Source organism: Streptomyces speibonae (assembly GCF_984686075.1).
Window position 1 is genome coordinate 340196 of sequence record NZ_OZ480260.1, and the last position, 54824, is coordinate 395019.

At 73.5% G+C, this 54824-nt stretch carries 54 protein-coding genes and 2 pseudogenes (2 of these 56 running past the window's edge); 26 read left to right on the forward strand and 30 right to left on the reverse strand.

Annotation, left to right across the window (positions count from 1 at the left end):
* Positions 1 to 193, reverse strand: the 5' portion of a protein-coding gene (locus AC5L3C_RS01415) for a hypothetical protein (RefSeq protein ID WP_185931116.1). Its footprint begins 20 nt before the window's first position; only the first 193 of its 213 coding nucleotides appear in the window; it begins with the start codon at positions 191 to 193; the stop codon falls past the left edge of the window.
* A 138-nt stretch (positions 194 to 331) separates the two neighbouring features.
* On the opposite strand from AC5L3C_RS01415, the gene AC5L3C_RS01420 reads away from it, so the two are divergent.
* The gene (locus tag AC5L3C_RS01420) at positions 332 to 514 is read left to right on the forward strand and encodes a hypothetical protein (RefSeq protein ID WP_493646410.1); all 183 of its coding nucleotides are present in this window, start codon (positions 332 to 334) and stop codon (positions 512 to 514) included.
* 54 nt (positions 515 to 568) lie between these two features.
* Here the strand turns inward: AC5L3C_RS01420 and AC5L3C_RS01425 are convergent, their stop codons facing one another.
* Positions 569 to 2314 carry a tetratricopeptide repeat protein gene (locus AC5L3C_RS01425; RefSeq protein WP_493646411.1) on the reverse strand — a complete coding sequence of 582 codons (1746 nt, stop codon included), beginning with the start codon at positions 2312 to 2314 and terminating at the stop codon, positions 569 to 571.
* Between the two features lie 148 nt (positions 2315 to 2462).
* Positions 2463 to 2642 (reverse strand): annotated as a pseudogene (locus AC5L3C_RS01430) (hypothetical protein); the annotation flags it as partial.
* A gap of 380 nt (positions 2643 to 3022) precedes the next feature.
* On the opposite strand from AC5L3C_RS01430, the gene AC5L3C_RS01435 reads away from it, so the two are divergent.
* Positions 3023 to 3844 carry an SAM-dependent methyltransferase gene (locus AC5L3C_RS01435; protein WP_493646412.1) on the forward strand — a complete coding sequence of 274 codons (822 nt, stop codon included), beginning with the start codon at positions 3023 to 3025 and terminating at the stop codon, positions 3842 to 3844.
* 25 nt (positions 3845 to 3869) lie between these two features.
* Here AC5L3C_RS01435 and AC5L3C_RS01440 read toward each other — a convergent pair whose 3' ends face one another.
* Both AC5L3C_RS01440 and AC5L3C_RS01445 read right to left on the reverse strand, forming a co-directional pair.
* Entirely contained in the window at positions 3870 to 4790 is a 921-nt protein-coding gene (locus AC5L3C_RS01440; protein WP_493646413.1) for a helix-turn-helix domain-containing protein, read from the reverse strand.
* A 155-nt stretch (positions 4791 to 4945) separates the two neighbouring features.
* Positions 4946 to 5176: a DUF397 domain-containing protein gene (locus tag AC5L3C_RS01445; RefSeq protein WP_125501682.1), complete on the reverse strand. Its 231-nt coding sequence runs from the start codon at positions 5174 to 5176 to the stop codon at positions 4946 to 4948.
* A 174-nt stretch (positions 5177 to 5350) separates the two neighbouring features.
* On the opposite strand from AC5L3C_RS01445, the gene AC5L3C_RS01450 reads away from it, so the two are divergent.
* From AC5L3C_RS01450 to AC5L3C_RS01465, 4 genes are all read left to right on the forward strand, one after another.
* Positions 5351 to 5905: an ATP-binding protein gene (locus tag AC5L3C_RS01450; RefSeq protein WP_493646414.1), complete on the forward strand. Its 555-nt coding sequence runs from the start codon at positions 5351 to 5353 to the stop codon at positions 5903 to 5905.
* 29 nt (positions 5906 to 5934) lie between these two features.
* Positions 5935 to 6480 carry a hypothetical protein gene (locus tag AC5L3C_RS01455; protein ID WP_493646415.1) on the forward strand — a complete coding sequence of 182 codons (546 nt, stop codon included), beginning with the start codon at positions 5935 to 5937 and terminating at the stop codon, positions 6478 to 6480.
* Between the two features lie 226 nt (positions 6481 to 6706).
* Positions 6707 to 9439, forward strand: a complete 2733-nt coding sequence (locus AC5L3C_RS01460; protein ID WP_493646416.1) for a SpoIIE family protein phosphatase — start codon at positions 6707 to 6709, stop codon at positions 9437 to 9439.
* Between the two features lie 127 nt (positions 9440 to 9566).
* Complete coding sequence (locus AC5L3C_RS01465) at positions 9567 to 10931, forward strand: FAD-dependent oxidoreductase (RefSeq protein ID WP_493646417.1); 1365 nt, start codon at positions 9567 to 9569, stop codon at positions 10929 to 10931.
* Positions 10932 to 11574: 643 nt separating this feature from the next.
* Here the strand turns inward: AC5L3C_RS01465 and AC5L3C_RS01470 are convergent.
* Together AC5L3C_RS01470 and AC5L3C_RS01475 are read right to left on the reverse strand one after the other, a co-directional pair.
* Positions 11575 to 13947 (reverse strand): glycoside hydrolase family 65 protein, encoded by a 2373-nt coding sequence (locus AC5L3C_RS01470; protein WP_493646418.1) that lies wholly within the window; start codon positions 13945 to 13947, stop codon positions 11575 to 11577.
* A 126-nt stretch (positions 13948 to 14073) separates the two neighbouring features.
* Positions 14074 to 15828 (reverse strand): sensor histidine kinase, encoded by a 1755-nt coding sequence (locus AC5L3C_RS01475; protein ID WP_493646419.1) that lies wholly within the window; start codon positions 15826 to 15828, stop codon positions 14074 to 14076.
* A 318-nt stretch (positions 15829 to 16146) separates the two neighbouring features.
* Between AC5L3C_RS01475 and AC5L3C_RS01480 the strand changes: the two genes are divergently transcribed.
* On the forward strand, positions 16147 to 17349 hold the full coding sequence (locus AC5L3C_RS01480) for a globin domain-containing protein (RefSeq protein ID WP_493646420.1): 1203 nt from the start codon (positions 16147 to 16149) through the stop codon (positions 17347 to 17349).
* A gap of 59 nt (positions 17350 to 17408) precedes the next feature.
* On the opposite strand, the gene AC5L3C_RS01485 is transcribed toward AC5L3C_RS01480, so the two are convergent.
* The 4 genes from AC5L3C_RS01485 to AC5L3C_RS01500 form a co-directional block, all read right to left on the reverse strand.
* Entirely contained in the window at positions 17409 to 17783 is a 375-nt protein-coding gene (locus tag AC5L3C_RS01485; RefSeq protein WP_493646421.1) for a roadblock/LC7 domain-containing protein, read from the reverse strand.
* Positions 17784 to 17883: 100 nt separating this feature from the next.
* Positions 17884 to 18408, reverse strand: a complete 525-nt coding sequence (locus AC5L3C_RS01490) for a roadblock/LC7 domain-containing protein (RefSeq protein WP_493646422.1) — start codon at positions 18406 to 18408, stop codon at positions 17884 to 17886.
* Between the two features lie 38 nt (positions 18409 to 18446).
* Positions 18447 to 19229: a hypothetical protein gene (locus AC5L3C_RS01495; protein WP_493646423.1), complete on the reverse strand. Its 783-nt coding sequence runs from the start codon at positions 19227 to 19229 to the stop codon at positions 18447 to 18449.
* Entirely contained in the window at positions 19226 to 19624 is a 399-nt protein-coding gene (locus AC5L3C_RS01500; protein WP_493646424.1) for a hypothetical protein, read from the reverse strand. Before AC5L3C_RS01500 ends, AC5L3C_RS01495 begins: the two co-directional genes overlap by 4 nt.
* Before the next feature lie 401 nt (positions 19625 to 20025).
* Here AC5L3C_RS01500 and AC5L3C_RS01505 point away from each other — a divergent pair, with 401 nt between their 5' ends.
* Positions 20026 to 21150: a hypothetical protein gene (locus tag AC5L3C_RS01505; RefSeq protein WP_493646425.1), complete on the forward strand. Its 1125-nt coding sequence runs from the start codon at positions 20026 to 20028 to the stop codon at positions 21148 to 21150.
* Between the two features lie 465 nt (positions 21151 to 21615).
* On the opposite strand, the gene AC5L3C_RS01510 is transcribed toward AC5L3C_RS01505, so the two are convergent.
* On the reverse strand, positions 21616 to 22941 hold the full coding sequence (locus AC5L3C_RS01510) for a hypothetical protein (RefSeq protein WP_493646426.1): 1326 nt from the start codon (positions 22939 to 22941) through the stop codon (positions 21616 to 21618).
* A 250-nt stretch (positions 22942 to 23191) separates the two neighbouring features.
* Here AC5L3C_RS01510 and AC5L3C_RS01515 point away from each other — a divergent pair, with 250 nt between their 5' ends.
* From AC5L3C_RS01515 to tgmB, 3 genes are all read left to right on the forward strand, one after another.
* On the forward strand, positions 23192 to 23518 hold the full coding sequence (locus AC5L3C_RS01515; RefSeq protein ID WP_493646427.1) for a YkvA family protein: 327 nt from the start codon (positions 23192 to 23194) through the stop codon (positions 23516 to 23518).
* Positions 23519 to 23637: 119 nt separating this feature from the next.
* Positions 23638 to 23829 carry a putative ATP-grasp-modified RiPP gene (gene tgmA / locus AC5L3C_RS01520; RefSeq protein ID WP_004935783.1) on the forward strand — a complete coding sequence of 64 codons (192 nt, stop codon included), beginning with the start codon at positions 23638 to 23640 and terminating at the stop codon, positions 23827 to 23829.
* A gap of 16 nt (positions 23830 to 23845) precedes the next feature.
* On the forward strand, positions 23846 to 24829 hold the full coding sequence (tgmB, locus tag AC5L3C_RS01525; protein WP_493646428.1) for an ATP-grasp ribosomal peptide maturase: 984 nt from the start codon (positions 23846 to 23848) through the stop codon (positions 24827 to 24829).
* A 15-nt stretch (positions 24830 to 24844) separates the two neighbouring features.
* On the opposite strand, the gene AC5L3C_RS01530 is transcribed toward tgmB, so the two are convergent.
* On the reverse strand, positions 24845 to 25048 hold the full coding sequence (locus AC5L3C_RS01530; RefSeq protein WP_125501711.1) for a hypothetical protein: 204 nt from the start codon (positions 25046 to 25048) through the stop codon (positions 24845 to 24847).
* A gap of 163 nt (positions 25049 to 25211) precedes the next feature.
* Positions 25212 to 25685 carry a DUF2269 family protein gene (locus tag AC5L3C_RS01535; RefSeq protein WP_493646429.1) on the reverse strand — a complete coding sequence of 158 codons (474 nt, stop codon included), beginning with the start codon at positions 25683 to 25685 and terminating at the stop codon, positions 25212 to 25214.
* Between the two features lie 199 nt (positions 25686 to 25884).
* Between AC5L3C_RS01535 and AC5L3C_RS01540 the strand changes: the two genes are divergently transcribed.
* Entirely contained in the window at positions 25885 to 26856 is a 972-nt protein-coding gene (locus AC5L3C_RS01540) for a GlxA family transcriptional regulator (protein ID WP_493646430.1), read from the forward strand.
* Positions 26857 to 26870: 14 nt separating this feature from the next.
* Here AC5L3C_RS01540 and AC5L3C_RS01545 read toward each other — a convergent pair whose 3' ends face one another.
* Both AC5L3C_RS01545 and AC5L3C_RS01550 read right to left on the reverse strand, forming a co-directional pair.
* Positions 26871 to 27131 carry a DUF5133 domain-containing protein gene (locus AC5L3C_RS01545; RefSeq protein ID WP_493646431.1) on the reverse strand — a complete coding sequence of 87 codons (261 nt, stop codon included), beginning with the start codon at positions 27129 to 27131 and terminating at the stop codon, positions 26871 to 26873.
* Positions 27132 to 28321: 1190 nt separating this feature from the next.
* Positions 28322 to 29179: an aldo/keto reductase gene (locus tag AC5L3C_RS01550; protein ID WP_493646432.1), complete on the reverse strand. Its 858-nt coding sequence runs from the start codon at positions 29177 to 29179 to the stop codon at positions 28322 to 28324.
* A 219-nt stretch (positions 29180 to 29398) separates the two neighbouring features.
* Between AC5L3C_RS01550 and AC5L3C_RS01555 the strand changes: the two genes are divergently transcribed.
* From AC5L3C_RS01555 to AC5L3C_RS01570, 4 genes are all read left to right on the forward strand, one after another.
* The gene (locus AC5L3C_RS01555) at positions 29399 to 29812 is read left to right on the forward strand and encodes a VOC family protein (RefSeq protein ID WP_493646433.1); all 414 of its coding nucleotides are present in this window, start codon (positions 29399 to 29401) and stop codon (positions 29810 to 29812) included.
* Between the two features lie 132 nt (positions 29813 to 29944).
* Complete coding sequence (locus tag AC5L3C_RS01560; RefSeq protein WP_493646434.1) at positions 29945 to 30835, forward strand: Gfo/Idh/MocA family protein; 891 nt, start codon at positions 29945 to 29947, stop codon at positions 30833 to 30835.
* A 317-nt stretch (positions 30836 to 31152) separates the two neighbouring features.
* Positions 31153 to 32358 (forward strand): glycoside hydrolase family 64 protein, encoded by a 1206-nt coding sequence (locus AC5L3C_RS01565; RefSeq protein ID WP_493646435.1) that lies wholly within the window; start codon positions 31153 to 31155, stop codon positions 32356 to 32358.
* 182 nt (positions 32359 to 32540) lie between these two features.
* On the forward strand, positions 32541 to 32747 hold the full coding sequence (locus AC5L3C_RS01570; protein ID WP_493646436.1) for a hypothetical protein: 207 nt from the start codon (positions 32541 to 32543) through the stop codon (positions 32745 to 32747).
* A 64-nt stretch (positions 32748 to 32811) separates the two neighbouring features.
* Here the strand turns inward: AC5L3C_RS01570 and AC5L3C_RS01575 are convergent, their stop codons facing one another.
* The 3 genes from AC5L3C_RS01575 to AC5L3C_RS01585 form a co-directional block, all read right to left on the reverse strand.
* On the reverse strand, positions 32812 to 33300 hold the full coding sequence (locus AC5L3C_RS01575; protein WP_493646437.1) for a DUF5709 domain-containing protein: 489 nt from the start codon (positions 33298 to 33300) through the stop codon (positions 32812 to 32814).
* A gap of 111 nt (positions 33301 to 33411) precedes the next feature.
* Positions 33412 to 34908, reverse strand: coding sequence for a hypothetical protein (locus AC5L3C_RS01580; RefSeq protein ID WP_493646438.1), 1497 nt, complete (start codon positions 34906 to 34908; stop codon positions 33412 to 33414).
* A 118-nt stretch (positions 34909 to 35026) separates the two neighbouring features.
* Positions 35027 to 35764 (reverse strand): beta-phosphoglucomutase family hydrolase, encoded by a 738-nt coding sequence (locus AC5L3C_RS01585; protein WP_493646439.1) that lies wholly within the window; start codon positions 35762 to 35764, stop codon positions 35027 to 35029.
* Between the two features lie 93 nt (positions 35765 to 35857).
* Here AC5L3C_RS01585 and AC5L3C_RS01590 point away from each other — a divergent pair, with 93 nt between their 5' ends.
* From AC5L3C_RS01590 to AC5L3C_RS01600, 3 genes are read left to right on the forward strand one after another with little or no spacing between them, the layout of a single operon-like run.
* Positions 35858 to 36547: a nucleoside/nucleotide kinase family protein gene (locus tag AC5L3C_RS01590; RefSeq protein WP_493646440.1), complete on the forward strand. Its 690-nt coding sequence runs from the start codon at positions 35858 to 35860 to the stop codon at positions 36545 to 36547.
* A 15-nt stretch (positions 36548 to 36562) separates the two neighbouring features.
* Positions 36563 to 37066: a GNAT family N-acetyltransferase gene (locus AC5L3C_RS01595; RefSeq protein ID WP_493646441.1), complete on the forward strand. Its 504-nt coding sequence runs from the start codon at positions 36563 to 36565 to the stop codon at positions 37064 to 37066.
* Between the two features lie 38 nt (positions 37067 to 37104).
* Positions 37105 to 38775 carry an ArnT family glycosyltransferase gene (locus AC5L3C_RS01600; RefSeq protein WP_493646442.1) on the forward strand — a complete coding sequence of 557 codons (1671 nt, stop codon included), beginning with the start codon at positions 37105 to 37107 and terminating at the stop codon, positions 38773 to 38775.
* A gap of 371 nt (positions 38776 to 39146) precedes the next feature.
* Here the strand turns inward: AC5L3C_RS01600 and AC5L3C_RS01605 are convergent, their stop codons facing one another.
* Both AC5L3C_RS01605 and AC5L3C_RS01610 read right to left on the reverse strand, forming a co-directional pair.
* Positions 39147 to 39584 carry a DUF3662 domain-containing protein gene (locus AC5L3C_RS01605; protein ID WP_493646443.1) on the reverse strand — a complete coding sequence of 146 codons (438 nt, stop codon included), beginning with the start codon at positions 39582 to 39584 and terminating at the stop codon, positions 39147 to 39149.
* Between the two features lie 47 nt (positions 39585 to 39631).
* A complete protein-coding gene (locus AC5L3C_RS01610; RefSeq protein WP_493646444.1) occupies positions 39632 to 39793 on the reverse strand; it encodes a hypothetical protein in 162 nt (53 codons plus the stop codon).
* A 173-nt stretch (positions 39794 to 39966) separates the two neighbouring features.
* Between AC5L3C_RS01610 and AC5L3C_RS01615 the strand changes: the two genes are divergently transcribed.
* The 3 genes from AC5L3C_RS01615 (at position 39967) to AC5L3C_RS01625 (ending at position 44062) form a co-directional block, all read left to right on the forward strand.
* Positions 39967 to 40884, forward strand: a complete 918-nt coding sequence (locus AC5L3C_RS01615; protein ID WP_493646445.1) for a MurR/RpiR family transcriptional regulator — start codon at positions 39967 to 39969, stop codon at positions 40882 to 40884.
* A gap of 298 nt (positions 40885 to 41182) precedes the next feature.
* Entirely contained in the window at positions 41183 to 41557 is a 375-nt protein-coding gene (locus AC5L3C_RS01620) for a hypothetical protein (protein ID WP_164555539.1), read from the forward strand.
* Positions 41558 to 41641: 84 nt separating this feature from the next.
* Complete coding sequence (locus AC5L3C_RS01625; RefSeq protein WP_493646446.1) at positions 41642 to 44062, forward strand: SpoIIE family protein phosphatase; 2421 nt, start codon at positions 41642 to 41644, stop codon at positions 44060 to 44062.
* Between the two features lie 19 nt (positions 44063 to 44081).
* Here the strand turns inward: AC5L3C_RS01625 and AC5L3C_RS01630 are convergent, their stop codons facing one another.
* Together AC5L3C_RS01630 and AC5L3C_RS01635 are read right to left on the reverse strand one after the other, a co-directional pair.
* Positions 44082 to 44726 carry a peptidoglycan-binding domain-containing protein gene (locus AC5L3C_RS01630; protein WP_493646447.1) on the reverse strand — a complete coding sequence of 215 codons (645 nt, stop codon included), beginning with the start codon at positions 44724 to 44726 and terminating at the stop codon, positions 44082 to 44084.
* A gap of 75 nt (positions 44727 to 44801) precedes the next feature.
* Positions 44802 to 45646, reverse strand: a pseudogene (locus AC5L3C_RS01635) (ATP-grasp domain-containing protein).
* Between the two features lie 121 nt (positions 45647 to 45767).
* Here AC5L3C_RS01635 and AC5L3C_RS01640 point away from each other — a divergent pair.
* Complete coding sequence (locus AC5L3C_RS01640) at positions 45768 to 46487, forward strand: TetR family transcriptional regulator (protein ID WP_493646448.1); 720 nt, start codon at positions 45768 to 45770, stop codon at positions 46485 to 46487.
* A 164-nt stretch (positions 46488 to 46651) separates the two neighbouring features.
* Entirely contained in the window at positions 46652 to 47068 is a 417-nt protein-coding gene (locus AC5L3C_RS01645; RefSeq protein WP_493646449.1) for a Zn-ribbon domain-containing OB-fold protein, read from the forward strand.
* A 14-nt stretch (positions 47069 to 47082) separates the two neighbouring features.
* On the opposite strand, the gene AC5L3C_RS01650 is transcribed toward AC5L3C_RS01645, so the two are convergent.
* From AC5L3C_RS01650 to AC5L3C_RS01660, 3 genes are read right to left on the reverse strand one after another with little or no spacing between them, the layout of a single operon-like run.
* Positions 47083 to 47463: a PPOX class F420-dependent oxidoreductase gene (locus AC5L3C_RS01650; protein WP_493646450.1), complete on the reverse strand. Its 381-nt coding sequence runs from the start codon at positions 47461 to 47463 to the stop codon at positions 47083 to 47085.
* Between the two features lie 9 nt (positions 47464 to 47472).
* Positions 47473 to 48210, reverse strand: a complete 738-nt coding sequence (locus AC5L3C_RS01655) for a class I SAM-dependent methyltransferase (protein WP_493646451.1) — start codon at positions 48208 to 48210, stop codon at positions 47473 to 47475.
* Positions 48203 to 49402 (reverse strand): MalY/PatB family protein, encoded by a 1200-nt coding sequence (locus AC5L3C_RS01660; protein ID WP_493646452.1) that lies wholly within the window; start codon positions 49400 to 49402, stop codon positions 48203 to 48205. Before AC5L3C_RS01660 ends, AC5L3C_RS01655 begins: the two co-directional genes overlap by 8 nt.
* 23 nt (positions 49403 to 49425) lie before the next feature.
* On the opposite strand from AC5L3C_RS01660, the gene AC5L3C_RS01665 reads away from it, so the two are divergent.
* Together AC5L3C_RS01665 and AC5L3C_RS01670 are read left to right on the forward strand one after the other, a co-directional pair.
* Complete coding sequence (locus tag AC5L3C_RS01665) at positions 49426 to 50448, forward strand: hypothetical protein (protein WP_493646453.1); 1023 nt, start codon at positions 49426 to 49428, stop codon at positions 50446 to 50448.
* Positions 50449 to 50579: 131 nt separating this feature from the next.
* Complete coding sequence (locus tag AC5L3C_RS01670) at positions 50580 to 51956, forward strand: S1 family peptidase (protein ID WP_493646454.1); 1377 nt, start codon at positions 50580 to 50582, stop codon at positions 51954 to 51956.
* A 162-nt stretch (positions 51957 to 52118) separates the two neighbouring features.
* Here AC5L3C_RS01670 and AC5L3C_RS01675 read toward each other — a convergent pair whose 3' ends face one another.
* The 4 genes from AC5L3C_RS01675 to AC5L3C_RS01690 form a co-directional block, all read right to left on the reverse strand.
* Positions 52119 to 52304 (reverse strand): hypothetical protein, encoded by a 186-nt coding sequence (locus AC5L3C_RS01675; protein WP_125501764.1) that lies wholly within the window; start codon positions 52302 to 52304, stop codon positions 52119 to 52121.
* Positions 52305 to 52403: 99 nt separating this feature from the next.
* Positions 52404 to 53219 (reverse strand): SDR family oxidoreductase, encoded by an 816-nt coding sequence (locus AC5L3C_RS01680; protein WP_493646455.1) that lies wholly within the window; start codon positions 53217 to 53219, stop codon positions 52404 to 52406.
* A gap of 51 nt (positions 53220 to 53270) precedes the next feature.
* On the reverse strand, positions 53271 to 54185 hold the full coding sequence (locus AC5L3C_RS01685) for an SDR family oxidoreductase (protein ID WP_493646456.1): 915 nt from the start codon (positions 54183 to 54185) through the stop codon (positions 53271 to 53273).
* A 104-nt stretch (positions 54186 to 54289) separates the two neighbouring features.
* Positions 54290 to 54824, reverse strand: partial view of an MBL fold metallo-hydrolase gene (locus AC5L3C_RS01690; RefSeq protein ID WP_493646457.1) — the 3' portion only. The gene runs 95 nt beyond the window's last position; 535 of the gene's 630 nt are visible here — the last part of the coding sequence; its start codon lies off the right edge, out of view — the gene reads right to left on this strand; it ends in the stop codon at positions 54290 to 54292.

Genomic DNA, 54824 nt, shown 5'->3' on the forward strand with positions numbered 1-54824 from the left:
GGGCCCGTCCGCCGGCCCACTTCACCCAGGCCGGATCGTCCAGGAGCTGTTCGGCCTCCGGGAGCCCCGCGCGCCGCAGGAACTCCACCACGTCACGGTCCGAGCCGGCGAGGCCGACGATCTCCCCGCGCACGGTCACCCGGCGTCCGCCCGAGCCGAGCGGCGGGTGTACCACGATCGGCGGCTTCTTCATCCCTCCAGCATCCGGCCGCGGCCGCGAATATGCATCCCGGCACCGCATGTCACCCGACTGGCCCGCCGGACGAGCCGTCCGGGCGCGTGCCGTGCTCGTATGGAAGCGGCCTCCACGCCTACCCGGAGGGAGCTGGGAATGCACGAGATGTGGTGCGGTGCAGACACTTCGGGGGAGCCGGTGTGGCACGTCCTCACCCCGGACAAGACATCGACGCTGTGCGGAGTGGAGAAGGAGGAGGATTCGCCGCAGCGTCACACGACGGACCGGCATTGCTTCTCCTGCATGCAGTCGTTCCAGGCCGTCGTGGCGTCCCGCTGAGGGCCGCGCACCCGGTTCCACATCGTTTCTCGCCGGCCGCCCCTGCCACTGGGTTCAGTGGCAGGGGCGGCCGGTGTCATCGGTCCCGGGGTGGTGCGGTTCGGGGTGGTGCGGTTCGGGGTGGTGCGGTTCGGGGTGGTGCGGTTCGGGGTGGTGCGTCTCCAGGCGGCAGAAGCAGGACGCCTCGACGGGGACGTCGGCGAGCGCGGCCGCCTGCCGGAGCTGCCGGGCGATGATCGCGGCCTCGCCCGTCTTGCCGGTGCGCAGCAGGCACTCGTGGAACCCGTGCAGCGACCAGACGTTGTCGGGGTGCTGCAAGGGCCTGGGCAGCGTGTCGTCCAGGCCGAGGTCCGCCCGGTAGACCGCCTCGGCCTCGTCGACGCGGCCCTGTTCCAGCAGCAGCGCCCCGTAGGCGTGCCGGGTGGGCTGCATCCAGCCCCAGGGCTCGTCGTAGGGCAGGTTGTCGTCGAGCTCGATGGACCGCCGCAGCGCGGCGAAGGCGGTGTCGTACTCGCCCTTGCGGTAGGCCAGCTCGCCGTCCAGCATCGCCGAGGCGATGGCGAGGATGTCGCGGCAGGTGTTGTTGAACAGCATCCGGGTCTCGGGGACGCGGTCCACCGCCGCGCGGAAGCTCCGCCGTTCCGCCTCCGCGGCGTCGGTGGCGCCGGTCGCGGAGAGGGCGACGCCGCGGGCGTAGCGCAGCAGGGCGGTGGTCACGCAGTACAGGTCCGGGTCCTCGGGGAACGGCAGCGCGAGGATGTCGTCCCAGCGGCCGAAGCGGATGAGGACGTGCACGCGCATCCCGAGGAACCCCTCGAGCCAGTCGGCCATGGGCGGGCTCTGCACCCGGACCAGCTTCTCGGGGACGGTCGCCTCGAGCTGTGCGGCGGCGTCCAGGGCGACCTGCGACTGTCCGGCGAACATGGCACCGTAGATCTTGAAGTGGATGTTGTGGACGCGGTACAGCGTGTAGAAGTTCATCGCGCCGGCCCGCCGGACGTACTTCTCGTCGGCCGCGATGGCGGCGGTGTTGTCCGAGACGACCCGCCGGTAGTCGCCGCAGAGCACCTCCAGGTGCGAGGGCATGTGGTGCAGGTGCCCGGCGTCGGGCACGGCGCCGCGCAGCCGGTCGGCGACCGTGAGGGCCGCTTCCGGGGTGGGGGACATCTCCATCAGGTGGATGTACATGTGGACGATGCCGGGGTGCCGGGCACCGGCCCCGGTGGCGAGCGCGACGTCCAGGACGGCCTTGGCCTCGAGGGTACGGGCGCCCTCGGCGGGACGGCCGGTCTTCAGGTCCCACAGCTGCCAGGGGGTGAGGTTCATCAGCGCGTCGGCACAGAGCGTGGCCACGTCCAGGTCGCCGGGGGCGCTCTCGTACACGGCGAGCATCCGGTCCGCGTACGGCTCGTTCCACACGGAGCAGTCCTCGGCCGCCCGGGCCTGCGGGTAGCGGGCGCGCAGGGCCTCGATGAGGGCCTGCTCGACGGGGGTGGCGTGCGCGGCCTTCTCGTGCGCGAGCTCCACGGCCCGGTGGGTGCGCTCGACGGTGCCGGCGAGTTCGTCGTCGTCGAAGGCTTCCCAGGGCTTGTTGTAGTTGGGGCCGAGGGCGTAGGCGATACCCCAGTGGGCCATGGCGCAGTCCGGGTCGGCTTCGGCGGCCTTCTCGAAGCAGGCGACCGCTTCCTCGTGGTTGAAGGCGTACGTCCACACCAGACCGCGGTCGAACCAGAGTTGGGCTTCGGCGGAGGACGTCGTCACGGGCCGGCCGTGGGTGCCGAGGTCGTAGTAGTCGTCCATCGTGCCTGCCTTCCCGGGCAACGGACGGGCCGGGAGCCGCCGCGCGGGCGACGGACGTCCCGTGGGGACGAAACCGACGATAGCGGGGCGCACGCACTCCTGCAGGAGTCGGCGGGGATCCGGCCGCCGTCCGCCTAGAGGCGCCGACGAGGAGCTGCGGGGAGACTACCTTGATCATCGTGTTGGTCCAGCGCATCTGGCGCAGGGTCTGCGGATGGCAGGCGGAGACCAGCTCCAGCAGGTTCCGCTCCCGGGTGGCCTGCGCCGCCTGGGCGAGCATCTCCCAGTGCAGCGAATTGCGGACGGCGGCCAGGTGCAGCTCGCGCAGGATGGAGGCGGAGCGGGCCCAGCGGTCCACGTCCTCCTCACGGACACCCTCCGCCAGGTGCAGGTCCGTGCGGGCCGGCCACGGGGTGCCGGGCGCGTACGGCGTACGCGCTCCCCACGGGTCGGCGATCGGGTCCGTCGAGCTGTCCAAGGTCCGGCCTCCCACGGGAAACGGGGTCACCCCCGCAAGCACCCCTCCTCGGAACGGCCAGTCACTCACTCCCGGCGCACGTCCGGATACTCGTGGTAATCACAGGTGGGGCGGACACCATTCCTTCGCGGTCTCCTTCGCCGACGGGCTGGCAGGGGTCGCGCGGGGCTCCCTAGGATGTACTCCCTGTCCAGCCAGTCCAGTTGGCGCGGTACTCCGCAGGGGGAACGATGCACTCCGGCAAGCAGCTGTCCACCGAGATCGACGCAACCGTTCCGACGGCCGCGCGCATGTACGACTACTACTTGGGCGGCAAGGACAACTACGCGGCGGACCGCGCCGCGACCGAGGAACTCGACAAGATGGTGCCCAGCACCCGCCGTCTGGCCCTGAACAACCGGCGCTTCCTCCAGCGCGTGGTCCGCACCCTGACCCAGGAGTACGGCATCCGGCAGTACCTGGACCACGGTTCCGGTCTGCCCACGCAGGACAACGTTCACCAGGTCGCGCAGCGCATCGACCCGAGCACCCACGTGGTGTACGTCGACAACGACCCGATGGTGCTGGTCCACGGGCGGGCGCTGCTGGAGCAGGACGAGCGCACCGTGGTGATCCAGGCCGACATGCGCGAGACGGACGCGATCTTCGGCCACGCGGAGACGCAGCGGCTGATCGACTTCTCCGAGCCGGTCTGCGTGCTGTTCAACTCGGTCTTCCACTGCATCCCCGACAGCGACACCGACGGGCCGCTCGCGGTCGCCCGCCGGGTGCGCGAACGGCTCGCGCCGGGCAGCTTCATGGTGATGTGCCAGCTGGTCAGCGAGGACCCCGAGGTGCGCGAGTTCGTCACGAACTTCATGGACCAGGCGACCCAGGGACACTGGGGCCGGGTCCGTCAGCAGAAGGACGTGGAGAGCTACTTCGAGGGTCTCGAGGTGATGGAGCCGGGCCTGGTGGAGGTGTCCACCTGGCGTCCGGACACCGAGGTGGCGCCCCGTCAGCTCACGCAGGAGTGGATCGAGTTCGGCGGTGTGGGCCGGCTCCCGCAGTAGACCCTCGCGGGGGGGGGCTGCGCCACTAGTCGGTGGCGTAGCGCTCCTTGATCGTGCCGCGCAGCATCTCCACGGATTCGCGGGGCGTGAGTGCCTCGTCGGCGAGGCGGTCCAGCGCGATGCGGTACTCCTCGGTCTCGTCCCGGTCCTCGAGGAAGTTGGCGCTCCTGATGTGCTCCAGGTAGACCACGTCGGGCAGGTCCAGGCCGCCGAAGCGCAGATAGGTCACGGGGATCGCGGGAGCCGACGCGTTGGTCACGTCGAGCGGCACGATCTGCACCGTCACATTGGGCCGGTCGGCCATCGTCACCAGGTGTTCGAGCTGCTCGCGCATCACCGCGCGGCTGCCCAGGACGCGCAGCAGGACCGACTCGTCGATGACGGCCCACAGCTGCGGCGGGGCGTCACGCTGGAGCAGTTCGGCGCGGCGCATGCGCAGTTCCACCCGGCGCTGCACCTCGCCCGCCGGGGCGTTGGGCAGCCCTCGTTCGACCACGGCACGGGTGTAGGCGGCTGTCTGCAGCAGACCGGGGACGTACTGGATCTCGAAGGTACGGATGGTGGCCGCGGCCTCCTGGAGTCCGACCAGGCGGTCGAACCACTCGGGCATCAGCCGCTTGTCGTACCGCTGCCACCAGCCGGGCTCCCCGGCCCGCTGGAGGAGCTTGAGCAGCACCGAGGCCTCGTACTCGTCGGTGCCGTACAGATTCAGCAGCGCGCGGACGTCGCTCTCGGTCGGCGGGCGGCGCCCCTTGCCGGCTTCGATGCGGGACAGCTTCGCCCCGCTGAAGCCGACGGCGCGAGCCGCCTGGTCCTGGGACAGGCCGGCATCCTCACGGAAGCCCGCCAGCTGCACTCCGACCAGCATCTTCAGCAGGGTCGGCGCGGGCTCGGACCTGTCCAGATAGGGTTCCAGACGGGAGATGCGATGCGACGCGGCGGACATCCTGACTCCCAGCAGACCGGCACAAGGGCGGTTTACACTATCGCATCTGACACTGCCTCACCGCACCCGCCCCGGGAAAGCCGCGCAGAAGTGGCTAGTTGAATTCCGTTCCGCCGGCGCCGCCCGGGGACGGCCGGCGCCGGCGGCCGGAGGACTCACAGAAGATGGTCGAACTCGCCGTCCTTCGCGCCGGCCAGGAAGGCGGCCAGCTCCGCGGAGGTGTAGACGAGGGCGGGGCCGTCGGGGTCGCGGGAGTTGCGCACCGCGATCCCCCCGCCACTGAGCAGCGCCACCTCGACACAGTTGCCCTCGGCGTTGCTGTGCCGGCTCTTGATCCAGCGGACGTCCAACTGACTGGCCCGCACTCCGTTCCGCACTCCTGGCACCGCTGTCTCCTTGCTGTTCGCGTTCCCCACCGCTCACGGTCTGCCGCCGCGTATGGCGAAAAATCTCGCGCAATTTCTCGTGCAATTGCACGCGAGCGCTGTCAGCGTGGATAATAGCCGTGGCGTCAACCCCTGTGTCGGCGCCCTGTCCTGACGTCGCATCGAGGAGATGCCGTGTCAACACCTGCGCTTCCCGTACTGCGGCCGCCGGCCGCGGTCGCGGTCTCGCTGGGTGGCCCCGGCACGGCGCCGGGTTCCCCCCACGCATCGCTGCCCGCGGTGCCGTACGAGGATCCGCGTCCGGCGCCGAGGACGGCGGGCCTCGCCTCCGCGTCGGTCGCGACGCGCATCGCCTGCACCCCCGAGGGCCTCGCCCGTGCGCGGTCCTTCACCCGGGACGTCATGGCCGTCTGGTCGCTCGGCCACCGCTGCGACGACGTCACCCTCGTGATGACCGAGCTCGCCGTCAACGCCGTGACGCACGCGGCACCGCGGTGCGCGGGTGTGCCGGACGTCCGGCTCGGGTTCCACCGGGCACCGGCGGATCTGCTGCTCGCCGTCTCCGACCCCGACGACCACCCGCCCGTCCGTACCTCCGGCTCCGGCCTGGAGGAGCACGGCCGGGGGCTGCACATCGTCGACGCCCTGTCCGAGGCGTGGGGCTGGATCCCCACGGCCCCGGCCGGCAAGACGGTGTGGGCCCGCCTGTCGACCCACCCGCCCATCTGACACGACTGCCTCGGAAAGGCACCCACGCCATGCGCAGCGCTTCGACGCACCAGCCGAGCAGCGAGCGCCCAGTGCGCCACGCGCCCCCCACCGGAGTGGCCAGGACCACGCCCCTCACGGCACTGTCCCGCGTGCCCTGGGCCGAGATGCAGGACTCCACCGGATCGGCGGCGGCCATCCCCCTGCTGCTCAACGGCATCGCCTGGGGGGACTCCCGCACGGCGACGGCCGCCCTCGAGGACCTGCGGAAACGCATCTGCCAGTACGGGTTCGTCACGGAACAGGCGACCGCCGCCACGGTCCCCTTCCTCTGGGAACTGGCCCAGCTGCCGCACGTCACCTGCCGGGCCGGGGTCATCCAGCTGCTCAAGGCCATCGCCGACGCCCGCCAGTGGGAGAGCACCGCCGCCGCGTACCCCAAGCTGCTCAACCGCCGTGAGAACCCGGTGGTGTGGGAGCGGGCCGCCCGGCAGGCGGTGCGCGCCCGGCGCGGCGATCTGAACCGGCTGCTGTCCGAGCCGGACACCGAGATCTCCCGCGCCACCACGGAACTGGCCCGGGCCCTGGCCGACTGAGACCGGGCACACATGCTCCCGGGCCGGCGGCCCGGGCATCGACCGCGCGCGGCCTTCCGGGGGACGAGTCGCGCGCTGGGGGGAGGGTCGCGCGCGGCCAAGGGGGGACGGCCGCGCGCGACCCGCGGAGCCGCGAGGGGGCACGGGCGGCGAACCGCCGGTCAGGTGGGTGCCGCCCCTCGCCTCGTGTGGCGCGTCGGTGTAGACATGGCACATGGTCCGACTCATGGGTCGATCCCAGCCCCGGTCGCCCCTGCGGCACGGTGCCGCGGCGTCCGCGCGGCGCCGGCACAAGGAGCACGGCCGCTCCCGGTGGCGTCCGGCGGCGGCCCTGCGGTCGGTCCTGAGCGGGCGCAGCGTCGCCGGACAGGTGTTCGTCCTGCATCTGGTGATCGTGCTGCTGCTGGTCGTGGCCGCCGTCGTGGCCCTGGTGCTCCAGGTCCGGCGGGACAGCACCCAGGAGGCGCGCAACCGCTCGCTCGCCGTGGCGGAGACCTTCGCCAACGCGCCGGGCATCGTGGCGGCGCTCGACTCCCCCGATCCGACGGCCGTCCTGCAACCGCGTGCCGAGGCGGCCCGCGAGGAGTCCGACGTCGACTTCATCGTCGTCATGAACACCGACGGCATCCGCTACACCCACCCCCGGCCGGACCGCATCGGCAAAAAGTTCGTCGGCACCATCGAGCCCGCGCTGGCCGGGGAGCCGGTCGTGGAGGAGATCGAGGGGACCATCGGGCAGCTGGTACAGGCGGTGGTGCCGGTCGAGAACGGCGACGGCACGGTGGTGGGTCTGGTGTCGGCGGGCATCACCACGGAGAACGTCGGCGGGGCCACGGAGGCCCAGCTGCCGCTCGTGCTGAGCGCCGCGCTGGCCGCGCTGGCCCTGGCCACCGGTGGCGCGGCCCTGGTCAGCAGACGGCTGCTGCGCCAGACCCACGGCCTGGGTCCGCACGAGATGACGCGGATGTACGAACACCACGACGCCGTGCTCCACGCGGTGCGCGAAGGGGTGCTCATCGTCGACGGAGACGGCACCCTCATGCTCGCCAACGACGAGGCGCACCGGCTGTTCGGCCTGCCCCCGGACGCCGAGGGCCGGCATGTGCGGGACATCGGCCTGGCTCCCGGCACCGCGGACCTGCTGTCCTCCGGCCGGGTGGCCACGGACGAGGTGCACCGGGTGGGCGACCGGCTGCTGGCGGTCAACCAGCGGCCCACGGACCGCTCGGGCGGCCCGCCCGGCAGTGTCGCCACGGTCCGCGACTCCACCGAGCTGCGTGCCCTGTCCGGACGGGCCGAGACCTCACGCGCGCGGCTCGACATGCTCTACGACGCCGGGGTGGGCATCGGGACGAGTCTGGACGTCACCCGCACCGCCGAGGAGCTGACCGAGCTGGCCGTGCCGCGGTTCGCCGACTTCGCCACGGTGGACCTGTTCGAGACGGTGCTGGCCGGCGGGCACCCGGACCCGGCGGGCGCGCTGCGCCGCACCGCCCGCACGGGCATCGCCGACGACGCCCCGCTCTATCCCCGAGGCGAAACGATCCGCTTCGTGGCGTCGTCCCCGCAGGGCCAGAGCCTCGCCGGCGGCCGACCGGTCCTCGAGCCCCGTCTCGCCGACGCCCCGGGCTGGCACGCCCAGGACATCGAGCGCTCCGGGCAGGTCGTGGAGTACGGCATCCATTCGCTGATCACCGTGCCGCTGCGGGCCGGCGCCCTGGTACTGGGCGTGGTCAGCTTCTGGCGGTGCCGGAAGACGGAGCCGTTCGACACCGACGAACTGGCGCTGGCTGAGGAGCTGGTGGCCCGGGCGGCGGTCTCCATCGACAACGCCCGCCGCTACACGCGCGAGCACAGCATGGCGGTGACGCTCCAGCAGAGCCTGCTGCCGCGCAGCCTGCCCGAGCAGAGCGCCCTGGAGATCGCCTACCGCTATCTGCCGGCCCAGGCCGGGGTGGGCGGGGACTGGTTCGACGTACTGCCGCTGTCCGGCGCGCGGGTCGCCCTGGTAGTCGGGGACGTCGTCGGGCACGGGCTGCACGCGGCGGCCACGATGGGGCGGCTGCGCACCGCCGTGCACAACTTCTCGGCGCTGGACCTCCCGCCCGACGAGCTCCTCGGGCTGCTCGACGAGTTGGTCGCCCGGATCGACCAGGACGAGGCGCAGGACGAACAGGTCGCCCCGGTGACCGGGGCGACCTGTCTGTACGCCGTGTACGACCCCGTCTCGCGGCACTGCACCGCCGCCCGCGCGGGCCATCCCCCGCCGGCCGTGGTCCGGCCGGACGGCAGGGTGGAGTTCCCGGACGTGCCCGCCGGTCCCCCGCTGGGGCTCGGCGGGCTGCCGTTCGAGTCGGCCGATCTGGAGCTGCCGGAGGGCAGCCGGCTGGTGCTGTACACCGACGGCCTGGTCGAGGACCGGGGGCACGACATCGACGTCGGTCTGGAGCGGCTGTCCGAGGCGCTGTCCCGGGCCGGCGACTCCCCCGAGGACACCTGCAGGGTCGCGCTGGAGTCGCGGCGGCCGGTGCGGGCCGGGGACGACATCGCGCTGATCGTGGCGCGGACGCGGGTGCTGCCCGCCGACCGGATCGCCGAGTGGCCGGTGCCGTCGGATCCGGCCGCGGTCGGTGAGGTCCGGGCCGCGGTCACCCGCAAGCTGGCCGAGTGGGGGCTGGAGGAGCTGACCTTCGGCACGGAGCTGATCCTGAGCGAGCTGGTGACCAACGCGCTGCGCTACGGCGGCAGCCCGATCCAGGTGCGCATGCTGCACGACCGCAATCTGATCTGCGAGGTCTACGACAGCGGCAGCACCTCGCCGCATCTGCGGTACGCGACCATGACGGACGAGGGCGGGCGCGGGCTGTTCCTGGTCGCCCAGCTCGCCGAACGCTGGGGCACCCGCTATCTTCCGGCGGGCAAGGTCATCTGGGCGGAGCAGCCCCTCCCCGGGTCATAAGCGGACTCTGGGAGAGCTCATAAGGGATGCTTATGGGCTCATAGAACAGACCCCGGTACCAGGTTAGGCTTGCCTTAGCTTAGGCTTCCCTGCGAGTCGTTTGTCATCGCTCGAAGGGAACCCGAACATGCCCCGCCCCCTGCGGGTCGCCATCGTCGGATCCGGCCCCGCCGGGATCTACGCGGCCGACGCCCTGCTCAAGTCCGACGTCGCCGCCGAACCGGGCGTGTCCATCGACATCTTCGAGCGCATGCCGGCGCCGTTCGGACTGATCCGCTACGGCGTCGCCCCCGACCACCCGCGGATCAAGGGCATCATCACCGCCCTGCACCAGGTGCTCGACAAGCCGCAGATCCGTCTGTTCGGCAATGTGGACTACGGCACGGATCTCCACCTCGACGACCTGCGCACGTTCTACGACGGCGTGATCTTCGCCACCGGCGCCATGGCCGACCGCGCGCTGGACGTCCCCGGCATCGGCCTGGACGGTTCCTACGGCGCCGCGGACTTCGTCTCCTGGTACGACGGCCACCCGGACGTGCCGCGCACCTGGCCCCTGGAGGCGGAGAAGGTCGCCGTGCTGGGCGTCGGGAACGTCGCCCTCGACGTCGCCCGCATCCTCGCCAAGACGGCCGACGAACTCCTGCCGACGGAGATCCCGCCGAACGTGTACGAGGGCCTGAAGGCCAACAAGGCCCTGGAGGTCCACGTGTTCGGGCGCCGCGGCCCGGCACAGGCGAAGTTCAGCCCGATGGAGCTGCGCGAGCTCGACCACTCCCCCAACATCGAGGTCGTCGTCGACCCCGAGGACATCGACTACGACGAGGGCTCGATCGCCACCCGGCGCGGCAGCAAGCAGGCCGACATGGTGGCCAAGACCCTGGAGAACTGGGCGATCCGCGACACCGGCGACCGCCCGCACAAGCTGTTCCTGCACTTCTTCGAGTCCCCCGTGGAGATCCTCGGCGAGGACGGCAGGGTCACCGGCCTGCGCACCGAGCGCACCGCGCTCGACGGCACCGGCAACGTCAAGGGCACCGGTACGTTCAAGGACTGGGAGGTCGGCGCGGTCTACCGGGCGGTGGGCTATCTGTCGGACAAGCTGCCCAAGCTGCCCTGGGACATCGGCTCCGGCACCATCCCCGACCAGGGCGGCCGGGTCGTCCAGGACACCGGCGAGCACCTGCCGTCCACGTACGTCACCGGCTGGATCCGCCGCGGCCCGGTGGGCCTGATCGGCCACACCAAGGGCGACGCCAACGAGACCGTGGCGAACCTGCTGGAGGACCACGCCGCCGGGCGGCTGCTGACCCCCGAGTCGCCCGCTCCGGAGGCGGTGGACGCGTTCCTCGCCGAGCGCGGCGTCCGCTTCACCACCTGGGAGGGCTGGCACCGGCTCGACGCGGCGGAGAAGGCGCTGGGCGAGCCGCAGGGCCGCGAGCGCGTGAAGATCGTCGAGCGTGAGGACATGCTGCGGGAGAGCGGCGCGTAGCGCCTGGCCGGCGTGGAGCAAGCGGCCGGGAGCGCCTGCTCCCGGCCGGCCGGGCCGCCGCCCGGCCAGGGCGCCCACCCCGCCCCACCGCGAGATCCGCCATCCCGGGCCGCCGCGCCTCGCCGACGCAACAGGCGGTCGAGGCCGCCCACTCCGGGAGCCGGGCCCACTCCCGGCGGGGCGGGCCCACTCCCGGCAGCGCCACCCGCCCCACCAGCGGGACCGCCATCCCGGGCCACCGACGGAGCGGACAGTCGGAGCCACCCACCCCGGGAGCCCAGCCCACTCCCGGCAGCGCCACCCGCCCCACCAGCGGGACCGCCATCCCGGGCCACCGACGGAGCGGACAGTCGGAGCCACCCACCCCGGGAGCCCAGCCCACTCCCGGCAGCGCCACCCGCCCCACCAGCGGGACCGCCTCCCCGGGCCACCGACGGAGCGGACAGTCGGAGCCACCCACCCCGGGAGCCCAGCCCACTCCCGGCGAAAGCGCCTGCTCCCGGCCGGCCGGGCCGCCGCCCGGCCAGGGCGCCCGCCCCGCCCCGCCGGCGGGGTCCGCCGGCACCTTGGGCCGGCGGACCCGCGCGGCGCGCCGTCGGGTGACCGCTCGGGCCGTTCCCGGGCCGGGTGGGTGCTCGCCCGTTCAGTCCGGGAGGGTCAGCCGGCCCGTGCCGCCCGGCTCGACGCGGACCGTGCGGCGGTCCGGCAGGTGCACGTCGATCGGGGAGCGGCCGGACTCGGGCACGGTGATCTCCAGGTGACCGCGCTCCAGCCGCAGCCGCACCCCCCAGTGGCCGTGATAGCGCAGGGTGAAGCCGTAGGAAGACAGCTCCGGCAGCGGCACCGGGGCGAGCCACAGGGCGCCCCCGCGCGTCTCGAGACCGGTCAGCCCGCGCTGGACCAGGTCGAGGGTGCCGGCCATGGCGCCGAGGTGGATGCCCTCACCGGTGGTGCCGCCCTGGATGTCGGCGATGTCCGCCTGCAACGCCTCCTGGCAGAACTGCCAGGCGTCCGCGCGGCGGGCCCGGGCCAGGACCCAGCCGTGGACCAGTCCGCTGAGGGTGGAACCGTGGCTGGTGCGGTGCAGATAGTGGTCCACCGTGCGCCGCCAGGTCCGCTCGTCCAGGCTCAGCCCCAGCCGGTGGAAGACACCCTGGAGTTCGGCGGGCGAGAAAAGGTAACCCAGCATCAGGACGTCCGCCTGCTTGGATGCCTGGTAGCGGTTGACGGTGTCGCCCTCGGCCTCCAGGATCCGGTCCAGGCGGCGGATGTCGCCGTACCGGCGCCGGTAGCCCCGCCAGTCGAGTTCGGCGAGTTCCCCGTAGCCCTCGAACTGGCTGATGACGCCGTCGTGGAAGGGGACGTGCAGCATGCGGGAGATCTCCTCCCACTCCTCGAGTTCGCCCCCGTCCAGCCCGGTCCGTTCGGCCAGCTCCCGGCGCCGGGGCTCGGGCAGGCCGTCCAGCACGTCCAGGGTGTGGGCGAGCACCCAGGCGGCGGTGACGTTGGTGTACGCGTTGTCGTCGAGGCCGGGTTCGGCGGCGTCAGGGTAGGCGTCGTGGTACTCGTCGGGGCCGACGACACCCTTGATGCGGTAGCGGCCGAGACGGTCGTCGAAGCCGGCCGAGTCCGCCCAGAAGCGGGAGATCTGCAGCAGCATCTCGGCGCCCTTGGTGTGCAGGAACTCCTCGTCGCCACTCGCCTCGCAGTACTGCCACACGTTGTACGCGATGGCCGAGCCCACGTGGTGCTGGAGGTGGGAGTGGTCGGGCAGCCAGCGGCCGGAGCGGGGATTGAGGTGCAGCTGCTGGGTCTCCTCCCGTCCGTCGCTGCCGCTCTGCCACGGATACATCGCGCCGTCGCGCCCCGCGTCCCGCGCGGCGGTGCGGGCGCGTTCCAGGCGCCGGTACCGGTAGTGCAGCAGCGCGCGCGAGACCTCCGGGAAGTGCAGGTTGAGGTAGGGCAGGACGAACAGCTCGTCCCAGAAGACGTGCCCCCGGTAGGCCTCGCCGTGCAGTCCCCTGGCCGGGACGCCGACGTCCAGGTCCGCGGTGTTCGGGGAGAGGGTCTGCAGGACGTGGAAGAGGTGCAGCCGCAGGATGCGCCCCGCCTCGGCGGGCACGTCCAGCTGGGCCCGGCGCCACAGCTGCTCCCACACCGTCAGATGAGGCGCCAGCAACGCGTCGAAGCTCCCCGCCCGGCTCACCCGGTCGACGGCGGCGTGCAGCGGGTCGCTGATCGCGGCGTCGCGGGAGGTGTGCAGCGCGACGATCTTGTCGACGGTGGCGGTGCTCCCGTCGGCCAGTTCCAGCAGGGTCGTCTGCACGGCACGCGGCCGGTCGTGCCGCACCGCGACGGGCGCGGGTGACGTCAGCCGCGCGGCGAGGGCGATCCGCACGTCGGAGGTGCGGGTGCGGCAGCGCAGCCACACGGTGTCCGCGGAGGTCGTGCCGGTGAGCACATGGGTCAGATGGCGGCCGTCCAGCTCCTGGTAGCGCCGCACCCCGGAGTTGGTGACGCCGCCGTCGAGCGCCGCCTCGGTCTCCAGGGTGCCGGAGAAGCCCTCGGCGGTGAACTCGGTGCGCAGTCCCGCCAGATGGGGGTCGGCCATGTGCACGAACCGGAGCTGGCGCACGAGGAGCGCCCGCTGCGCGCCGAGGCCGTACCGCGTCCTGCGCTCCAGCAGCCCGGAGGACAGGTGCAGGGTCACGGCGTGCTCCAGCACGGTCGCCGTGTCGGGGGTGAGCCAGTCCTCCCCGGGCAGCCGGAAGCGCAGGGGGAGCCAGTTGGGCAGGTTGACCATGTCCTCGTTCTCGACCTGCCGCCCGGCGACCTGGGAGGTGAGCCGGTTGTAGATGCCGGCCGCGTAGGTGCCCGGGTAGTGCACCTCGTCCGCCGAACACTCGGCCAGGGCCCCGCGGGTGGCGACGTATCCGTTGCCCAGGGTGCACAGCGACTCGCGGAGGCGCGCGTCGGCGGGATCGTATCCCTCGTACTCCCAGGTCCAGCCCGTCATCGACGCTCCTCCCGCCGACGGTGCACCCGTGCCGGCCGTGCCCCTCCCGGCCGCTGCGGCCGGAGGCCGCCAACGAGTACCCCCGCCGGGTGACGACCACACACCGTAGGCCCCCCCGGGGAGGGCCTACGGCTCCCCCAGCGGCACCCGCCACACCAGCGTGGTTCCCTCGCCGGGGGAGGCGGTGATGTCGAAGGTGCCGCCGAGCTGCTCGGCGCGCTCGGCCATGTTGCGCAGCCCGCTGCGGCGGCCGCCGGCGGGGACGCCCACGCCGTTGTCCGCGACCGTCAGCCGGACCTCGCGCCCGTCGGTCTCCAGCACCACCTCGGCGCGGTCGGCGCGGGCGTGCCGGGCGATGTTGGTCAGCGCCTCGGAGAGCACCGCCACCACGTGGTCGGCGGCCTCCTTGGGCACCTCGGTGTCGATCAGGCCCGCCATCCGCACACTGGGCGCGAAACCCAGCATGGGGGCGGCCTCGCCGACCACCCGTACGGCGCGGGCGCGCAGCAGGCCGGTGCCGTCGTTGCCCTCGGCGGGATGGGAGCGCAGGCCGAAGATGGTCGAGCGGATGATCTTTATGGTTTCGTCGAGGTCGTCCACGGCCCGCAGCACCCGCTCCGAGGCCTCCTTGTGCTCGATGAACCGGCCGGCGCTCTGCAGCGTCATGCCGGTGGCGAACAGCCGCTGGATGGCCAGATCGTGCAGGTCGCGGGCGATGCGGTCGCGGTCCTCGAGGACGGCGATCTGCTCGGCGTCCGCGCGGCGTTCCGCCAGCTCCATCGCCACCGCCGCCTGCGCGGCGAAGCCCTGGAGCGGCTCGGTCTCCTTGTCCGTGAACGGGTTGCGGGCGGCGGAGCGCACCAGCAGGACGATGCCGCGCACGCGGTCGCCCGAGCCCATCGGCACGGCCACGGCCGGACCGAGGTCCTCCAGGCGCTGGGGGCCCGGGAAGACCCGCTCGTCGCTGGTGATGTCCGGGCTGGTGACGGGGGCGGCCGTGGTGAAGGCCCGGCCCAGCAGACTGTTCTCGACCGGCACGACGAGCCCGCGGTGGCTTTCGGCGCCCTGGCCGACGGCCAGTTCCACGGTCAGCGAGTCGGTGCCGGGCATGGGCACCGCGATCACGGCGAGGGCGGCTCCGGTGATCTCGCGGGCGCGCTCCGCGATGAGCATCAGGGCGGTGCCGCGGTCGCTGCCCGACATCAGTTCGTGGGTGATCTCGGCGTTGGCCTGCAGCCAGCGCTCCCGCCGCCGGGACTCCTCGTAGAGGCGCGCGTTGTCGATGGCGACGCCGGCGGCGACGGCGAGGGTGGACAGGACCGACTCGTCCTCCTCGTCGAACTGCGCCCCGTCCCGCTTCTCGGTGAGGTACAGATTGCCGAACACCTGGTCGCGGACCCGGATGGGGACCCCGAGGAAGGCGTTCATCGGCGGGTGGTGGGGCGGGAATCCGTACGACGCGGGGTGCTCGGAGAGCTTGGCCACCCGCAGCGGTTCGGGGTGGCGGATCAGTTCGCCGAGGATGCCGTGGCCCTCGGGGTAGTGGCCGATGCGGGCGATCTCCTCCTCGCTGACACCGACGGTGTGGAAGGCGGACAGCCGCTTGCCGTCCGGGCCGATCACGCCCAGGGCGGCGTACCGCGCCTCGACCACCGCGGCGGCAGCCTCGACGATGCTGTGCAGCACCTGCTCCAGCTCCAGTTCCCGGCCGACCGAGAGCACGGCCTCCAGCAGGCTGCGCACCCGGTCACGGGTGCTGCGGGCCGCGTCGATACGGGCCTGCAGCTCCTCCAGCAGCTCGTCGAGGCGCAGCTGCGGCAGCCGTACGTGGGCGTCCTCGTCCCGCTCGGAGCCTTCCACCCGTGTGCCTCCTGTCCCCATGCCTTCACACCGCCGCCCGGCGGTCTCCCGGCCGGGCGCCCGGTAACGGTCCAGTAAAGGCGACGGTACGGCATCGGCCTGACGAGGGGTGCGGCGGGGAGTCCGACCGGCCGCACCGGGCCGCTGGGCCGGTCGGCCCTCGTGCGACGGCCGTCCGCCTGGGCCACAGGTCCCGTTCGCACGGGACGACGGTCCCGCATCCCCGGCGACGGGGCCGTTACCACCGGATACAGGCGGCGGCGGTTGCTATACAGGTGCTGCCGTCGGTCCGGACCCGCGGTCCAACCCCCTTGTTCCGTCCCGCCTTTGGGAGACTTCATGCTGTCCGAAGAGTCCGCCGCAGTGCTGCGGGCCACCCTGCCCGCCGTGGCCGGGGCGCTCGACGAGATCACGACGCGCTTCTACGACGCGATGTTCCGCGACCGGCCCGAGCTCCTGGACGGCCTGTTCAACCGGGGCAACCAGGCCAGCGGCGCCCAGCGGCGGGCGCTCGCCGGCTCCATAGCCGGTTTCGCCCAGGCGCTCCTCGACGACCCGGAGAGCCGGCCGGACGCCCTGCTGGCGCGGATCGCGCACAAGCATGTCGCGGTCGGGATCACCGACGACCAGTACACGATCGTCCACAAGTACCTGTTCGGCGCGATCGCCGAGGTGCTCGGGGACGCGGTGACCCCCGAGGTCGCGGCCGCCTGGGACGAGGTGTACTGGCTGATGGCGGGTGCCCTCATCGCGCTGGAGGCGCGGCTGTACCACGATGCCGGGGTCGAGCCCGGCGACATCTGGCGCCCGTGGACGGTCGTGGAACGCCACGAGGAGACGGACGACGTGGTGTCGTTCCTGGTGCGCCCGTCCGACGGCCGGCCCGCGCCGCCGGCCCGCGCCGGTCAGTACGTCAGCGTGCGGCTGCGCATGGACGACGGGGTGCACCAGCTGCGCCAGTACAGCCTGTCCTCCGACCCCGGCGACGAGCTGCGCCGCATCACCGTCAAACGGGTCGCGGGCGAGGACGGTGCCCCGGACGGCGAGGTCTCCAACCTGCTGTTCGAGCGGATCGGTACCGGGGACGGGCTCGACCTGTCCGTGCCCGCCGGTGACGTCGCGCTCGACGAGGCCGGCACCCCGCTGGTCCTGGCCTCGGCGGGGATCGGCTGCACCCCGATGCTGGGCATGCTCGCCCGGCTGGTCGCCACGGGTTCCACCCGGCGGGTGCTGGTGCTGCACGCCGATGCCTCCCCCGCCGAGCACGCCCTGCGGGCGGAGACCCGCGAGGCGGTGAACGCGCTGCCCGACGCGGAGGCGGTGTTCTGGTACGAGCGTCCCGGCCCCGAGGAGCCCGGCGCCCGCGAGGGGCTGATGGACCTGGAGGGGCTCGACATCCCGGCGGACGCGACGGTGTACCTCTGCGGCCCGCTGCCGTTCATGCGCGCCGTGCGCGGCGCGGTGCTCGGCCGCGGGGTCCCCGCCCGGTCCGTCCACTACGAGGTCTTCGGCCCCGACCTCTGGCTGCCCGAGGCGGCCTGACCGCCCGGCGGCCCCGGGGCGTGCGCGTCCGGCCGGACGCGCACGCCCCGGGCCCCGGCTCAGACCTCCAGCTCGGACTCGATACGGCGCAACTGGTGGCGCGCCATGGCGAGGTTGGCCCGGCCCGCGTCGAGCACCACGTAGAGGAACAGGCCGTTCCCGCCGCGTCCCTTGAGCAGGCGGATCAGGTGGTACTGGCTGCTCAGGGTGATCAGGATGTCCTCGATGTCGTCGTTGAGCCCCAGGTGTTCCATGGTCCGCAGCTTGGAGCGCACCACGTCCGTGTTGCCGGCGGCGGCGACCTCCAGGTTGAAGTCTTTGCTGCCGCCCAGGGTGCCGAGGGCCATCCCGCTGGTGTAGTCGACGAGTGCGGCGGCGGTGGCGCCGTCGATGGAGCTGAGGCATTCCTTGAGCGAGGTCTCGGTGTTGGCCATGAATGGTGTCCTTTCCATCGGAAATGGGTGGTTCGGGCCGGCCGCCGGGTCGTGCGCGGGCGTCCGGCCGGGAGAAAGGGCTGGGTTCGGCCGCCGGGGTTCAGCCGCCGGGCTGGGTCCGGGGCCGGTGGGCGGGCAGCTGCGGGGTCCGCACCGGGAGGGTGCCGATGGGCCGGGCCGGGTCCGGGTCCTGGACCCGCGCGGGAGGGTTCCGGGGCGCGAGCCGGTCGGCGTGCCGGCCCCCGCCCGGGCCGGCGTGGGACTCCACCAGTTCCGCGATCCGGGCGCCGCTGCGCCGGCCCTCCAGGTGCAGCCGGCCCACGTTGACCCGGTCGTCGGCGAGGAGGGTGAGGACGGCGGTGGGTCCGGCCGCGTAGGTGGCGATGTAGCCCCGGCCGCCGCGCACCAGGAGTTCGCAGAACTCGCCGCGGGCGGCGGCGTCCGTCAGGCGGTGCGCGACGCCGAGCGCGGCGGCGGTCAGCGCGGCCAGCCCCTCCGGTTCGGCGTCGGGGACGTCGTGGGCCAGGACGAGCCCGTCGACGGTGGCCGCGAGGGTGCCCGCCAGCCGGGGTATCCGGGTGCGGAGCCGACGCAGTTCGTCCAGCACGTCGGTCTCGACGGCCATGAGCAGTCTCCTTTCGGCACGCTGCCGGCGCGCGCGGATCACAGTGCCTCCAAGGCGTCCAGGAGCCGTCGCAGCAGCGCTGTGTCGGGCTCGTCCCACGCCGTGCCGCCCGCGCCGGGGACGGGGTGGACGGGTGTGGCGGGCGGCGGTGGTGGCGCGGGCGTGACCAGTCCGTCGGCGGCCAGACGGCGCAGTTCGACGAGGGTATGGAAGGTGCGATGGGCGAGGGCCGAGGCGATCTGTGCGGCGGTGCGGCCGCCGTCGACCAGGGCGAGGGTGCGGCCGCGGCGCGGCGGCAGCCCGGCGGGATCGGCGCCGTCCGCGCGGGTGAGCGGCGCGGTGTCGACGGCCGGGTCGGGCCAGATACGGTGCAGCAGATCGCCGCGGCGGCGGGACTCGCGCAGCACGGTGGCCACCGGTACCGGGCGCACCGCGCCGAACCAGTGGGCGACGCCCGGGCGGAAGCGGAGCGCGGCACCGTCGTGGGCGAGCGCGAAGTACGCGGCGTCGAACAACGCGCCCAGATGGCACAGTTCCAGGGCGCCGGTGGTCAGGCGCCCGCTGTCCACCAGCCGACGGCCCACCTGGTGCGCCGCGCCCGCCCGTTCGACCGCCTCCCACCAGCCAGCCGGCGCGACGGCGCCGCTGCGGGTGAGCAGGTCGCCGAGGTCGGGACTGTGGCCGGACTCGACGTGGACGACGTGTCCCGCCGAGAGGTAGAAGATCCCGGACTCGGTGGACAGCGCGCCGGTGGCATGCTCGGCGGCGAGGGTGCCGAGCAGCTCGGGCGCGGATCCGCCGGTGCGTTCCACGGTGGTCATCCGAGCACCAGCCGGTCCGCCATCTCGGCCAGCCGTATGCGGGCCAGGGCGAGGTTGCCGTCGGCGCGGTCGAGCCACAGGTACAGGAAGACCGTGCTGTCGAAGGTCGTGACGACGAAGCGCAGCAGGTGGTACGCATCCGCGCCGGTGAGGATCAGGTCCTCCACGGGCGATGTGCCGCCGGCCGTGCCCGTCCCGCCGCCGTCGGCCAGGGTGCCGCTCTCCATGGCCTGGCGGGCGAGTTCGGCGGTCTCCGCGGCCGCGGCCTCCGCGTCGCCGCCGGGCGCGTCGCCCACCGCGCCCAGGGCGAGTCCGCTGATCCAGTCGGCCACCAGGGCACCGCGCGCCCCGGGCAGACGCATGGCTTCCAGCAGACTCTCGTCGATTCCGGGCACGCCGGATCCCCCTCCTCGCACGGCTGTACCGCGAACGTGACGTCGACGCTACGGTGTGTGCTCGACCGAGGTGAGGGCTTTGGTGTTTTCCCGGGGAATATGCGACACGGGTGATTCGCCACTGGTAAGGTCCCGGCTTTTGCCCGGGCGACGGTACCGGCGGTCCGCGCCGGTGCGGGCAGGGCCGGCCCCGATGCGGATGGTGAGCCGGCCCTGCTCGCGGGCCCATTGTGGTGATGTCCGTACCGCCTGGACCATGGGTGAACGGCCGTCACCACGTGCGCGCCGCGCACACCCCGCGCGCGACACGCCGCGCGCCCGCCTGGCGCCCCGCGTCCCTGTCGCCGGCCGTCGACGGCGATACTGGCAGGAAGCACGTACCCCCGCTCACCACTGGACTCATGCCGAACTCCCGCACAGCCCGCCCCGAGATTCCCTCAACGCTCTGGCTGGCCCGTGGCCGCCACACCGGTAACCGGCCCGACGAGGCGCTCCGGCGCTCTCTGCGCCGGCTCAAGGACGCCGGGGACATCGACGACTTCCTGGAACTCCCCGCCGACGACACGGCTCCCGACCTGGTCTTCGAGTCCCGCACGCGGGTCGCGGGCGAGGTCACCGTGCGTGCCCGGCTGACCCTCGCGCCCGGCACGGACCGGGGCCGGGACTGGACCCTGCTCGCGGAGGCGGAGCAGCCGTGGCAGGACGCGTGGCCGTCACCGGCCGGGATGTTCTGGGAACCGGAGGCCGACGCCGACTGGCACCGCGACCCGGCGACGGGACTGCTCCCCGGGGAGATCCACTTCCTCCCGGAGGACGACAAGGCCGTACGCCGGCTGCTGCGCGACTGCGCGCGTGACCCGTGGCACATCCATGTCGTCGTCCACGAGGCGATGACCACGGACGAGCGCGGCCGGGTGCCGCTCGCCCGCTGGCTGCCGCCGGGGCTGCGGCACCGGGTCGTGGAGCACCGGGCGCTGCCGCAGCAGTCCCGGGTGGCGAACTGGGCGCTGCGCGAGTTCGGGGTGGAGGTCCCGCGCGGAGGTGCGGCGGTGCTGCCGGGCGCTCCGGTACCGGACGGGTACGAGGCCGACGCGTTCGCCGTGCGGGCGGTGTTCCTGGACGGGACGCGGCCGTCGGGCCTCGTCGACGCGGTGACACGTTTCGACGCGCTGCCGCGGGCGCTGCCGGACGGGGCGCGGGAGGTGCTGACGGCGCTGCGGGAGGACTGGCACCTGCTGTCCCTGGAGGAGGAGCTGGCGAGGGAGCGCGCGCTGGTGGCCATGTACGCCGAGGCTCTGGAGGCCATGACGAAGTCCCGTGACCTGTACCGGGAGGCCGCCGAACGGGCCCACGAGGCCCTGGCCGCCTACCAGGACGCGCCCACCGCGCCGCCACCGCCGCGGACGCCCCCCACCCCCCTGCAGCACCTGACCCGCACCCTCGACCGCCTCCGCCCCCGCCGCACCCCCTCACGCACGCCCGAAGAACCCACCCCGGAACGCCGGCCGACAGCGCCCGAGCGCTGACCACCCCGGGCGAACGGCGGGGCGTGTCCCGCACCGGGGGCAGCCGGTGCGGGACACGCCCCGCCGCGCGGCAGCGAACACCGCGTCCGAACCCCCGTCGCACCCGCTCGGCACCGCTGCCCGCCGACGACACCGCCGTGTCCGACCAGCCCGCACGGGGCCACGCCCAGGGCCACGCCCCCACGGGGGCCGGAACGCCCATCCCCCCCCAACGCCCACAACCGCTCCCCCACCCAAGCGCCGGCGGCACCGCCACACCCGCACGACCCGCGCCCCGCCGCACCGAACCGCCGTCCACCAACGCACGCAACCGCTCCCCCCGTGCCCGAGCCCGGCGATGCAGCGCCCTGCGTCCCTCGCGGCGACGGCCGGGCGCCCGGTGTCCGCGTCGGGGTGGGGCGGGGCCCGCGATGGAGCGCGAGTTGCCCGGGCCGCGTCCGGACAACTCGCGCTCCACCGGTCGTGTCAGTCGGCCATGCGGTGGGGCTCCGGCGGGGGCCAGGTCCAGTGGGCGCCCGGCGAGGGGAAGGTCACCCGGACGACCAGGGCCGTCAGGGCCAGCACCGCGGCCGCCAGGGCAGCGGACATGGCGAGCCAGGTGGGGGCTAGTGCGAGGTCCACCGCGCGGGGCAGTCCCGCCGAGGGGACGGTGCCGCCGTAGGCGTGGGCCGCGGCCAGGGCCGTCGGCACCACGACCGCCGCCGCCAGGGCCAGCGCACCAGGACGCACCACCAGGATCAGCGCCAGCACCGTACAGAGCACCGAGAGGCCGACGGCGGAGGCGAGCAGACCCAGCGGGACGCCGTCCTGCCGCAGCGGGAAGTGCGCCACCGCGCACACGGCGAGGGCCACCGCGACGAGCCAGCTCGACCAGACCACGGGCCTGGCGGTGACCGGCCGCGGGGAGCGGGCACGGGCGGCGGTGGCGGGGCTCCGGCGCGGGCGCCGTGTCCGCCGGGCGCCGTCGCGGGCGGCGGGCCGTCGCCCGCGACGCAGGCGGAATCCGGCGCGCGGGGTGGCGGCGTCGGCGTCCTCGGGGTGTTCGGCGCCCCGCTGACTCGCGCCGTCCCCGTCGACCCGGGTGGCCTCCGTCGCCGCCCTGCGCAGATGTTCCGGCGGCTGGTGCAGGGCCAGACGGTCGATCAGTTCGACGAGTTCACCGACGGAGCGGCCGGTCGCGGCCGCGCGCAGCGCCTCCTCACGGCAGTGGGGCGCCAGCGGCTCGTTGTGGAGCAGCGCCACCAGAAGGGTGACGTCCTCCACTGAGCGGTGCGCCGCCGCCGCGCGGATGGTCTCGTCCGCGCTGCCGACGTCGCGGGGCGGCCGGGTCAGCAGGGCGACAAGCCGGGTGACGTCCTCCACGGACCGGTCGATCCCGGCGGCGCGCAGCGCGTCGACGACCGCCCGCGTGTGCTGGGGCGACCGCTCCAGCACGGTGATGAGGTCGACGACCTCTTCGAGGGGCCGGTCCGCCACGGCCGCGTGGACGAGGTCGCCGACCGGATCGCCGTACGGCCTTCCGGCCGCCGGGGCGTCGGGGTGCGGGGCCGGGCCCGGCGCACGCGTGGGTCCGGTGCGCTCGAGGGGGTCCACGAGGTCGACGGTGGCGACGGGGTCGCGCGCGGCCACGGTCTCCGGCGGATCCGCGCGTTCCGTCACCAGCGGCGTTCGCGGCGGACCGGACCGGTGCGTGCCGGTCGCCGCGACCGGGCCGGCGGAGGGCGGTGCTCCGGCCGCTCCGAGGGGTATGACCGGTTCGTTCGAGCGGGACGACGAGGGCAAAATGGTCATGATCGGCTCCATGGGGAAGGCTGATGACCATTACTAGGCGCCCCCACACCTCGGTGCCACTTGACTGCTCCACCGGGATGACCTGCGGCGATCGAGCGTTTCACGGGGAGACGGCAGGGCATCGGAGGCGTGCGCGCATGGCCGGTCCCCGCCGCCATACCGGGGCCGTCAGCGGGCATCCGACCGGAGAGGACTGTTCCGCGGCCGACGGGGCCGCGGCGCTCCGGTCACCGGAAGGAGGGCAGCGGGGTTGGAGTCGACCACGGCACTGCTGACCGTCGCCGCGGTCCTCGCGGCCGCGGTGCTGGCCGCGGCCGTCGCCGTCCTGGTCCGTCTGGTCCGTACGCGGCGGGAGTTGCGACGGGCGGGGCTGCCCACGGGGCCGCGCTGGGTGTTCTGGGGTGCCGTCCTGTACCTGGTGCTGCCGGCCGACCTGCTGCCCGATCCGGTCTATCTGGACGACATCGGCGTCCTGCTGCTCGCTCTGCGCAGTATGCGTGGCTCCCTCGGCGCGGGAGCGCCCTCAGCGCCTTCCCGGCGGTCCGGGCGACACCCCGTCGATGATTACACTCCGTAAGGAAACCAACCACCCGTTCGATTCGTATAAGTCTCTGGAAGCCGAAAGAAGTCGGCGGACCAAGCGGCGGACCACAGCGGGCCGTTGCCTGGTCGGCGCAGACCGACGAGGGAGACACGATGCAACCGTTCGCGCTCAACTACGCTCGCCCGGCAGTTGAGTTGGCCGTTGCCACTCCGTATGCGTACGACTCCGGACTGCAGTTGAACGTACTCGGGGACGGACGGATCGCCGCCTGCGACCACGCGCTGCTGCGTGAGGTGGGGACCACGACGTCCACCGCGGGCTCCAAGACTCACTTCGACGACTGAACGCGGACCGTAGACGATGACCGTGCTGATCCTCACCTGCGAGGAGGACGTCACCGCCGACATGGTGGTCGTCCATCTGAACGGCTCCGGAGTGCCCGTGGTCCGCCTCGACCCCGCCGATCTGACCGACGGCGTCTCGCTGTCCGGCGAGTTCGTCCACGGCCGCTTCCGTGGCCACCTCTCCGTCGGGGGGCGGCTGGTGAGCATCGGCGGGCTGCGGTCCGTGTGGGTGCGCCGGCCGGGCACTCCGGCCGGGCGCGGGCCGCAGCCGTCGGCGTGGCTGACCGAGGAGGCCTCGCAGGCGCTCTACGGCATGCTGCGCGGTTGCGACGCGCGCTGGATGAACCACCCGGACGCGGCCCGGCAGGCCCGCCACAAGCCGTGGCAGCTGCGGCTGGCCCAGCGCTGCGGCCTGCCCGTGCCGGCCACGGTGATCACCACGTTCCCGCGCGCGGCGCGGGAGTTCGCCGAGCGTTTCCCCGACCTGGTGGTCAAGCCGGTGTCGGGGGCGCATCCGCAGGATCCGCCGAGGGCCGTGCCGACCAGCCGGGTCGCGCCGGACACGGACTTCTCCGCGGTGGCGTACGGGCCGACGCTGCTGCAACGGCGGATCGCCAAGCGGGCCGACATCCGGCTGACCGTGGTGGGCGAACGGCTGCTGGCGGCCCGCAAGGCGACGGCACCGGACGCGGACCCGGACGACGTGGATGTGCGTTTCGCCGCGCCGGGGTCGCCCTGGGAGCCGGTGGAGGTCCCGGCGCGCACCGCCGAGGCCGTCCACACGTACATGAGCCGGGCCGAACTGGCGTACGGGGCTTTCGACTTCGCCGAGGACGCCGACGGGATGTGGTGGTTCCTGGAGTGCAATCAGTCGGGGCAGTTCGGGTTCGTGGAGGTGGAGACGGAACAGCCGATCGCGCGGACCATAGCGGAGTGGCTGTCCCGTCCCATTCCCGGGGAGCCCGCGGAACTCAACGGGGCGAGCACCACGGTGCGGTGAACCGTCGCACGGGGGTCAGCGCGACCGCGGTCCGGGCAGCATGGCGGTGCGCTGCCAGCCGTTGCCCGGTGACTGCGGCCGGTCGGGGCCCGGGCCGTAGCCGGGCCGCATGACCGACTCCAGCTCCCTGCTCACGCGTTCGGCCTCGGTTCTGACCTGTGCGGGCACGTCGCCGCACTCCGCGACGAGTCGGTCGTAGATGGGGGAATCCTGGAACACCCGTCAACGTGCCTTTCTGCTCGGCGGCCCCGGTGCGGGGACGCGACTGCCGAGTGTAGGGGCACGTCCGGCGCGAGGTGTGACTTCCCCCGGTACGACGGGATACGGAACGGTCACATGGTATTCGCCGCGGATTGCGGTGCCGGCGGCTGCGGCCGGGCGGTCAGGCGCCCGTGGTCGAGCCGGGGCGGACGATCATCAGGACCGTGACGGTCGCCCAGAGGAGATTGAAGACGCCGGTGAACATGGCGAGCCGCACGGTGCTCCGCCGGTCGACCGGCAGGTGCCCGGTGAGCTGTTCGACGAGCTCGTCCTGACGGGGCAGCACGAAGGCGAGGAGGACCCCGGCGGCCACCGCGGTCAGGGTGATCGAGGCGATGAGCCAGCCGTCGCCCAGCACGCCCATCGCGAGGGCGGTGACGAGGCCGAGCAGGGGCACGAGAATTCCGATGCGGGCGTAGACCCGGCAGATGCGGTGGAGCAGGGCGACGGTGGTGACCGCCTTCGAGGCGGTGGTGTCGCCCTCCGCGGGGGCGGCACGGCGTACGGCCGGCGGGAACATGCTGGCCGCGACGGTCACGGGACCGACAGCGATGATGGCGGCCAGGACATGGAGAGACAGCAGGAGCTTGGTCACCGGACTCTTTCCTTGATGTGATCTGGGTTCTGATCAGCGGTGCCGGGCTCACGCTAGAGGCGCCCCAGGCGGTCCCCCAGAGGCTGAAACGACAGGTTCCAACGGGTTCCCGCCAACACCCTCCATCAGGGTCGTGGCACGTCAGCGCGCCGATTCCCCGGCTCAAGGGCATGGCGGGAACCCGTCTATCGTGGCGGTCATGCACTCCGTGACGATTCTGGTGCTCGATGGCGTCGTGCCGTTCGACATGGCGGCGCCCATGCAGGTCTTCGACTGGACGCGGCTGCCCGACGGCCGGCATCCCTACCGGGTGCGGCTGTGCGCCGAGCGGCCGGAGGTGACCGCGGACGGCGGCTTCGGCCTGCGCGTCGACCGCGGGCTCCGGGCGCTGGCCGACGCGGACACGATCATCGTGCCCGGCCGCGCGGAAGACGCCCCGCCGCCCTCCCCCGCGGTCCTCGCCGCGCTGCGGCGGGCGGCCGCGGCGGGCACCCGGATCGCCTCGGTGTGCGTGGGCGCCTTCGTACTGGCGGAGGCCGGGCTGCTGGACGGCCGGCGCGCCACCACGCACTGGGTGGCCGCCGCGCGTCTCGCCCGGGACCATCCCCGCGTCGACGTGCAGCCGGACGTGCTCTACGTCGACAACGGGCAGATCCTCACCTCGGCCGGTGCCGCCGCCGCGCTGGACATGTGCCTGCACATGATCCGCCGGGACTGGGGCTCGGCCGTCGCCGCGAACGCCGCCCGGATGTCGGTGATGCCGCTGGAACGGGAGGGCGGCCAGGCCCAGTTCATCGTGCACGAGCACCCGCCGGTGCCCCGCGGGTCCGATCTGGAGCCGCTCCTGGACTGGCTCGAGGACAACCTGGCCCACGAGGTGACGCTCGCGTCGATGGCGGCGCGCGCGGGGATGAGCGAGCGCACCTTCAGCCGGCGGTTCCGCGAGCAGACGGGCACGACGCCGCTGCAATGGCTGCTGCGGGCCCGGGTGCGGCGGGCGCAGTATCTGCTGGAGAACAGCGACCACACGGTGGAACGGATCGCGGAGCAGGCCGGCTTCGGCTCGCCCACGGCGTTCCGCGAGCGCTTCCGCAAGGTGGTGGGCACCACCCCGCACGCGTACCGCTCATCGTTCAACGGACGGCGCGCCGTCACCGCGGGCGCGTCGTAGCGGCTCGCGGGTGCTCAGACGGCCAGGGACAGAGCGCTGTCGCCGTCCGCCGGCGCGGTGCGGCCGGGCGCGGGCCGGGCGGCCCGGTCGAGCAGCGCGTCGGCCTGCGCGATGGCCTCGTGGATGCCGGATTCCCCCATCGTCACGCAGAGCGTGTGGCTGATGTCCTTCAGTTCGCGTGCCGCCGCGGGCGTGTACCGCTCCGCCTGAGCGATCCGCAGCGTCGCGTACCGAGTCAGCAGGTGTCTGACGGCCTTCGGGTCCGGTCCGAGCACGAATGCGTCCCCTCTCTGGTTTTCGCTGCGTATGCCCGAACCAGGCGGAATCACTCATCAGACGCACGCAAGTGACCGAAATCATACGCTCCCTGACCGACACTCGATGCCGTATGACTCTCCCGCAGACGACACCGCGTGCCACGAACACCGCGTACGCCATGACAAACCCGGCGCGTCGCGCGAGCGGGTGGCCAACACCGGCGCCTCGGGGCCACGTTGATGCGCGGGCGACAGCCACGCACCGGCCATCGAGACCACGTGACCGGGCTCCCCGGCGAGGGGCCGGTCCCCCACGTCCGCACCCCGGGGCGGCCGGGCCGTGGCCGCCGGAACCCGGCCATCGGACCGCCGCACGGCTGGGCTCCCCCGCTGGGGGAGCGGCACCTGGGAGCCGCAACCCTCGCCGGGGCGCGACACGTTCAGGAGACCTCGGGGACCGACCGGCGGCCAGGCGTCGGCCACCGGACCGCCGGTCGCGGCGCGGTCAGGCGCACCCGCTCCGCCTCGCAGCAGGAGCGCCACTACCTGCGGCGGTGAGGACACCAGACCGGCCGACCGAGCAGCACACAGCCGGGCTCCCCTGCGAGGCGAGCGGCACCCGCGGGCCACAGCCCGCGTCGGGAACGCGACACGTTCAGGAGACCTCGGGGACCGACCGGCGGCCAGGCGTCGGCCACCGGACCGCCGGATTCTCCGATGAGCGGGTTCCGGTCCCCGTGACGGCCGCCCGTCGTGAGCGCGGCGCGGTCAGACGTACTCGCTCCGCCTCGCGGCAGTGGCGCCGCGGCCTGCGGCGGTGGGGACACCCGACGGGCCGTCCGAACGGCGCGCGGGGCCGGGCTCCACGACGAGGTTGACCGGCCCCGGGGCGATCAACCTCGTCGGCCGGGACTCGTTCCACCTCGCGACGGCCGCCGTGACCCGCGGCGACGGAGCCGGACCCGACCGGCGGCCGCGCGCCCGGCTCAGGGGTACGCAAGGCGTACCGCCCGCCTCCGACGCAGGCCGGGCTCCGGCCGCCGGAGTGCCGCACGGCCGGGCACCCGACGAGGGGGCCCGGCCCTCACGTCGGGAGCGCGACCCGGTCGAGGTGTGCTCACTCTGCCTCGCGGCCCTGCGGCGGCGGGGGCCGCTGGTGCGGATCGGGGGTGGGTGATGTGCCGTCCGTCAGCTCGCGTGACGTCGGGTCAGGCGGCGTCCAGTTCCGCGATCTCCTCCGGGGTCAGTTCGAGGCCGGCGGCCGCCGTCGAGTCGCGGACGGACTCCGGGCGGCTCGCTCCCGGGATGGGCACGACCACCGGGGACTTGGCGAGCATCCAGGCCAGGCAGACCTGATGCGCGCTCACCCCGTGCGCGTCGGCGACCCGGGCGAACGCCGCGTGGTCGGCGGCGAGGGCGCCGGCCCGGGCGATACCGCCGAAGGGGCTGTACGGCAGGAACGCGATGCCGAGCTCGTCGCACAGCTCAAGCTCCGGCTCGCTGGACCGGAAAATGGGCGAGAACCGGTTCTGCACCGAGACCAGCCGGCCTCCGAGGATCTCCCGGGCCTCACGGATCTGGTCCGGATCGGCGTTGGAGATGCCCGCCATGCGGATCTTCCCCTCGTCCAGCAGCTCCCGCAGCGCGCCGACGGACTCGGCGTACGGCACACGCGGGTCGGGCCGGTGGAACTGGTAGAGCCCGATGGCCTCCACGCCGAGCCGGCGCAGGGACGCCTCGCAGGCCCGCTTCAGGTGGGCGGGGCTCCCGTCCTGCGTCCAGCTGCCGTCGCCGGGGCGCAGATGGCCGCCCTTGGTGGCGACCAGGACGTCGCCGCCCCGGTCGTGGGAGGCGAGGGCCTTGGCGATCAGGGTCTCGTTGTGGCCGACCTCGCCGGCGTCCCTGTGGTAGGAGTCCGCGGTGTCGATCAGCGTGACGCCGGCGTCCAGGGCGGCGCGGAGGGTGTCCAGGGACCTGGCCTCGTCCGGGCGGCCCTCGATCGACATGGGCATCGCGCCCAGACCGACGGCACCGACTTCGACATCACCGATACGGCGGGTGTGCATAAGGAAGTGACCTCTTCCGGCTGTGACTGCGACGGTCGTGGACAGCGCTTACCAGCCTGGTCCCGGGGCGGCCGGAAATCCAATAGAAGAATGCGAACGCATTCAGCACGCGCAGCGCTGAATCCCCGGGCGTACGACGACGGTGCCGCCGCGCGGGCACCGGCTCCCGGCGCTACGCTGCGCGCAGTCGATCCGAATGCACCGTTTTAGGAGGTATGTATGGCCTCGCTTCTCAACCCGTACCTGAGTTTCGACGGGGACGCGCGGCAGGCGCTGGAGTTCTACAAGGAGGTGTTCGGCGGCGAGCTGCGCCTCAACACCTTCGGCGAGGTCGGGCACCCCGGTGCCGAGAGCTCGGACAAGATCATGCACGGCATGCTGACCACGACGGAGGGCTTCACCCTGATGGGCTCCGACATGCCGCCGGGCATGGAGCACAAGCCGGGCAACAACTTCGCCGTGAGCCTCAGCGGCGAGGACGAGAGCACCCTGCGCGGCTACTGGGACAAGCTCTCCGGAAGCGGCTCGGTGTCGGTGCCGCTGGAGAAGCAGATGTGGGGCGACGTGTTCGGGATGTGCACGGACCGCTTCGGCATCCCCTGGATGGTCAACATCAACCAGCGCGAGAGCTGACCGCCCGGCGCCGCCCCACCCGCCCCCGCGGCCCGCTGTTGACAAGGCATTTCGGCAGGGATCATCGTACGGACCGAAGCGCGACCATGGCACCGGTCCGGCGGACGCCGGCCCGCGGGGAGAGGCGGCGGCATGCGGATCGGACTGCTCGGCACGGGCCCCTGGGCGCGGGTGGCACACGCCCCCGCCCTCGGCGGGCACCCGGACCTCGACTTCGCCGGAGTGTGGGGCCGCCGCCCGGACGCCGGCGCGGAGCTGGCCGCAGAGCACGGCGTCCGGGCCTACGACGACCTCGACGCGCTCCTCGACGACGTGGACGCGGTCGCCGTCGCGCTGCCGCCGGGGGTGCAGGCGGAGCTGGCCGTGCGCGCGGCGCGGGCGGGGTGCCATCTGCTGCTCGACAAGCCGCTCGCGCCGACGGTCGGCCAGGGCCGGGTGGTGGTCGACGCCGTCGAGGAGGCCGGGGTGGCCTCGGTGGTCTTCTTCACCACCCGGTTCCAGCCCGGGCCGGAGGCGTGGATCGGCGAACAGGCCCGGACCGGCGGCTGGTTCACCGGGCGGGCGCAGTGGCTCGGGGCGGTGTTCACCACCGCCGGCAATCCCTTCGCCGCCTCGCCGTGGCGGCAGGAGAAGGGCGCCCTGTGGGACGTCGGTCCGCACGCCCTGTCCGTGCTGCTGCCGGTGCTCGGCGAGCCGCGCCGGGTGACGGCGGCCGCGTACGGCCCCGGGGACACCGTCCATCTGGTGCTCGACCACGAGAGCGGCGCGTCCAGCAGCGTCACCCTGAGTCTGACCGCTCCCCCGGCCGCGGCCGGCGCCACGGTCGAACTGCGCGGCGAGTCGGGGGTCACCGTGCTCCCGGAGACCACGGAGGGAGTCGTCCCGGCCGTCACCCGGGCCGTGGACGCCCTGCTCGACGCGGCCCGGACCGGCGTCCCGCACCCCTGCGACGCGGCGTTCGCCCTCCGGATCACGCGGATCCTGGCCACGGCGGAGTCGCTGCTGGGCGGCGCGACGGACTGAGCGCGGTCCTCGGCGTCCCGTCGGCCGACTGCGCAGCGGAGCGCTCCGGGAGCACTCCGTGTCGACCGGCCGCGGGGCGGCTTAAGCGCCCCTTAAAGGCCGGTTAAGCGATCGGGGACGGTCCGTCCGCTGTTCAAGTAACCGCAGGTCAGGGCAGGTTGGGGGACAAGTCGGACCGCTGGCGGGGCTCCGTCGGTGTGCCTAGCATCGAGCCCGCGCACCGGCCCCGGCGTTCACCTGAGAGCGCTCTCTCAGAGCCTCCCCCACGTCGGCCGGTGTGGTCAGGAACCCGCACGAGCTCTTCAGGAGACCCCCACATGACTGCTCGTCACCAGCGCAACCTCGGCCGCCGCAAGCTCCTTTTCGCGCTCGGCGGAGCCGCCGTGGCCCTCCCGGCGGCGGCGGTGATCGCCCCGCATGCCCTGGCCGACCAGTCCGGCGAGGGCAAGGCCGGCACGACGGCGGCCGGACCCCTGCCGCTGACGATCGTCAACAACAGCGGTTCCTTCGACAACGCCAATGTGCACCTCTACGTGGTCGGCAACGCGGACGGGCGTCAGGTCCGGCTCACCCCCGACGGCAAGGTCGTCCCCATCGAGGTCTCCGACAACGGCCCCGACGGCTTCACCGACTACGCCATCAGCCTCTCCGGCAGCGGTAAGACCAAGCTCTCCCTGCCGTACATGTCCGGCCGGATCTACGTCGCCCTCGGCGAGAAACTCAAGTTCAAGGCGGTCACCGACGGCAACGGCAACGCGGCTCTCCAGTACCCGGCCGGATGGGTCACCTCCGACCCCAACCACGGCGTGCTGCACGACTGTGCGGAGTTCACCTACAACTCCGCGGGCATGTTCTGCAACACGACCATGGTCGACATGTTCAGCGTGCCGCTGAGCATCCGGCTCACCGGCTCCCAGGACCAGACCACGGGCACGGTCCGCGAGGGCGGGCGCGCGGCCGCGTTCGCCGCGGTCAAGGAGGTGGAGGCGTTCTCCCGGCTGGTCGTGGACGACACGCGGATCATCGCCCCCGGCCACGGGCTGGACGCGGGTCTGTTCGACAAGGACTACCTCGCCCCGTACATCGACGAGGTGTGGAGCACCTACACCGGCCGCGACCTCAAGGTCACCACCAACGCGGGCACCTTCACCGGGCGGGTGCGCGGTGACCGGTTCACCTTCGACGGGCCCGCCCAGGTCTCCTTCGGCAAGCCGTCCACGCGTGACGTCCTCTTCTGCGACGGCGCCCTCGCCGCCCCCAACGACGGCACCACCGGTCCGGTCGCCGCGATCCTCGGCGCCGGCTTCAACCGTTCGACGCTGCTCAGCCACCCCGAGCAGCCGGCCACCGACGCGTCGGTCTTCTACGGGACCGAGATCACCAACCACTACTCCAAGGCCATGCACGCGGCCACGGAGGACGGCCGGGCGTACGGCTTCGCCTTCGACGACGTGGCCGACTTCGCCTCGTACATCCAGGACACGGCGCCGACCGGCCTGCGGCTGACCCTGACGGCGTTCTAGCGGCTCGCGGGGCAGGTTTCCCGCGTGGCCGGGAAGGCACCCCCGGGAGCCAGGAGGCGGCCCTTCACCGCGATGCCGCGAGCGCTCCGGATGCACGGCGGGCTCCCGCGTTGAATGGTGAGTATCGGACCCGATGACAGCACCGGGGCCGCCACAGCGATCCGGACCCGAGGAGCGAGAAGATGTCGACGTCCCAGCCCGACGCGTCCCCGCAGCCCGAGGACCGTGCCACCCCGGACAGCCTGCTCCACGCCCGCACCGGCAGCGAGGTCTCGCCGGAGGACCTGGTTCTCGCCTCCGGCAAGGACATCACCCCCGAGAACCTCGAATGGGCCGAGCGGAAGCTGGCCGAGGAGGGGCCCGCCGCCCTGGACAAGATCCTTCCCTGACCGCGCGCGGGCGCCGCCGGGTTCCGTACGTCCACGGGACCCGGCGGCGCCCGTGCCGTTCCGGTCAGCTTCTGCCCCGGTCCTCCGGGAGCGCCGTCCCGTCCTCCACGACGTGCATCGCGGCCTCCTCCGCGCCCGCGGCTCCGCCGTCGATGCCCACGTCCTCGGCGACGGTCTCCTTGGTGGTGTCCGTCCGGGCACCCTCGTCGGGGGCGACCAGGCGGCCCGCGCGGCCGGAGCCCGCCTCCGGGTCGACCGGCTCTCCCTCGCCGCCGGGCAGGTCGCCCACGTCGTCCCCGGCGCGTGCGGACGGGTCCGGCACCTCCTGGGCCAGCCGCTGGTCGAGGCTCTCGCCGTCGTGCTGCTCGGCGGCCGTGGTGCCGTACCGGGTGACGCCGAGCGGCTTCTCGGGCGGGGAGTAGCCCTCGTCGAGGGTGTCGTCGTAGGTCCGCTCGTCGAGGGCGTCCTGCATGTCGAGCGGCGCGGCGTCCTCCTGCTCCTCGTTGCTGCCGGTGGGCTGGTAGGCGTCGTCGGCCATCGGTTCGGAGCCCATGGCGTCCTCCCTGTCACGCTGCGTCGGCTCGTTCGTCTCAATGCCAGATCCGCGTTTCCCTTCCCGCGATCTCTAATCCCGCGCACCGGGCGGGAGCCCCACGGGGTCCCGTCACCGGGGCGTGCCGGTGCCGGGGGCCGGGGCGACGCGGACGTCGAAGTCGCCGATCCGGTGGACGGGCCAGGTCCGGGCGTAGCCGGGCGGCGTGCCGCCGGGGCGGGTGAGCGTGGCGACCGGGATGCGGTCCGCGGTGTGCACGATCTCGGCGGCCGTGGTGTTCTCGTTGTTGCCGGAGGTGGCCCCCGAGGAGCAGCCGGTGTAGTAGCCGACGGGAATGGCCTCGCTGCCGGTGAGCAGACAGGGCGGGCGGACCCCGAGGCGGTGCAGTTCACCGGCCGTGCGGGCCCAGTCGCGGCGGCTGTCGGTGTTGCGGTCCACGGTGTGCACGAGGACGGTCAGCTGCACGGTGAGATGACCCGCGACCGCGAGCACCACCAGGGTCCTGGCGGTCGTCCGCCACCTCCCGCGCGGTGCCGTGACCAGGTGCCACAGCGCGTCGGCGACCGGGATCGCGAGCAGGGCGTAGGCGGGCTGGAGGAAGCGGGGCGCCGCGTATCCGATCATGAAGAGGTACGGGAGCGCCGCGGTCGTGGCACAGACCAGCGGCACCAGGGTGCGCCGGGTGCGGCGGGCCCGCACGGCGACGACCAGCCCGAGGACGGCGAGCAGCGGCAGGACGAACCACCACAGGGTGATCACCGGGTGGGGCATCGACCCGGTGCACGGCCGGCACAGCGCGCGGCCGCCCAGGCTGCGCAGCTGGTCGTCGACGGCGATGTGCCATCCGAGCCCGCCCTGGATGCGGGAGGCCTCGGCCAGCCGCTCCCCGACGCCCCCGAAGGCCGTGTACGCCTCGATCACCCACTCGGCCCCGCCCGCCGCCAGGCCGCCGGTGACGGCGAGCAGCGCCCGCCGGTGCCGTCCGGCGAGGGCGAAGCCGAGGAGCGGCACGGCCACCCAGACGGCATCCGTGGGCCGCATCCACGCCATGAGCGCGGTCCCCGCCACGACGGCCCACAGCGGGCCGTGGGACGCGGGGTCCGTGCGGTGGCGCAGGAACCCGCCGACGGCGATCAGCGCGCCGACGGCGACCCAGTAGTTGGGCATGGCCTGGGGACCGTAGAAGAGGGTCACCCACAGGGTGGCGAAGAAGGCGCCCGCGGTGACCAGGACCCGGGTCGGGAAGAGGCCGCGCCAGGAGTGGAAGGCCAGATGGAGACCGATGCCGGAGAGCACGGCGAGGTAGCCGCGCAGCAGCGCGGTGGACTCGGACCAGGAGGCCACGGGTGCCACCAGCAGGGAGACGCCCCGGGAGCGCGGCGCGCTGAAGAAGGCGGCCGGATGGTGCGAGGTGACCTGGCTGGTGTAGACGATCTCGTCCCAGCCGAGGCCCAGCACGGGGCGGACGAGGGCGAGTTGGGCGAGGATGAAGACGGCGGCGAGCACCGCGAGCGGCCGGGCGGCGTACGGATGGCGGGAGGCCTCCGGCCCGGAGTGCTGCTCGTGCCGCCGCGCCGCGGCGAGCAGGCCACTGGCGCCGTCGGTCATCGTCCGTCCTTCGCGTCTTGACGATCATTGCAACGATCATGGCCAAGCTAACCCGCGCGGAACGGTCACGCAGGGCGGTATACGGCCAACCGCCTCACCCGGCCGGGGTGTCATGCGCTCACCGGCAGGCCAGGAGCTCGGCCGGATCCCCGACGACCAGGTCGGCGCCGTGCGCGTACAGGTCGTCGACGCGGCCCGCCCGGTCCACGCCGACGACGTATCCGAAGCCTCCGGCGCGGCCCGCCTCCATGCCGGCGAGGGCGTCCTCGAACACGGCGGCCCGGGAGGGTGCCACACCGAGGTCGTGGGCGGCGGCGAGGAAGGTGTCGGGCCGCGGTTTGCCGGGCAGGCCGCGCTCGGCGGCGACCACTCCGTCGATCCGGACGTCGAAGAGGTGCTCGGCGCGGATGGACCGCAGGACGTCACGGCAGTTGGCACTGGAGGAGACGATCGCGGTGCGCAGGTGCCGGGCGCGGACCGCCTCGATGTAGCGCAGGCTGCCGTCGTAGGCCGTCACACCGCCGGTGCGGATCCGCTCCAGCAGCAGGTCGTTCTTGCGGTTGCCCAGGCCGTGCACGGTGGCCGCGTCGGGCGGGTCGTCCGGACGGCCCTCGGGCAGGGTGATGTCGCGGGAGGCGAGGAAGGTGCGGACGCCGTCGGCGCGCGGGAGGCCGTCGACGTACGCCTCGTAGTCGGCGTCGGTGAACGGCCGGAAGGCGTCGCCGTCGCGCTCGCGGAGAAAGGCGTCGAACATCTGCTTCCAGGCGGCCGCGTGCACGTCGGCCGTTCTCGTCACGACGCCGTCGAGGTCGAAGAGGCAGGCGAGGATGGTGTCGGGCAGGCCCAGATCCGTCATACCGGACAGGGTTCCCCGTACGGTGCCGGTCCGCGGGCGGCGCGGGCCACTCGGCGGCAGACCGCCCGCCGCCCAGGTGACACACTCTCCCCTGTGGCGCTGACCTTCGACGACCTCCTGTGCCGTGCCCGCGGTCTCCCCCGGCACGGGCGCCGCGCGATCCTCGGCATCGCGGGCAGCCCGGGCGCGGGCAAGTCCACGCTCGCGGAGCACCTGGTGCGGGCACTGAACGGCACCGGCGAACCGTGGGCCGCGCATGTGCCCATGGACGGCTTCCATCTCGCGGACGCCGAACTCGACCGGCTCGGCCGCCGTGACCGCAAGGGCGCCCCGGACACCTTCGACGCGGCCGGCTACGCGGCGCTGCTGCGGCGGCTGTGTGAGGAGGAGTACGGCGATGTCGTGTACGCCCCCGGCTTCGAGCGGGTGCTGGAGCAGCCGCTGGCGGGGGCGGTCCCCGTGGCGGCGGATGCCCGGCTGGTGGTGACGGAGGGCAACTACCTGCTGCTGGGCACCGGCGCCTGGGAGCGGGTGGGGGCACAGCTGGACGAGGTGTGGTTCTGCGAGCTGGACGAGGAGGAACGGCTGCGCCGGCTGATCGCGCGGCACGAGGAGTTCGGCAAGAGCCACGAGGAGGCGGTGGCCTGGGTGGAACGCTCGGACCAGCGCAACGCCGCGCTGATCGCCCCGACCCGCGAGCGGGCCGATCTGGTGGTGCCGGCGTCCGCGCTGCCGGACGTGTCCCGGCAGTCGGAACGGACTGGACGCGGCGCGGCCCCGTGACGCAGGCTCCGGTCCATGATCCGACCAGCCACCGTGGACGACGTCCCCGAGATCCGCTCCATGATCCGTGAACTCGCCGCGTACGAACGGGCCGAGGAGCAGGCCCGCGCCACCGAGGACCAGCTCCGTGCCGCCCTGTTCGGGGAGCATCCCGCGGCCCGCGTCCTGATCGCCGAGGACGACCGCACCGGCGCGATCGCGGGTTTCGCCCTGTGGTTCCCGCGCTTCTCGACCTGGACCGGTACCCGCGGCATGCACTTGGAGGACCTCTACGTGCGCCCGGACGCCCGGGGCGCCGGGCACGGCAGGGCGCTGCTGGCGGCTCTCGCGCGGATCTGCCGGGAGAGCGGTTTCGAACGCTTCGAGTGGGTGGTGCTGAACTGGAACGAGCCGGCGATCGCGTTCTACGAGTCGCTCGGGGCGGAGCTCCTGGAGGAGTGGCGGGTGTGCCGGCTCAGCGGCGGCCCGCTCGAGGAACTCGCCGCGCGGGCACCGGTCGCCGCGAACCCGGCGTTGTGACCGCCCGCGTGGGTGCGGGGGTGCCAGAGTAGGGGCCCATGAAGGGTCTGTTGGCGGCGCGCGCACGAAAGCCCGTCCTCGACGGCGGCGAGGTGGGCCCCGCCGTCCGGGGCCCGGTCCGGCGGTGGCCGGTGGTCCTCGTCGTGGTGCTGCTGCTCGGACAGATGGCCGTGGCGATGGTGACGGCCGCGGTGCGGCAGACGCCGACGATCGACGAGCCGGTGTACGTCGGCACGGCGGCCGTGTACCTGGAGGAGCACAGCCTGCGGTTCAACCCCGAGCATCCGCCGCTCGGGAAGCTGCTGATCGCCGCCGGGGTGGCGGTCGCCGGCCCGCACCTCGATCCGGGATTCGACGGCGACCAGAGCGCGTTGGGCCGGCACCTGCTCTACGAGTCGGGCAACGACCCGTGGCGGGTCATGTTCTGGGCGCGGCTGCCGGTGATCGTGCTGACGCTGCTGTCGGGCCTCGTCGTCTTCGCCTTCGCCCGTGAACTGGCGGGCGCGGCCGGTGCGTTGACGGCGCTCGCGCTGTACTGCCTCTCCCCCGACGTGATCGCGCACGGCTCACTGGCCACCCTGGACGTGCCGGCCGCCGGGTTCATGCTGACGTCGGTGTGGCTGCTGTGGCGGGCACGGCGGCGGCCGCGGGTCCATCTGCCGCTGGCCGGCGCGGCGTTCGGGGCGGCGCTGGCCACCAAGATGAGCGTGCTGCCGGCCGCGCCGGTGCCGGTGCTGACGGCGGCCGTGGTGGTGTGGTGCGCGTCCACGGGCGACCGGTGGCGGCGGCTTGGGCGGGCGGCGGCGGGCGCCGCGGTGTTCGTCGTGGTGGCGGTCGCCGTCGTCTGGGCCGTGTATCTGGCCGTCGATCCCCGGCTGCGCTGGGATCCGCAGGAGCGGGTGCCCGAGATCCGGGGACTGCGGGGGCTGCTGGTGGAGCTGATGCCGTTCCCCGAGCCGTTCCGGGACGGTATGCGCGTGCAGTTCAACCTGGAGAACTGGGCGTGGGAAGGGTTCCTGTTCGGGCGGGTGTACTCCGGCTCGCTCTGGTACTACCTGCCGGCCGCGGTGCTGGTGAAGACGCCGCTCGGCATGCTGGTGCTGTGGGCCGCCGGTGTCGTCGCGGTGGTGGCGGTGCGGCGGCTGCGGCCCGCGGCGGCGTTTCTGCTGCCGGTGCCGGCGGTGCTGCTGGCCGCCGCGATGTACGGGGCACGGGACTTCGGCACGCGGTACGCCGTGTTCCTGCCGATGTTCCTTGCGGTGGCGGCGGGGTGCCTGTGGGTGGTGCGCGTGCGGTGGGTGCCCCCGGTGAGCGTGCTGCTCGTGGCGTGCGTCGCGGTGAGCTCGCTGCGGGCGTTCCCCTACTATCTCCCGTACTCCAACGAGGCGTTCGGGGGACCGTCGCAGACCCGGCTGCGGCTGCACGACTCCAACGTGGACTGGGGCCAGGATCTCGGCCGGCTCGCCGACCGGCTGCGGGAGCGGTACCGGGGCGAGCGGATCTGGCTGGTCTACAAGGGCAGCGGGGTGCCGTCGTACTACGGCATCGACGCGGACGATCCGCTCCGGGTGCCGCCCGGGGAGGTGCGCGGGATCCTGGCGGTCTCGGACTCCGCGGCGGCCAAGGCGACGGGCCGGCTGGCCGAACTCATCGACAGCAGCCACCCCATCGACGACGTCGGCCACTCGATCACCGTCTACCGACGCTGAAACGAACCCGGTCCCACGGCCGTCGGGCGTGCGCCGTCCACGGGTGTCGGCCGCCCGCTGCCCCCCGACGTCGGTTGCGCGCACCCACCAGCGCCGGGCCCCTCCGCCCACCGACGTTCGGCCTCGGCCACCCACCGGTGTCGGACCCGTGACCACTACCGGTCTTGGCCAACGCCGGGCGCCGACCGGCCACCGGCAGCCCGTCCACCGGTGTTGCACCTATGACGACCACCGGTCTTGGGCATGCACCGTTCACCAACGCCGGGAGTCTGCCGTCCACCGGTGTTGCGCCTGTGTCGGCTACCGGGGCTGGGCGCGCGCCGTCCAGCCGCGTTGGTCTGCGGCGGCCGGCGGTGTCGGGCCGGTGGCGGCTACCGTGGTTGGGTGTGCGGTGTCGGGGCCGCGCTCGCGGCGCCCGCTCGCTGGAAGGCGTCCGCGCTGACGTGCGGCATCACGGTGCTCGCCACCCGGTAGCGGCCGTTGGGCACGTCGGCGGACCGGTGGACGTGGACGGCGAGGGGGCCCGCCCACTCGTATCCGTGCCGTGCGGCGTGCCGGGCCAGCCGGTCGGTGAGCAGCTGCCCCACGCGGCCGCCCCGGCGCGTCAGTTCCTCGTGCACGGGGCCGGCCAGCTCCACGTCGTAGGCGTTGGGGACCATCACCCGGCCCGCCCGGCACACCACGGCCTTGCTGTCGCATTCGCGTCGCAGGGCGTCGACGAGTTCGACCGGGTCCCGGCCGAACAGGCGCGCCCACAGCGTCTGCCATCGGTTCTCCAGTGCCTGTTCCAGCGCGCTCAGGGCGCCCATGGTCTCACCTGCCGAAACGTCGTCGTGGGGGATGGTCCGCGGTCCGGTCAGCGCTCGTCGTAGTCGTCGGGGCTGATCTCGGCCTCCTCCAGCGCCTCGCGCATCGTGCGGCCGGTGCCGCCCTGCGCGCGCGTGTCGTCGTCCTCCCGCCGCTCGATCGTGTCGTCGGTCTCCCGGGTCTTCGGCCGGTTCTCCTCGGGGACGGTCATGTCGGGTGGCTCCTCGTGTCGCTTGGGGTTCTTCCGTTGCGCTGTGCCGCGGGTTCCCCGAAGAGGCGTGGATATCCACGCCGGAAGCGGGTCGCCGGGCTCCGGCGAGCAGCCTGGCCGCCACGGTGCGTGGGCTATGTTGAACCCTCGTGGGAGACGAAGGAGGCACACCGGTGCGATCGCCGCAGCAGGCACGCGCACAGGCATCCGCGATCACCTCGGGGAAGGCGGGCCCGGACACGGAGATGTCCCCCACGGCCCAGCTCCGCGCCCTGTTCGACCGCCCCCGGCTCTCCCCCGGCCAGCGACGCATCGCCCAGTACCTGATCGAGCACATCGCCGAGGCGGCGTTCCTGTCGATCACGGATCTCGCGGACCGGGTCGGGGTGAGCCAGCCGTCGGTGACCCGGTTCGCCTCCGCGGTCGGCTTCAGCGGCTACCCCGCGCTGCGGGAGAAGCTCCAGTCGATCACCCTCGGCACCCGCGCCGGCGCCCCCGCCGAGGAGATCCGGGGCAACGAGCTCCAGGCGGCGGTCGACGCCGAGATCGAGAACCTGGAGAACCTGCGGCGGGACTTCGCCGACGCCGACCGGGTCATCGAGGCGGGACGCAATCTGTCCGCGTCCACCCCGCTCACCGTCCTCGGTCTGCGCATCTCCGTCTCCCTGGCCGAGTACTTCGCCTACGCCGCGCGGCGTATCCACCCGGACGTACGGCTCGTGACACGGGGCGGCAGTGTCGCCTACGACGCCCTGCTGCAGTCGCGGGAAGCGGGCGGCACCTGGGTGCTGGCCTTCTCAATGCCGCGGCACGCGCAGGAGACCCTGACGGCGGTGCGGGTGGCCCGCAGCGCCGGGCTGAAGGTCGCGCTGATCACCGATCTGGCGCTCGGCCCGCTGGTGGACGAGGCCGACGTCACCTTCGCCACCGGCACCGGGTCCCGGCTGGTGTTCGACTCCTACGCCGCTCCGGGCGTGATGTGCGCGGCGCTGCTCCAGGCCATGACGGACGCCGATCCGGAGCGGACGCAGGCGCGGCTCGACGAATACGAGCACGTCGCCGACGAGCACCAGTTCTTCCTCAGGGACTGAGGCGCCCGCCGGCCGCCTCCCGGGGGTCTCGCCCCATCAAAGCACGCATGAATGTTTTCATACGTCTTGCAAACCAGATGGCATATATAAATACTGCTCACGGATCGCGGCCCGACCGCTGCGGACCGCGATCCGCCACCTCGCGAACACCCGAAGCCGCAGGCTCCTACCCGCTCCGGCGGCCAGGGTGTTCGGCCGGGCGTCCCCTGCCCGGCCACCCGTGGCGGCCCCGGTCATCCCCTAGGCCGGGGCCGCCCCACCACGTCGTCCACGCCGACGAGCCGTACACCCGGAAGCGATGATCATGCCCCTGACGTCCACGCGCCTCGGTCCCGACTGGCCCGGCCAGGTCAAGACCCCCGGCAGCTACGACTGGGAACGCTCGGCGGCCAGGTGGCTGCGCGAGCTGGTGCCTGCGCGCTACGCAAGTTACCCGGCGTTCATCCGGCACCCCGTCCTGCTGGCCCGGCACGCCCAGATCCAGATCGAGCACGAGATCCGGGTGGCCCGCACCGCCCTGCAGACCGCCCGGGCCGACCTGCCCCGGATGGGGGTGCGTGAGGGGGTCATCGAGCACACCATCAAGCTCTACTCGGCCGAGATCATCCAGTTGCAGAACCTCGCCCGCAGCGTGCGCGCGGTCACCCGGGCCCTGGCCGAGCACGGCCGCTGACCGGGCCCCGGCCCCGCCGGGCGGACCCACGGGCCGGGTCCCGCGGGATTCGAGGGAAACAGGCCGCTCAACGTACCGGAAGCGATGTGCGATGCTCATCGCGTGAAGCCCGAGCGCATAGTCCCGGTGGAGTCCGGAAACGTACCGGATCTGGTGGAACTGGCCAGGGTCGTCGCCCAGCAGCGCGCCGAGCTGGACCGGCTGCGCGAGCAGGCCGCGACCTCGGCCGTCGTCGAGCGCGCCAAGGGCGTCGTGATCGCACTGACCGGCTGCTCCGCAGGCACCGCGGGCGAGACCCTGCTGCAGCACGCCAAGGCGGCCCGCCGCACGCTGCTCGAGGAGTGCTGGATCACCCTCGGCGACCTGGCCTCCGTCCGGAGCGGCGACGGCACCTCCCCGGAGCGGGACGACCGGCCGGAAGGCACCGAGGACGTCCTGCCCGCGGCCGGTCCGCGGGCGGCCGCCTCCACGCCCGACGACGTGGCCGACGCGCTGGGGCGTCTCGGCCGGGCCCTCGTCCATGTGGACACGCACCAGCACCTCGCCGCCTGCCTGCTCGACCACTTCGGACCGGACCTGGACGCCGACTCGGTCATGATCTACGCCCGCCGGCCCGGAGGCGGCCTGGAACTCCTCGGGCAGGCGGGTGTCGACGAGCGGCTCGCCGCGCAGTGGCGTCACGTGCCCCCTTTCAGCGGGGTCGCGGTGCTGGACGCGCTGGAGGCCGGGGAACCCCGCTGGCTGGAGGACTTCGCCGAGGACAGCGCGCGGTACCTGCTGATCGGCGACCCGCCCGAGCGGTGGCTGTCCCGGGCCTGGCTGCCGCTGTCCGCCGGGGACGACTCCGACCTCTGCGTCGGTGTGCTGCGCGGCCGCGCCGGCTCCTTCACCCCGCGCGACCGCGCCCATCTGCTCGGCGCCGTCCGGCTGTGCGCGGGGCGGCTGCGCACCCTCACCGCCGCGCCGGAGCCGGTGCCCGACGCCTCCTCGGACGCCGTCCAGGCGCTGTTCGCCGCGCTGCCGGTACCGGCCATACTCCTGACCCCGCTGCGCGACGCCTCCGGCGCCCCCGAGGACTTCCGGGTCGACGCCGCCACACCGCAGGTGGCCGGCCTGCTGGACGGCACCGGCGGCGACCCGGCCGGGCGGCGGCTGCTGGAGGTCTGGCCCGGTCTGACGGACGCGCCGGTGTGGCAGGGCTGCCTGGACACCCTGGCCGGCGGGGAGACGTACGAGAGCGAGCCGTTCGCCCACCAGGAGACGGTGGACGGCGTCGCCGAGCTCACCACCTACTGCGTACGGGTGACACGGCTGGAGGACGCGCTGGTCGTCACCTGGGTCCGGCACGCCTCCTCCGACCGGCAGGAGCAGCGGCTCGCGGAACTGCAGCGGCTGGGCAGTCTCGGCTGGGCGAACTGGAACCTGGCCACCGGCGAGGTGTCCTGGTCGGCGCAGGTCTTCGAGATCCTCTCCCGGAACCCCGCCGACGGACCGGTCCCCCTGTACGGCCTGTCCGCCCTCGCGCTGCCCGACGACCGCTCCGCGCTGGACCGTGCCGTCGAGTCCCTGGCCCGCGACGGTGAGCCGTTCGACGTCCCGTTCCGCGTCCGGGGCCCGCGCGGCGTGCGGCATCTGCGGCTCGTCGCCGAAGTGGTGGCCGACGGGCGGGGCACGCCGGTCGAGGCGCACGGCATCGTGCAGGACCTGACCGCGCGGCGGCGGGCCGAGCTCGCCCTGATGGAGAGCGAGCGGGCGATGCTCACCCAGCACGACGTCCTGCAGTCCGAGCGGGTCCTGGTGGGCCGGCTGCAGAACGCCCTGCTGCCGCTGCCCGACAAGGAGGTGAGCCTCGCCGGGCTGCGCGTCGAGGTCGCCTACCTTCCCGCACAGGCGGGCATACACGTCGGGGGTGACTGGTTCAGCGCCATCGAACTGCCCGACGGCGACGCGCTGTTCGTCGTCGGCGATGTCGCCGGGCACGGCGTGGACGCCGTCGCCACCATGGCCCAGCTGCGGTACACCACCAAGGGCATGGTCATCACCGGCTCCTCGCTGACCGGCGCGCTCGCCCGGCTCAACACGCTGCTGCTGCACTCCCGCGACTCCCACACCACCGCGACCATGGTCCTGGCCCGCTACCGGCCCGCGGAACGGCGGCTGTCGTGGACCCAGGCGGGGCACACCCCGCCCCTGCTGGTGCGCGGCGGCGAGGTCAGCCATCTGCCCAGGCCCCCCGGGATGCTGCTCGGCGCGATCGCCACGCCGCGGTTCGAGGAAGCCGAGTGCCTGCTCGAGCCGGGCGACCGGGTGCTGCTCTACACGGACGGTCTGGTGGAGCGTCCCCCGGAGAACATCGACGTGGGGCTCGCCCGGCTCGCGGAGGCCGTCACCGCCCACCCGTGCGACGAACTCGGCTCCCTCGGCACGCTGTTGGACGCGATGCTGGAGGACGAGCGGCGCGACGACGTGTGCGTGCTGGACATCCGGGTGCCGCAGGAGCGGTAGCCGTTCCTCCGGGTCCGGGTCAGTACGCCGGGTCGCCGGTGCGGGACTCCAGCGCCTGACGGGTGTCGTCGCCGTACACGCCCGTCTCGTCGCCCTGGATGCCGTACCAGAGCTGGAAGCGGGCGACGGCCGCCGAGAGGGTGGCGTCGTAGCGGCCGTCGGTGGCTCCGGCCCGGTAGACGTCCGGGATGCGCAGCAGCCGCTGCTGCAGTTCGGCCACCTCGGGGCCCGAGTCGCCCTCACGGAGGAAGCCCGGGCCGGCGGGAGCCGACGGCGGCGGGGGTGAGGGCCGGGGGGTGGACGGCGCGGGGGCGGGTGCCGCGCGCTCGCCGGTGTCCCGGTCCGTGAGCAGCAGGGCGCCGCCGAAGCCGGCCAGCGCGGCGGCGGCCACGGCCAGGGCCAGCGCGGTGCCGCGCGTCCAGGAGCGGTGCCGGTCCGGCGGCGGGGCGGCGGGCACGGGCGGCAGCTCCTGCGTCCGGTCGTCGGATCCGGCCGGTGGCCGGGGCGGCGGCACCGGCTCGTGGCCCTCGTGCTCCTCCCACTGGTCCCGCTCGAACTCCCGGAAGAGCTCCGCGAGCGCGTCGGTGCGGCGCGGACGCAGCACGCGGACCGGTTCGAGGGGCGGTTTGTCGTGCGGCCGCGGGGTTTCGGACGGTGTCGTCACCTTGCTCTCCTTCCGTGCCGGGCAGGGGAGTCGAGCCGCCTGTGGGGAGAGATACGCGGCGCGGGCCGCCCGGGTTCAGCCGCCCGGGCCGGCGGTCCCGCTCAGACAGCGGCGCAGGGACGTCACCATCGCCGACACGAACGCCTCCCGGGCGGTGTCGTCGAGGGCGTCGAGGGAGAGGTAGGGGTTGAGGTCCTCCAGTTCGACCAGCAGCAGGCCGCCGTCCGGGGCGCGGCAGGCGTCGACGCGCTGGATCCCGTGGTCGAGGGTGTTCCACTCGATGAAACGGCGGGCGAAGTCCAGGTCGTCCGGGGTGGGTTCGTAGCGCTCCAGCTGCCAGCGCCGCTCGGGGTCGGGGGCGTACAGGGCGTACTGGAAGGTGCGGTCGACGTAGTAGAAGGAGACCTCGTAGGCGAAGTCGATGTGCGGCTGCACCAGCACGTCGCCGTCGACGGAGCCGGGCACTTCGGCGGCGGGGACGACGCGCAGTCCGATGGAGTCGGCGCCGCGCCTGGGCTTGACGACGTACCGTTCCGCCTCGGGCAGCCGGTGCAGGTCATCGGGCCGGCCGACGGTGGGGATCACGGGCAGTCCGGCCGCGGTGAGATCGAGCAGGTACTGCTTGCCGCCCATGTCGCCCCGGCCGGTGAGCGGGTTGTGGACCGGTGTGCCGGTCGTGGTGGCGCGCTCGCGGAAGGCGTCGTAGGCGTCCTGGTACTCCAGCACGGGGCCGCTGTTGCGGACCACGACGCCGTCGAACGCGTCCATCAGGGCGACGGCGTCCCGCGGGTGGCACAGGGCGAGGTCGACGTGCTCGCGCAGCCGGGAGGTGAGGAAGACGTCCTCGTCACCGTAGCGGCGCCCGCGTGCCGGGTAGGCCAGGTCGGTGACGAAAGGACGCGGGGACGTGCGGGCGGCATGCGGGCTCCTCGGGGGGCGGTGGCTCGATCATAGGGACGGTCTGCGAGGGAGCGTCCGACGGTACTGAGTTCCGCGTGGCGTGCACTGAGTGCCACCATCTGCCGGTGCTACGTTCCGTGCATGAGCTCCAGCAGTGCGGCTCCCGGCCGCGGTGACAAGGCCGAGCAGCCGACGATGCGGGACGCCCTGGTGGCGGCGGCCTTCCGGCTCTTCCTGGAACGGGGCTACGAGGAGACCACGGTCGACGACATCGTGACGCTCGCCGGGGTGGGGCGGCGGTCGTTCTTCCGCTACTTCCCCTCCAAGGAGGACGTGGTCTTCCCCGACCACGAGCGGTGCCTGGCCGACATGACCGCGTTCCTGGCCACGGGCCCCGACGACGAACCGGTGCGCAAGGTCTGCGACGCCGCCCGGCTGGTGCTCCTGATGTACGCCGAGAACCCCGCGTTCTCCGTGCAGCGCTACCGCCTCACCCGGCGGGTGCCGGAGCTGCGGGCGTACGAACTCTCCGTCGTCTCGCGCTACGAGCGCGCCCTGGCCGGATATCTGCGGTCCCGCTACGCCGGTGGGCGCGACGGCGCCCTCAGGGCGGATGTGATCGCCGCGGCCGTGGTCGCGGCCCACAACAACGCGCTGCGCGCCTGGCTGCGTTCGGACGGGAAGGGGGACGCCGAGGCGATGGTGGACCACGCCCTCGACCATGTGCGGACGGCGTTCGCCGACCGGTCCGTTCCCGCGGTGACCGGGGGGCCGCAGGACGTGGTGGTGATCGTCTCGCGGCGCGGAACGCCGCTCTGGCGGGTGGTGCGGGAGCTGGAGACCGTGCTCGGCCGGGACTGACCCGTACCGGCCGCCGGGTCGATTGAGGGTACGGAGTGCCTTTACGAGTGGCACTGAGTGCCATACGCTGTGGCTGTGCACGGTGGCGCCGACAGCCGGGCACACGCGTGCCCGGGACCACCGCGCACGCGGGATCTCCGGCCGAATGCAGGGAGTTGACCAGCGTGTACCACCACTCAGGAAGCGTCGCTCAGCAGGCAGCCGGCTCCGCGACGGGCGTCCTGGACCCCCGGGGCGCCGACCACGCGGAGGCCATGCTCTACCAGCGCTGCACCTGGTGCGGCACCGCCATGTACCACCGGCTGCTGTGCCCGGTCTGCCAGGGCAGCGACCTGCGCACGGAGCGCAGCGAGGGCGTCGGGACGGTCCGCCACTCCACGGTGCTGCACCGCAACACCCCCGCCGCCCGCAATGTCTCCCTGATCGAGATGGCCGAGGGGTTCGTGGTGCGCGGCAGGGTCATGGGCCCGCCCATCGGCATCCACAGCGGTGACCGGGTCCGGCTGTCGACGGCCAAGGACCCGGTGCGGGGCGAACCGGTCTTCCAGCTGGTCGACGAGCCGCTCCGCGCCTGGACCTGACGCACCGGCACCCCTCACAGGGTGACGCGGATACCCACCGTGCCCTTCGCGCCCCGGCGCAGGCGGCTGCCCAGCAGCACCAGCCGGCCCAGCACGCCGTACTTGCGGGCGAGCAGCGTCCGGTACCGGGCGGTGGTGGCGGCGTCGCGGATCTCCGCCGTCGCCGGGACCTGGTCCCCGGTCGGATTGCCGCGCAGGTCGCACGGGCCGACAAGGACATCGCCGCGGGCGCGGATCCGCTTCACCTTCCACGAGTCGACGACGGTCCAGACGCCCAGCGCGTCACCGTCGCGCACCACCCACACCGGTGTGGCCACGGGCGTGCCGCTCTTGCGGTAGCTGGTCAGCAACAGGTACTTTCCCGCCCCGAGCCGGTCGAGCAGCGCGTCGTCCATGAGGGAAGTCTAGGCGGTTCCGTCCGGGCGTCGAGCGACGAAGACGAGCTCCCGGCCCGGGCGGTCGGGCGCGTCCCGTATCTCCTCGAGCTCGTAGCCGTGGCCGGCGAGATCGGCCTCGACCTCCTCCCGCTCGCGGAAGCGCAGCGTCGACTCGGAGGTCAGCACCGTGCCCTCGGCGGGGAACACATAGGTCGTGCGGAAGGACACCAGGGGGCCGTGCACCGCGGTCACCTGGTGCCATCTCTCGACCGTGCCGACGCCGGGTACGTCCGTGCTGCCGTACGACTCCTCCCGGGTCCAGCGCTCCCAGGCCCGCCGGGCCGGGTCCCGGGTCTCGAACACCAGCCGTCCGCCGGGCCGCAGCGCCGCGCGGGCGCCCCTCAGGGTGCCGTGCCACAGGCCGGGATCGGCGATCGCCTGGGCCACGTTCGCCGTCATGGTCGCCAGGTCGGCCCGCAGCGGGGGCAGGACCGTCGCGTCGCCGTCGATCCAGCGCACCCGTGCGGCGCCCGGTTTGGCCCGCGCCACGTCCAGGGACGCCCGGGCGGGTTCGACGCCGACGACCTCGATCCCGCGGTCGGCCAGGAGCAGGGCGAACACCCCTGTCCCGCAGCCGATGTCCAGCACCCGCCGGGCCCCGGACTCCCCCGCCATCCGGAGATACGCCTCGAGGTCGCCGCGATCGGGGTCGAGGGGGTCGTAGAGCGCCGCGAGCCGGGGATGGGCGAAGCACGCGTCAGTCACGGCCGGCCCTCGCGCGCTCCACGGCCGCGGCCATCCGCCGCACCGCCTCCGTCAGCACCTCGGGCGACGCCGCGAGGTTCAGCCGGGCGTGTCCCCGGCCGCCCGTGCCGAAGGGCAGGCCGGAGGTGAGGGCCACCCGGCCGTGGTCGAGGAAGGCTCGGGCCGGGTCGTCCCCGAGGCCGAGGGCGCGGCAGTCGAGCCAGGCGAGGTAGGTGGCGTCCCCGGGCCGGTGGCGGACGGCCGGCAGGCGGTCGGCCAGGAGACCGGCGAGCAGCCGCCGGTTGGCGTCGAGTCCGGCGAGCAGGGCGTCCAGCCAGGCGGTGCCCTCGCGCAGGGCGGCGGTGTGGGCGAGGATTCCGACGTGGCTCGGGCCGTGGCCGACCTCTTCGGGCATCCGCGCCAGGTCGTCCGCCGCGCCGGGTCCCGCGACGGCGAGGGCCGCCTTGAGCCCGGCGAGGTTCCACGCCTTCGACGCCGACATCAGGGACAGACCGCGCTCGGCGCCCGGCACACTCAGGTACGGCACGAACGGCGTGGCGCCGACGACCAGCGGTGCGTGGATCTCGTCGGCGACGACCCGCACACCGTGGCGCTCGGCGAGGGCGGCCACGGCGGTCAGTTCGTCGGCGGTGTGCACGGTGCCGGTGGGGTTGTGCGGGCTGCACAGCAGGTAGGCGGCCCTTCCCCGGCCCACGGTCACCCGGCGGAAGGTGTCCTCCGGGACGGCGAGGTCGAGCCGTCCGTCCCCGCCCAGCGGGGCCTCGGCCACCCGGCGGTCCATGTGCCGGACGAAGTCGTAGAAGGGCGGGTACACCGGCGGGTTCACCACGACCGGATCGCCGTGGCCGGTGACCAGCTTGAGCATCTCGACCACGCCCAGCATGACGTCGGGCACGAGCGCGGTGCGCCGCACGGCGAGCCCGTCCCAGGCCCACCGCTTCTCCGCGAAGGCGGCCAGCGCCTCGGCGTAGCCGGTTCCGGCCGGGTAGCCGGTGTCGCCGAGTTCCATGGCCTCGGTGACGGCGCGCACGACCGGTTCGGCCAGGGGTACGTCCATCTCGGCCACCCACAGGGGCAGGACGTCCTCGAGGTGGGTGCGCCACTTCATGCTGGTGCGCAGGCGCAGACGGTCGAGGGTGAGAGCGTGCAGGGGATTCGGTTCACCGGACGTTTCGTGCGGGATCCTGGTCATGGGCACACGATAGGGGCGGTGGTGTGATCGGACATCGGGACGACGGGGCGGGTGCCGGCGGCGCCGGCACCGTGCTGGAGATCGCCTGCGACGAATCGGGGTCGGACGGCGAGAACCTGACCGGCGGGAACACCGACGTGTTCGCGCATGCCGGGGTGCGGGTGTCCGTCGCGGCCGCGGCGGGCACCGTGCGGGAGATCCGGGGCCGCATCCGCTCGCCCGCCACCGAGTACAAGGCGACCCATCTGCTGCGGGAGAAGCACCGGTCGGTGCTGGAGTGGCTGCTGGCGCCCGGCGGTCCGTTGCACGGCCGGGCCCATGTGCACCTGACGGAGAAGGCGTTCTTCGTGGTGGACCGCGTGGTCGCGCTGCTCCTCGAGGACCCCGTCGCGGCCGTCGTCCTGTTCCGGGCGGGGCGGGAGGAGTTCGGGGCCGAGGGGTGGGCGCGGTTCCTGCGGGCGGCCAACGGCCTGCTGCGGGTGCGCGGCGGGGAGCCGGAGTCGTCCGTCGCGCCGTTCTTCGCCGCGGTCGACGGTCTGTGCGGCGCGCATGCCGGTACGCCCGCCGCGCGGGTCCTCGGGCGGCTTTCCTCGCGCAGGGAGCGGGCCGAGGCGTACCGGGCGGGGCTGCCCGGCAGGCCGTCCGTGCGGATACCGGTGCTCAACCCGCTGCTCCCGGCGATCGTCTGCACGGCCGCGTACTGGAGCGCGGGCGGGCGGCGGCCCGTACGGCTGGTGCACGACCGGCAGAACCTTCTGACGCCCGAGCGCCTCGCGTGGATCGAGGAGACCGCGCGGCGCGACGGGATCGCTCTGGAGGAGGTGCGGCTGGTCGTCGCGCGGGAGGATCCACGGGTGCAGCTCGCGGACTTCCTCGCCGGGATCGCCCGCAAGGCGGCCTCGGACGAGCTGAACGGCCGCGGGGACCCGGCGCTGGCCGTGCTGTTGCGTCCCTATGTGGACCGTGCGTCGGTCTGGGGAGACCCGCGCAGCGCGGCCGTGCTCGGCCTGCCGGCCGCCGGCCTGGGGGCGGACGCGAGCCGTTGACCCGGTCCGCGCGCAACGGATCCCGTCCGGGGTGAACACGCGGGCCCCGGGGCCCGTATGGGAAGCGGGGCCCCGACTCAGGGGAGGCCCCGCGGTGTTCGCACCGCAGTGCAGAGGTTCGGGAGCCATGCATGAGGCACGCACGACGACGGGTCGTCCGGCGAGTGACACGGCTGGCCGCCGTCGGCGGACTCCTCCTGGGGGCCACGATGGTCACACGCGCCGTCGCCAGTGAACCGCAGGTGCCCGACGCGGTTCCGTTCGCCACCGCCGAGGAGACGGCCGTGGGTCCGGGCGCCGCTCTGGTGTCGAAGCTCGGCACGTCCCGCACGGCGGGCAGCTGGATCGGCGACGGCGGCGGCACGGTGGTGGCGGTCACGGACGAGGAGGCGGCCGCCGAGGTGCGCGAGGCGGGCGCCGAGCCGAAGATGGTGCGCCACAGCATGGACGACTTCAAAGCCGCCACCAGGACGCTGAGTGAGGCGCCGCGCGTGCCCGGCACGGCGTGGATGATGGACTACCGGTCCAACGAGGTGGTCGTCCGGGGCGACAGCACGGTCTCGTCGGAGGACTGGTCGGAGCTGACCGGTGTGGCGGACGGCATCGGCGGCTTCGTGCGCATGGAGCGGACCGAGGGCACCTTCACCACCCGCCTCAACGGCGCCCAGCCCATTCTCTCCACGGCCGGCCGCTGCTCGGCGGGGTTCAACGTGACGGACGGGAAGCGGGAGTACATCCTGACGGCGGGACACTGCGGGCCGGACGGCTCGGTGTGGTTCGCCGACGACCGGGCCCGGCAGAAGGTGGGCACCACGGTCGGCCGCAGCTTCCCCGGGGACGACTACTCGCTCATCGAGTACGACGGCGGGCGGGCCGGCGAGGGCGCGGGCGTGGTGGCGGTCGGCGGCGGCAAGGGCGTGCGGATCACGGGCGTCGCCGATCCGACGGTCGGGCAGCGGATCTTCCGCAGCGGCAGCACCAGCGGACTGCGGGACGGGGAGGTGACCGCGCTCAACGCGACGGTGAACTATCCCGAGGGGACGGTCAGCGGTCTGATCGAGTCCAATGTGTGCGCGGAGCCCGGTGACAGCGGCGGTCCGATGTTCTCCGAGGGTATCGCGCTCGGCGTCACCTCCGGCGGCAGCGGTGACTGCCGGACGGGCGGTACGACGTTCTTCCAGCCGCTGACGAAGGCGCTGGCGCAGCTCGACGTGCGGCTGATCGTGGCGCCCGGCGCCGACGGCGAGGCGGAGCCGCCGTCCCCGGCCCCGTCGGACGCCGGGGGCGCGGTGGCGCCGGACTCCGCGTCGCCGGGATCGTCGACCCCGGTGCGGGGCATCGTCCCCGACCCCTCGACGCTGCTGTCCCGGCTGGCCGATCCGCAGAACGTGGGGCCCGGTCTGCTGGTGATCGGCGCCAGCCTGATCGTCCTGGTGGCCTCCCGGTGGATCCGGGCGGAGCAGGACCGCAAGGCGTACCAGCAGTACTACTCGGCGACGTGGGGCTGAGCGGCATGGCTACGCTCGGTGACGGTGGTGTACGGGGCGCGGCGGGAGAGCGGAGCACCTGCGGAGGCGGCTCGCCGTGTGAGAAGGGCACCCATGCGTCGCGGGTGCCTTGTCTGGGGTGATGCGGTGCCGAGGCCGCCCCGGAAGGGGGCGGGGAGCCGGTCAGGCCGCTCTGGCCTGCTGCGGAAGGGCCGAGGCCCACTCCTGGACCAGGCGCTGGTACTCCTCGCGCTGTTCGACGCTGAGTGTCCCGCCCGACCGGAGCCACAGGGCCCGGATCTCCTCGTTGACCTCGGCAGCCGATCGCTCGGAGGAGGGTTCAACACTGGTGGACATGCCGTGAAGCATACGGCTCCCGGCGTGAAGACGCTGTGAGCAATCGCACGCGCATCGGACATTACGGACGTGTTGCTGATCACGTCCATCTGCCGCGGAACGTGGGGGAGTTCACATCTCGGGAACCCCGGGCGGGGACACCTCGTGCAGCGCCCGGCGGAAGGCCGAGTTGACCGCCGTGATCCCGCCGTCGACCGCGAGGGTGGTCCCGGTGATCCACGACGCGTCGCGGGAGGCGAGGAAGGCGATGGCGGCCGCGACGTCCTCGGGCTCCCCGACGCGCCCCAGGGGGTACAGGCGCCGGGCCGCTTCGAGTTCCTCGTCCCTGCCGGCCCAGGCGCGGGTGCGGACCGTCCCCGGTACGACGAGGTTGACCCGCACCCCGCGCGGCGCGGCGTGTCCGGCGAGGGTGCGGGTGAGGGAGACCAGGCCCGCCTTGGCCGCGCTGTAGGCGTGGTTGCCGAAGTCCTGGAGGCCGTTGACGGAGCCGACGCCGACGACGGCGCCCCGGCCGGAAGCGGCGAGGTGCGGCAGTGCGGCGCGGCAGCAGCGGAACGCGCCGGTGAGGGTGACGTCGAGGTCCGCGGCCCACTCCTCGTCCGGCTCGTCCTCGAAGCGGGCGGCGTCCGGGGTGCAGTGGGCGGCGTTGTTGACCAGGACGTCGAGGGTGCCGAACGCGCTCACGGCGTGCGCCACGGCACCCTCGACCGACGCCCGGTCGGTCACGTCGCAGGTGAAGGCCTCGGCGCCGAGCCCCCGCTCCCGCAGCGCCGCCGCCGTCGTCCGGGCGGCCCCCGGGTCCGCGTCGGCCACCAGGACGCGCGCTCCCTCCTCGGCGAACCGCAGGGCGGCGGCCGCTCCGATGCCGCGCGCCGCCCCGGTGATCAGGACTCCGTACCCCTCGAAACGCCGTGCGTCCGTCGTCATGGGCGTGACGGTAGCCGCCGGGACGTGCCCGGCGGCAGGGGGCCGGAGCGGTCAGCGGTAGCCGGTGACGTCCGCCGGCCGGCCCGCGTCCTGGACCTCGACGAGGTAGCGCCAGGCGTCGGGGCGGCTGCCGTCGAGGTCGGTGAAGCCGTACTCCCGGGCGAGGCCGCCGCTGGACAGGGAGGTGCCGTTGAAGCGGGCCACGTCGGGGTCGGCGGCCAGGGCGGCGACGGCCCGGCCCACGTAGCGCGGGGTCTCCGAGATGGCGAAGTGGGGGACCTCCGTGAGGGCGTCGCGCCAGTTGTCCTCGCGCACCTTGAAGTGGTCGAGCATGATCTCCGAGCGCATCCAGCCCGGGGTGAGGGCGACCGCCGTGGCGCCGCGCGGGCCGAGCTCGTGGCCGAGGGCGAAGGCCATGCGCAGGACGGAGGCCTTGGCGAGGTCGTAGAAGAAGGAGACACGGTAGGTGTCGCGGTTGTAGTCGGCGGTGCCGTCGGTGACCTCGACGACCAGTCCGCCGGGGTGGCGCAGCAGCAGCGGCAGGGCGTGGTGGCTGGTGACGGCATGGGTCTCGACGGCGAGGCGCAGCAGGCGCAGGCCCTTGTCGAGGTCGTGCTCCCAGACGGGCGCGTCCCAGTCGAAGAGTTTCTCGCCGCCCCAGATGTCGTTGACGAGGACGTCCAGCCGCCCCTGCTCGGCGGCGATACGGTCGACGAGTGCGCGGACCTGTGCGGGGTCGAGGTGGTCGGCGGGCACCGCGATGCCCCGGCCGCCCGCCTCGGTGACCAGGTCGGCGGTGTCCTCGATGGTCTCGGGGCGGTCGTACTCGGAGCGGCGGGCGCGGGTGGAGCGGCCCGTGACGTAGACGGTCGCGCCCGCCGCGCCCAGTTCCACGGCGATGCCCCGCCCGGCTCCCCTGGTGGCCCCCGCCACCAGCGCCACCCTGCCCCGCAAACGATCCGACATGTACGGCCTCCCGTCACCGGCTCTTCTGGCTGTCGCTTCGAGGGTGACGGGTAAGCCGGACATCTTCTGTCGCCTTTTCGCGGGAGGTCACCCGGGTGGGCGGCTCAGTGGCCCCGGGCGATCCATTCCTCCAGGTGCGGGGCCTCCGCGCCGATGGTCGTCGGGTCACCGTGGCCGGTGAGGACCCTGGTCTCGGGCGGGAGGGTCAGCAGCCGGTCCCGGATGGAGTCGATGATCGTCGGGAAGTGGGAGAAGGAGCGGCCGGTGGCGCCGGGCCCGCCCTGGAAGAGGGTGTCGCCGGTGAACACGGTGGCAAGACCGGCGTCGTGGAGGCAGACGGCACCCGGTGCGTGCCCGGGGGTGTGCAGCACGGTGAGGTCGGCGCCTGCGGCCTCGATGACCTGGCCGTCGGTGAGCCAGGAGTCGGGGTCGCGGTCGGGGTGGGTCTGCTTCCACAGATGCAGGTCGTCGGGGTGCAGCCAGATGGTGGCGCCGGTGCGGTCGGCGAGGGCGGGCGCGGCGTCGATGTGGTCGTTGTGGGCGTGGGTGCACACGATGGCCGTCAGCCGCCGGTCCCCCACCGCCTCGGCGATGGCGTCGGCGTCGTGGGCGGCGTCGATGACGACCGCCTCGTGGTCG

Bases quoted from the DNA above. Each gene is read 5' to 3' on its own strand.
- AC5L3C_RS01460 (WP_493646416.1), top strand. From the start codon at position 6,707: ATGGGTCGATCCCAGCCCCGGTCGCCCCTGCGGCACGGTGCCGCGGCG.
- AC5L3C_RS01570 (WP_493646436.1), top strand. From the start codon at position 32,541: ATGTCGACGTCCCAGCCCGACGCGTCCCCGCAGCCCGAGGACCGTGCC.
- tgmB (WP_493646428.1), top strand. From the start codon at position 23,846: ATGACCGTGCTGATCCTCACCTGCGAGGAGGACGTCACCGCCGACATG.
- AC5L3C_RS01670 (WP_493646454.1), top strand. From the start codon at position 50,580: ATGAGGCACGCACGACGACGGGTCGTCCGGCGAGTGACACGGCTGGCC.
- AC5L3C_RS01440 (WP_493646413.1), bottom strand. From the start codon at position 4,790: ATGTCCGCCGCGTCGCATCGCATCTCCCGTCTGGAACCCTATCTGGAC.
- AC5L3C_RS01605 (WP_493646443.1), bottom strand. From the start codon at position 39,584: ATGGGCGCCCTGAGCGCGCTGGAACAGGCACTGGAGAACCGATGGCAG.
- AC5L3C_RS01595 (WP_493646441.1), top strand. From the start codon at position 36,563: ATGATCCGACCAGCCACCGTGGACGACGTCCCCGAGATCCGCTCCATG.
- AC5L3C_RS01620 (WP_164555539.1), top strand. From the start codon at position 41,183: ATGATCATGCCCCTGACGTCCACGCGCCTCGGTCCCGACTGGCCCGGC.
- AC5L3C_RS01650 (WP_493646450.1), bottom strand. From the start codon at position 47,463: ATGGACGACGCGCTGCTCGACCGGCTCGGGGCGGGAAAGTACCTGTTG.
- AC5L3C_RS01550 (WP_493646432.1), bottom strand. From the start codon at position 29,179: ATGCACACCCGCCGTATCGGTGATGTCGAAGTCGGTGCCGTCGGTCTG.
- AC5L3C_RS01510 (WP_493646426.1), bottom strand. From the start codon at position 22,941: ATGACCATTTTGCCCTCGTCGTCCCGCTCGAACGAACCGGTCATACCC.
- AC5L3C_RS01660 (WP_493646452.1), bottom strand. From the start codon at position 49,402: ATGACCAGGATCCCGCACGAAACGTCCGGTGAACCGAATCCCCTGCAC.
- AC5L3C_RS01575 (WP_493646437.1), bottom strand. From the start codon at position 33,300: ATGGGCTCCGAACCGATGGCCGACGACGCCTACCAGCCCACCGGCAGC.
- AC5L3C_RS01480 (WP_493646420.1), top strand. From the start codon at position 16,147: ATGCTGTCCGAAGAGTCCGCCGCAGTGCTGCGGGCCACCCTGCCCGCC.
- AC5L3C_RS01420 (WP_493646410.1), top strand. From the start codon at position 332: ATGCACGAGATGTGGTGCGGTGCAGACACTTCGGGGGAGCCGGTGTGG.
- AC5L3C_RS01425 (WP_493646411.1), bottom strand. From the start codon at position 2,314: ATGGACGACTACTACGACCTCGGCACCCACGGCCGGCCCGTGACGACG.
- AC5L3C_RS01675 (WP_125501764.1), bottom strand. From the start codon at position 52,304: ATGCTTCACGGCATGTCCACCAGTGTTGAACCCTCCTCCGAGCGATCG.
- AC5L3C_RS01475 (WP_493646419.1), bottom strand. From the start codon at position 15,828: ATGGGGACAGGAGGCACACGGGTGGAAGGCTCCGAGCGGGACGAGGAC.
- AC5L3C_RS01555 (WP_493646433.1), top strand. From the start codon at position 29,399: ATGGCCTCGCTTCTCAACCCGTACCTGAGTTTCGACGGGGACGCGCGG.
- AC5L3C_RS01625 (WP_493646446.1), top strand. From the start codon at position 41,642: ATGTGCGATGCTCATCGCGTGAAGCCCGAGCGCATAGTCCCGGTGGAG.
- tgmA (WP_004935783.1), top strand. From the start codon at position 23,638: ATGCAACCGTTCGCGCTCAACTACGCTCGCCCGGCAGTTGAGTTGGCC.
- AC5L3C_RS01485 (WP_493646421.1), bottom strand. From the start codon at position 17,783: ATGGCCAACACCGAGACCTCGCTCAAGGAATGCCTCAGCTCCATCGAC.
- AC5L3C_RS01505 (WP_493646425.1), top strand. From the start codon at position 20,026: ATGCCGAACTCCCGCACAGCCCGCCCCGAGATTCCCTCAACGCTCTGG.
- AC5L3C_RS01585 (WP_493646439.1), bottom strand. From the start codon at position 35,764: ATGACGGATCTGGGCCTGCCCGACACCATCCTCGCCTGCCTCTTCGAC.
- AC5L3C_RS01580 (WP_493646438.1), bottom strand. From the start codon at position 34,908: ATGACCGACGGCGCCAGTGGCCTGCTCGCCGCGGCGCGGCGGCACGAG.
- AC5L3C_RS01435 (WP_493646412.1), top strand. From the start codon at position 3,023: ATGCACTCCGGCAAGCAGCTGTCCACCGAGATCGACGCAACCGTTCCG.
- AC5L3C_RS01600 (WP_493646442.1), top strand. From the start codon at position 37,105: ATGAAGGGTCTGTTGGCGGCGCGCGCACGAAAGCCCGTCCTCGACGGC.
- AC5L3C_RS01455 (WP_493646415.1), top strand. From the start codon at position 5,935: ATGCGCAGCGCTTCGACGCACCAGCCGAGCAGCGAGCGCCCAGTGCGC.
- AC5L3C_RS01495 (WP_493646423.1), bottom strand. From the start codon at position 19,229: ATGACCACCGTGGAACGCACCGGCGGATCCGCGCCCGAGCTGCTCGGC.
- AC5L3C_RS01465 (WP_493646417.1), top strand. From the start codon at position 9,567: ATGCCCCGCCCCCTGCGGGTCGCCATCGTCGGATCCGGCCCCGCCGGG.
- AC5L3C_RS01680 (WP_493646455.1), bottom strand. From the start codon at position 53,219: ATGACGACGGACGCACGGCGTTTCGAGGGGTACGGAGTCCTGATCACC.
- AC5L3C_RS01640 (WP_493646448.1), top strand. From the start codon at position 45,768: ATGAGCTCCAGCAGTGCGGCTCCCGGCCGCGGTGACAAGGCCGAGCAG.
- AC5L3C_RS01470 (WP_493646418.1), bottom strand. From the start codon at position 13,947: ATGACGGGCTGGACCTGGGAGTACGAGGGATACGATCCCGCCGACGCG.
- AC5L3C_RS01565 (WP_493646435.1), top strand. From the start codon at position 31,153: ATGACTGCTCGTCACCAGCGCAACCTCGGCCGCCGCAAGCTCCTTTTC.
- AC5L3C_RS01490 (WP_493646422.1), bottom strand. From the start codon at position 18,408: ATGGCCGTCGAGACCGACGTGCTGGACGAACTGCGTCGGCTCCGCACC.
- AC5L3C_RS01610 (WP_493646444.1), bottom strand. From the start codon at position 39,793: ATGACCGTCCCCGAGGAGAACCGGCCGAAGACCCGGGAGACCGACGAC.
- AC5L3C_RS01685 (WP_493646456.1), bottom strand. From the start codon at position 54,185: ATGTCGGATCGTTTGCGGGGCAGGGTGGCGCTGGTGGCGGGGGCCACC.
- AC5L3C_RS01540 (WP_493646430.1), top strand. From the start codon at position 25,885: ATGCACTCCGTGACGATTCTGGTGCTCGATGGCGTCGTGCCGTTCGAC.
- AC5L3C_RS01560 (WP_493646434.1), top strand. From the start codon at position 29,945: ATGCGGATCGGACTGCTCGGCACGGGCCCCTGGGCGCGGGTGGCACAC.